This window comes from Nonomuraea sp. NPDC001831, from assembly GCF_042892035.1.
Lineage (GTDB): Bacteria > Actinomycetota > Actinomycetes > Streptosporangiales > Streptosporangiaceae > Nonomuraea.
Genome location: NZ_JBIATU010000003.1, coordinates 848,791 through 904,041 on the forward strand (window position 1 = coordinate 848,791; position 55,251 = coordinate 904,041).

General features: G+C 71.8%; 53 protein-coding genes (2 of these 53 cut by a window edge). 27 read left to right on the forward strand and 26 right to left on the reverse strand.

The features are described from left to right. On the forward strand, positions 1-256 hold the 3' portion of the coding sequence (locus ACFYYW_RS14640; RefSeq protein WP_387648698.1) for a transporter substrate-binding domain-containing protein. 551 nt of this gene lie to the left of the window's left edge; 256 of the gene's 807 nt are visible here — the last part of the coding sequence; the start codon falls outside the window, past its left edge; the stop codon is at positions 254-256. Positions 257-319: 63 nt separating this feature from the next. Here ACFYYW_RS14640 and rpoD read toward each other — a convergent pair whose 3' ends face one another. Both rpoD and dnaG read right to left on the reverse strand, forming a co-directional pair. Then, positions 320-1,423 carry an RNA polymerase sigma factor RpoD gene (gene rpoD, locus ACFYYW_RS14645; RefSeq protein ID WP_241563834.1) on the reverse strand — a complete coding sequence of 368 codons (1,104 nt, stop codon included), beginning with the start codon at positions 1,421-1,423 and terminating at the stop codon, positions 320-322. A 348-nt stretch (positions 1,424-1,771) separates the two neighbouring features. Beyond that, positions 1,772-3,613, reverse strand: coding sequence for a DNA primase (dnaG, locus tag ACFYYW_RS14650; RefSeq protein WP_352318915.1), 1,842 nt, complete (start codon positions 3,611-3,613; stop codon positions 1,772-1,774). A 209-nt stretch (positions 3,614-3,822) separates the two neighbouring features. Between dnaG and ACFYYW_RS14655 the strand changes: the two genes are divergently transcribed. Continuing rightward, the gene (locus ACFYYW_RS14655) at positions 3,823-4,740 is read left to right on the forward strand and encodes a M23 family metallopeptidase (protein ID WP_352318917.1); all 918 of its coding nucleotides are present in this window, start codon (positions 3,823-3,825) and stop codon (positions 4,738-4,740) included. On the opposite strand, the gene ACFYYW_RS14660 is transcribed toward ACFYYW_RS14655, so the two are convergent. Then, the gene (locus ACFYYW_RS14660; protein ID WP_387648703.1) at positions 4,703-5,866 is read right to left on the reverse strand and encodes an NAD(P)/FAD-dependent oxidoreductase; all 1,164 of its coding nucleotides are present in this window, start codon (positions 5,864-5,866) and stop codon (positions 4,703-4,705) included. The two genes, ACFYYW_RS14655 and ACFYYW_RS14660, sit on opposite strands and share 38 nt — an antisense overlap. 77 nt (positions 5,867-5,943) lie before the next feature. Then, complete coding sequence (locus ACFYYW_RS14665; protein WP_364415632.1) at positions 5,944-7,164, reverse strand: deoxyguanosinetriphosphate triphosphohydrolase; 1,221 nt, start codon at positions 7,162-7,164, stop codon at positions 5,944-5,946. A gap of 80 nt (positions 7,165-7,244) precedes the next feature. On the opposite strand from ACFYYW_RS14665, the gene ACFYYW_RS14670 reads away from it, so the two are divergent. Beyond that, positions 7,245-8,735, forward strand: a complete 1,491-nt coding sequence (locus ACFYYW_RS14670) for a M48 family metallopeptidase (RefSeq protein ID WP_352318923.1) — start codon at positions 7,245-7,247, stop codon at positions 8,733-8,735. On the opposite strand, the gene ACFYYW_RS14675 is transcribed toward ACFYYW_RS14670, so the two are convergent. Together ACFYYW_RS14675 and ppdK are read right to left on the reverse strand one after the other, a co-directional pair. Beyond that, complete coding sequence (locus tag ACFYYW_RS14675) at positions 8,732-9,202, reverse strand: GNAT family N-acetyltransferase (protein ID WP_387648707.1); 471 nt, start codon at positions 9,200-9,202, stop codon at positions 8,732-8,734. The two genes, ACFYYW_RS14670 and ACFYYW_RS14675, sit on opposite strands and share 4 nt — an antisense overlap. A gap of 286 nt (positions 9,203-9,488) precedes the next feature. Then, on the reverse strand, positions 9,489-12,125 hold the full coding sequence (gene ppdK / locus ACFYYW_RS14680; RefSeq protein ID WP_364415635.1) for a pyruvate, phosphate dikinase: 2,637 nt from the start codon (positions 12,123-12,125) through the stop codon (positions 9,489-9,491). 421 nt (positions 12,126-12,546) lie between these two features. On the opposite strand from ppdK, the gene ACFYYW_RS14685 reads away from it, so the two are divergent. Next, positions 12,547-12,990 (forward strand): hypothetical protein, encoded by a 444-nt coding sequence (locus ACFYYW_RS14685; RefSeq protein ID WP_352331184.1) that lies wholly within the window; start codon positions 12,547-12,549, stop codon positions 12,988-12,990. Positions 12,991-13,086: 96 nt separating this feature from the next. Here the strand turns inward: ACFYYW_RS14685 and ACFYYW_RS14690 are convergent, their stop codons facing one another. Both ACFYYW_RS14690 and ACFYYW_RS14695 read right to left on the reverse strand, forming a co-directional pair. Then, positions 13,087-14,259: an ATP-binding protein gene (locus tag ACFYYW_RS14690; RefSeq protein ID WP_387648712.1), complete on the reverse strand. Its 1,173-nt coding sequence runs from the start codon at positions 14,257-14,259 to the stop codon at positions 13,087-13,089. Then, positions 14,256-14,918: a response regulator transcription factor gene (locus ACFYYW_RS14695; RefSeq protein ID WP_352323395.1), complete on the reverse strand. Its 663-nt coding sequence runs from the start codon at positions 14,916-14,918 to the stop codon at positions 14,256-14,258. Before ACFYYW_RS14695 ends, ACFYYW_RS14690 begins: the two co-directional genes overlap by 4 nt. 150 nt (positions 14,919-15,068) lie before the next feature. Between ACFYYW_RS14695 and ACFYYW_RS14700 the strand changes: the two genes are divergently transcribed. Next, positions 15,069-16,010, forward strand: a complete 942-nt coding sequence (locus tag ACFYYW_RS14700; RefSeq protein ID WP_387648716.1) for a dienelactone hydrolase family protein — start codon at positions 15,069-15,071, stop codon at positions 16,008-16,010. 91 nt (positions 16,011-16,101) lie between these two features. Here the strand turns inward: ACFYYW_RS14700 and ACFYYW_RS14705 are convergent, their stop codons facing one another. Together ACFYYW_RS14705 and ACFYYW_RS14710 are read right to left on the reverse strand one after the other, a co-directional pair. Further along, positions 16,102-17,487 carry a glycine--tRNA ligase gene (locus ACFYYW_RS14705; protein WP_387648719.1) on the reverse strand — a complete coding sequence of 462 codons (1,386 nt, stop codon included), beginning with the start codon at positions 17,485-17,487 and terminating at the stop codon, positions 16,102-16,104. Between the two features lie 94 nt (positions 17,488-17,581). After that, positions 17,582-17,869 (reverse strand): antibiotic biosynthesis monooxygenase, encoded by a 288-nt coding sequence (locus ACFYYW_RS14710; RefSeq protein WP_352323398.1) that lies wholly within the window; start codon positions 17,867-17,869, stop codon positions 17,582-17,584. 57 nt (positions 17,870-17,926) lie between these two features. On the opposite strand from ACFYYW_RS14710, the gene ACFYYW_RS14715 reads away from it, so the two are divergent. The 5 genes from ACFYYW_RS14715 to ACFYYW_RS14735 all read left to right on the forward strand — a co-directional run bounded on the left by ACFYYW_RS14715 (position 17,927) and on the right by ACFYYW_RS14735 (position 21,283). Then, positions 17,927-18,271, forward strand: coding sequence for a DUF6703 family protein (locus ACFYYW_RS14715; RefSeq protein WP_387648723.1), 345 nt, complete (start codon positions 17,927-17,929; stop codon positions 18,269-18,271). A 75-nt stretch (positions 18,272-18,346) separates the two neighbouring features. Beyond that, positions 18,347-19,252 carry a metal ABC transporter substrate-binding protein gene (locus ACFYYW_RS14720; protein WP_387648725.1) on the forward strand — a complete coding sequence of 302 codons (906 nt, stop codon included), beginning with the start codon at positions 18,347-18,349 and terminating at the stop codon, positions 19,250-19,252. Beyond that, on the forward strand, positions 19,249-20,028 hold the full coding sequence (locus tag ACFYYW_RS14725) for a metal ABC transporter ATP-binding protein (protein ID WP_352323401.1): 780 nt from the start codon (positions 19,249-19,251) through the stop codon (positions 20,026-20,028). Before ACFYYW_RS14720 ends, ACFYYW_RS14725 begins: the two co-directional genes overlap by 4 nt. After that, positions 20,025-20,897, forward strand: a complete 873-nt coding sequence (locus ACFYYW_RS14730; protein WP_352323402.1) for a metal ABC transporter permease — start codon at positions 20,025-20,027, stop codon at positions 20,895-20,897. Before ACFYYW_RS14725 ends, ACFYYW_RS14730 begins: the two co-directional genes overlap by 4 nt. Beyond that, complete coding sequence (locus ACFYYW_RS14735; RefSeq protein WP_352323403.1) at positions 20,894-21,283, forward strand: transcriptional repressor; 390 nt, start codon at positions 20,894-20,896, stop codon at positions 21,281-21,283. Before ACFYYW_RS14730 ends, ACFYYW_RS14735 begins: the two co-directional genes overlap by 4 nt. On the opposite strand, the gene ACFYYW_RS14740 is transcribed toward ACFYYW_RS14735, so the two are convergent. Then, a complete protein-coding gene (locus tag ACFYYW_RS14740; RefSeq protein ID WP_387648730.1) occupies positions 21,219-22,184 on the reverse strand; it encodes a DMT family transporter in 966 nt (321 codons plus the stop codon). The two genes, ACFYYW_RS14735 and ACFYYW_RS14740, sit on opposite strands and share 65 nt — an antisense overlap. Positions 22,185-22,275: 91 nt before the next feature. Here ACFYYW_RS14740 and ACFYYW_RS14745 point away from each other — a divergent pair, with 91 nt between their 5' ends. Next, positions 22,276-22,803, forward strand: a complete 528-nt coding sequence (locus tag ACFYYW_RS14745) for a CGNR zinc finger domain-containing protein (protein WP_352323427.1) — start codon at positions 22,276-22,278, stop codon at positions 22,801-22,803. A 257-nt stretch (positions 22,804-23,060) separates the two neighbouring features. Here the strand turns inward: ACFYYW_RS14745 and ACFYYW_RS14750 are convergent, their stop codons facing one another. The 4 genes from ACFYYW_RS14750 to recO all read right to left on the reverse strand — a co-directional run bounded on the left by ACFYYW_RS14750 (position 23,061) and on the right by recO (position 27,188). Beyond that, positions 23,061-24,650, reverse strand: coding sequence for an ABC transporter permease (locus ACFYYW_RS14750; RefSeq protein ID WP_387648733.1), 1,590 nt, complete (start codon positions 24,648-24,650; stop codon positions 23,061-23,063). Continuing rightward, positions 24,647-25,555 (reverse strand): ATP-binding cassette domain-containing protein, encoded by a 909-nt coding sequence (locus ACFYYW_RS14755; protein WP_387648736.1) that lies wholly within the window; start codon positions 25,553-25,555, stop codon positions 24,647-24,649. The genes ACFYYW_RS14750 and ACFYYW_RS14755 overlap by 4 nt, the downstream gene beginning before the upstream one ends. Before the next feature lie 119 nt (positions 25,556-25,674). After that, positions 25,675-26,457: an isoprenyl transferase gene (locus ACFYYW_RS14760; RefSeq protein WP_352323405.1), complete on the reverse strand. Its 783-nt coding sequence runs from the start codon at positions 26,455-26,457 to the stop codon at positions 25,675-25,677. Continuing rightward, positions 26,454-27,188 (reverse strand): DNA repair protein RecO, encoded by a 735-nt coding sequence (gene recO, locus ACFYYW_RS14765; protein ID WP_387648740.1) that lies wholly within the window; start codon positions 27,186-27,188, stop codon positions 26,454-26,456. The genes ACFYYW_RS14760 and recO overlap by 4 nt, the downstream gene beginning before the upstream one ends. Before the next feature lie 140 nt (positions 27,189-27,328). Here recO and ACFYYW_RS14770 point away from each other — a divergent pair, with 140 nt between their 5' ends. From ACFYYW_RS14770 to ACFYYW_RS14790, 5 genes are all read left to right on the forward strand, one after another. Further along, positions 27,329-28,837 carry a CDP-alcohol phosphatidyltransferase family protein gene (locus ACFYYW_RS14770; protein WP_364415645.1) on the forward strand — a complete coding sequence of 503 codons (1,509 nt, stop codon included), beginning with the start codon at positions 27,329-27,331 and terminating at the stop codon, positions 28,835-28,837. Beyond that, complete coding sequence (locus tag ACFYYW_RS14775) at positions 28,834-29,553, forward strand: DUF5941 domain-containing protein (protein ID WP_352323408.1); 720 nt, start codon at positions 28,834-28,836, stop codon at positions 29,551-29,553. The genes ACFYYW_RS14770 and ACFYYW_RS14775 overlap by 4 nt, the downstream gene beginning before the upstream one ends. Positions 29,554-29,807: 254 nt before the next feature. Further along, positions 29,808-30,518: a hypothetical protein gene (locus ACFYYW_RS14780; protein ID WP_387648745.1), complete on the forward strand. Its 711-nt coding sequence runs from the start codon at positions 29,808-29,810 to the stop codon at positions 30,516-30,518. Between the two features lie 97 nt (positions 30,519-30,615). Then, positions 30,616-32,013 carry a glycoside hydrolase family 16 protein gene (locus ACFYYW_RS14785; RefSeq protein ID WP_387648747.1) on the forward strand — a complete coding sequence of 466 codons (1,398 nt, stop codon included), beginning with the start codon at positions 30,616-30,618 and terminating at the stop codon, positions 32,011-32,013. 95 nt (positions 32,014-32,108) lie between these two features. Beyond that, positions 32,109-33,056, forward strand: coding sequence for an isopenicillin N synthase family dioxygenase (locus tag ACFYYW_RS14790; RefSeq protein ID WP_387648750.1), 948 nt, complete (start codon positions 32,109-32,111; stop codon positions 33,054-33,056). Here ACFYYW_RS14790 and ACFYYW_RS14795 read toward each other — a convergent pair. Beyond that, positions 33,053-35,401, reverse strand: a complete 2,349-nt coding sequence (locus tag ACFYYW_RS14795) for a GH1 family beta-glucosidase (protein ID WP_387648753.1) — start codon at positions 35,399-35,401, stop codon at positions 33,053-33,055. The two genes, ACFYYW_RS14790 and ACFYYW_RS14795, sit on opposite strands and share 4 nt — an antisense overlap. Before the next feature lie 91 nt (positions 35,402-35,492). Between ACFYYW_RS14795 and ACFYYW_RS14800 the strand changes: the two genes are divergently transcribed. The 3 genes from ACFYYW_RS14800 to rocD all read left to right on the forward strand — a co-directional run bounded on the left by ACFYYW_RS14800 (position 35,493) and on the right by rocD (position 38,109). Further along, positions 35,493-35,981, forward strand: coding sequence for an Lrp/AsnC family transcriptional regulator (locus ACFYYW_RS14800; RefSeq protein ID WP_387648756.1), 489 nt, complete (start codon positions 35,493-35,495; stop codon positions 35,979-35,981). Positions 35,982-36,104: 123 nt separating this feature from the next. Next, the gene (gene ddaH / locus ACFYYW_RS14805) at positions 36,105-36,902 is read left to right on the forward strand and encodes a dimethylargininase (protein WP_352323414.1); all 798 of its coding nucleotides are present in this window, start codon (positions 36,105-36,107) and stop codon (positions 36,900-36,902) included. A 1-nt stretch (position 36,903) separates the two neighbouring features. Next, on the forward strand, positions 36,904-38,109 hold the full coding sequence (rocD, locus tag ACFYYW_RS14810) for an ornithine--oxo-acid transaminase (protein WP_387648759.1): 1,206 nt from the start codon (positions 36,904-36,906) through the stop codon (positions 38,107-38,109). 140 nt (positions 38,110-38,249) lie between these two features. On the opposite strand, the gene ACFYYW_RS14815 is transcribed toward rocD, so the two are convergent. The 4 genes from ACFYYW_RS14815 to ACFYYW_RS14830 form a co-directional block, all read right to left on the reverse strand. Continuing rightward, the gene (locus ACFYYW_RS14815; RefSeq protein ID WP_387648762.1) at positions 38,250-39,476 is read right to left on the reverse strand and encodes a CU044_5270 family protein; all 1,227 of its coding nucleotides are present in this window, start codon (positions 39,474-39,476) and stop codon (positions 38,250-38,252) included. Next, on the reverse strand, positions 39,469-40,059 hold the full coding sequence (locus ACFYYW_RS14820) for an RNA polymerase sigma factor (protein WP_352323417.1): 591 nt from the start codon (positions 40,057-40,059) through the stop codon (positions 39,469-39,471). The genes ACFYYW_RS14815 and ACFYYW_RS14820 overlap by 8 nt, the downstream gene beginning before the upstream one ends. 73 nt (positions 40,060-40,132) lie before the next feature. Next, positions 40,133-40,858, reverse strand: a complete 726-nt coding sequence (locus tag ACFYYW_RS14825) for a class I SAM-dependent methyltransferase (protein WP_387648765.1) — start codon at positions 40,856-40,858, stop codon at positions 40,133-40,135. A gap of 9 nt (positions 40,859-40,867) precedes the next feature. Next, positions 40,868-42,397, reverse strand: a complete 1,530-nt coding sequence (locus ACFYYW_RS14830; RefSeq protein ID WP_387648767.1) for an alkaline phosphatase D family protein — start codon at positions 42,395-42,397, stop codon at positions 40,868-40,870. Positions 42,398-42,637: 240 nt separating this feature from the next. Between ACFYYW_RS14830 and ACFYYW_RS14835 the strand changes: the two genes are divergently transcribed. From ACFYYW_RS14835 to ACFYYW_RS14845, 3 genes are all read left to right on the forward strand, one after another. Continuing rightward, a complete protein-coding gene (locus ACFYYW_RS14835) occupies positions 42,638-43,915 on the forward strand; it encodes a Glu/Leu/Phe/Val dehydrogenase (protein WP_352323420.1) in 1,278 nt (425 codons plus the stop codon). A gap of 72 nt (positions 43,916-43,987) precedes the next feature. Further along, positions 43,988-44,182, forward strand: a complete 195-nt coding sequence (locus tag ACFYYW_RS14840; protein ID WP_352323421.1) for a hypothetical protein — start codon at positions 43,988-43,990, stop codon at positions 44,180-44,182. Positions 44,183-44,210: 28 nt separating this feature from the next. Beyond that, positions 44,211-44,693 (forward strand): cupin domain-containing protein, encoded by a 483-nt coding sequence (locus tag ACFYYW_RS14845; RefSeq protein WP_352323422.1) that lies wholly within the window; start codon positions 44,211-44,213, stop codon positions 44,691-44,693. Here the strand turns inward: ACFYYW_RS14845 and ACFYYW_RS14850 are convergent. Next, positions 44,662-45,147 (reverse strand): MarR family transcriptional regulator, encoded by a 486-nt coding sequence (locus ACFYYW_RS14850; RefSeq protein WP_352323423.1) that lies wholly within the window; start codon positions 45,145-45,147, stop codon positions 44,662-44,664. The two genes, ACFYYW_RS14845 and ACFYYW_RS14850, sit on opposite strands and share 32 nt — an antisense overlap. Positions 45,148-45,198: 51 nt before the next feature. On the opposite strand from ACFYYW_RS14850, the gene ACFYYW_RS14855 reads away from it, so the two are divergent. From ACFYYW_RS14855 to ACFYYW_RS14870, 4 genes are all read left to right on the forward strand, one after another. Continuing rightward, the gene (locus ACFYYW_RS14855; protein ID WP_387648773.1) at positions 45,199-46,278 is read left to right on the forward strand and encodes a substrate-binding domain-containing protein; all 1,080 of its coding nucleotides are present in this window, start codon (positions 45,199-45,201) and stop codon (positions 46,276-46,278) included. Between the two features lie 58 nt (positions 46,279-46,336). After that, positions 46,337-47,704, forward strand: a complete 1,368-nt coding sequence (locus ACFYYW_RS14860; protein WP_352323425.1) for an APC family permease — start codon at positions 46,337-46,339, stop codon at positions 47,702-47,704. Continuing rightward, on the forward strand, positions 47,701-48,705 hold the full coding sequence (locus ACFYYW_RS14865) for an acetamidase/formamidase family protein (protein ID WP_352323426.1): 1,005 nt from the start codon (positions 47,701-47,703) through the stop codon (positions 48,703-48,705). Before ACFYYW_RS14860 ends, ACFYYW_RS14865 begins: the two co-directional genes overlap by 4 nt. A 71-nt stretch (positions 48,706-48,776) precedes the next feature. Continuing rightward, on the forward strand, positions 48,777-49,601 hold the full coding sequence (locus ACFYYW_RS14870) for a hypothetical protein (protein WP_364391121.1): 825 nt from the start codon (positions 48,777-48,779) through the stop codon (positions 49,599-49,601). On the opposite strand, the gene ACFYYW_RS14875 is transcribed toward ACFYYW_RS14870, so the two are convergent. The 3 genes from ACFYYW_RS14875 to ACFYYW_RS14885 are packed head-to-tail and all read right to left on the reverse strand — an operon-like array spanning position 49,585 to position 51,733. Next, complete coding sequence (locus ACFYYW_RS14875; RefSeq protein WP_364391113.1) at positions 49,585-50,469, reverse strand: Gfo/Idh/MocA family oxidoreductase; 885 nt, start codon at positions 50,467-50,469, stop codon at positions 49,585-49,587. The genes ACFYYW_RS14870 and ACFYYW_RS14875 overlap by 17 nt on opposite strands. Then, positions 50,466-51,377, reverse strand: a complete 912-nt coding sequence (locus ACFYYW_RS14880; RefSeq protein WP_387648777.1) for an NAD-dependent epimerase/dehydratase family protein — start codon at positions 51,375-51,377, stop codon at positions 50,466-50,468. The genes ACFYYW_RS14875 and ACFYYW_RS14880 overlap by 4 nt, the downstream gene beginning before the upstream one ends. A gap of 2 nt (positions 51,378-51,379) precedes the next feature. Further along, positions 51,380-51,733, reverse strand: coding sequence for a YrdB family protein (locus tag ACFYYW_RS14885; protein ID WP_387648780.1), 354 nt, complete (start codon positions 51,731-51,733; stop codon positions 51,380-51,382). A 116-nt stretch (positions 51,734-51,849) separates the two neighbouring features. Between ACFYYW_RS14885 and ACFYYW_RS14890 the strand changes: the two genes are divergently transcribed. Continuing rightward, on the forward strand, positions 51,850-52,545 hold the full coding sequence (locus ACFYYW_RS14890) for a TetR/AcrR family transcriptional regulator (protein ID WP_352327991.1): 696 nt from the start codon (positions 51,850-51,852) through the stop codon (positions 52,543-52,545). A 67-nt stretch (positions 52,546-52,612) separates the two neighbouring features. On the opposite strand, the gene leuA is transcribed toward ACFYYW_RS14890, so the two are convergent. Then, positions 52,613-54,319: a 2-isopropylmalate synthase gene (leuA, locus tag ACFYYW_RS14895; protein ID WP_387648783.1), complete on the reverse strand. Its 1,707-nt coding sequence runs from the start codon at positions 54,317-54,319 to the stop codon at positions 52,613-52,615. A 258-nt stretch (positions 54,320-54,577) separates the two neighbouring features. After that, on the reverse strand, positions 54,578-55,251 hold the 3' portion of the coding sequence (gene ddaH, locus ACFYYW_RS14900; RefSeq protein ID WP_352327989.1) for a dimethylargininase. The gene runs 76 nt beyond the window's last position; the window shows 674 of its 750 coding nt (coding positions 77-750); the start codon falls outside the window, past its right edge; its stop codon occupies positions 54,578-54,580.

Here is a 55,251-nt window from a genome sequence, read left to right on the forward strand (position 1 = left end):
CACCAACGACGTGATCCTGGCCGGCCTGGCCGATCAGGACGGCTCGGGGCTGCGGCTGGCCAACGCCCAGTTCAACGAGCAGCGAAGCGGGGTGGGCCTGCACAAGGACGACGTGCCGGGCTGCGAGGCGGTGAACCGCGCGATCACCGACATGTACCAGGACGGCACCGCGAGCCAGCTGCTGCACAAGTGGTTCAGCAAGGCGGGCCTGAACCTGACCAACATCGCCGTGCCGCAGTTCGAGGGCTGCTCCTGAGCCCGCCGCCCGGCATGCGGACGGGCCCGGCACGCTCGCCGGGCCCGTCGCGGGGTCGAAGGGTCAGTCCAGGTAGTCCCTGAGCATCTGCGCGCGCGTCGGGTGGCGGAGCTTGGCCAAGGTCTTCGACTCGATCTGCCGGATGCGCTCGCGCGTCACGCCGAACTCCCTGCCCACCTCCTCCAGCGTGCGCGGATGCCCGTCGGCCAGGCCGAAGCGGAGCTGGATGATGCGCTGCTCGCGGTCGGACAGCGTGGCCAGGATGTCGTCGAGCTGGTCCTGCAGCATGATGAAGGCGGCCGCCTCCATGGGCACGACGGCGTCGGCGTCCTCGATGAAGTCACCGAGGTCGGAGTCCTCCTCGCCGATCGGCGACTGCAGGGACACCGGCTCCTGGGCGATGCGCTGGATCTCCACCACGCGGTCGACCGGGAGGTCCATCTCCTTGGCGATCTCCTCGGGGATGGGCTCGCGGCCGAGGTCCTGGTGGAGCTGACGCTGCACTCTGACGAGCTTGTTGATGGTCTCCACCATGTGCACCGGAATGCGGATGGTGCGCGCCTGGTCGGCGATCGCCCGGGTGATCGCCTGCCTGATCCACCAGGTGGCGTAGGTGGAGAATTTGTAGCCCTTCGTGTAGTCGAACTTCTCGACCGCCCGGATGAGCCCGAGGTTGCCTTCCTGGATCAGGTCGAGGAACAACATGCCGCGGCCCACGTACCGCTTGGCGATCGACACCACGAGCCTGAGGTTGGCCTCGATCAGCCGCTGCTTGGCCCTGGTGCCCTGCCAGACGAGCTCCCTGAACTCCGGGAAGGCCAGACGCGAGACCCCGTTGGCCAGCTTGTCCTCGGCGAACAGGCCGGCTTCGATCGACTTGGCGAGCTCCACCTCCTCCTCGGCGGTCAGCAGGGGGACGCGGCCGATCTCCCGCAGATAGATACGGACGAGATCGCTGGTCGGCGCCCGCTTGCCTACGTCCTCCTCATCGGCGCGGGTGGACTCCTCGTCGCCCTGGGGCTCGAGGACCTCCACGCCGTTCTCTGCGAGCATCCGCACGACGCGTTCCAGCGCGTCGGACGGCAGCTCGGATCGGTCAAGCGCGGCGGCGACGTCATCGACGGTTACGCTTCCGCGCTCCCTTCCCTTCGCGACGAGGTCCGCCACCTGATCTACCGATGGCGGCCCGCTTGGCAGCACCGATGCACCCACGGGAGACAGTCTGCAGTATTGGTTCCATCAAATGGCAGACCCATTTTTGTTGCGGAAGGTAAGACGATCAGCATTACCGAATTGAGATCGAGTAAAGGTTTGGCCCGAGTTTGATCAGGAAAGAAAAGTCAATTACGCGGTCTGGAAACCCACGTCCGGCGACGTCCGCCTGCCGGACGTTTCTCTTCCGCTGCCCGGAAGACGCCCGAGCGGCCCCATGACGGCAGCGCGGACCGGCCGCGATTCCCCGCACACCCCCTGGTTCACCGCCGGTCCCCGCTGCCGAACTGTTATCAAATGGGGTCAGCTTCCCGCGGCGCGCTCGCGCAGCACCCGGCGCTGCTGCTCCAGCGCCACCAGCTCGCCGAACAGCCTGTTGTACTCCTGCTGCTGCTCCACCGGGTTGAGGCGCTGCATGCGGGACTTGGCCTGGGCGATGGCCCGGTCGACCGCGATCGCCTCGATGGCCGCCAGCATGGCCCCCGCGTAACGCTCCTCGGCGTGCGCGTCGGCCTGGACGGGCTCCACCGCGAACCGCGTCACGAGCGCCCTGGTGGCCTCGTCGTGGGCGTGCTCCAGCAGCCGGTCGACCCACTCGCGGCCGCCGTGACCGGCCGAGCCGGCGCCGCCGGCGGCCTGGATGACCTTGTGCAGGGCGACGTGGTCGGGCGCGGTGAACGCCTGCGGGTCGAGGGCGTCGAAGCGCGGCCCGAGCAGCGCCGGCCGCTGGACGGCCAGCTTGAGCAGCTCGCCCTCCACCCGCACGCTCGGATCGACCGGGGCCGCCTTGGGGGCGCGCTGGGGGCGGCCCTGCTGGGTGTTGGCCACCTCGCCGATGCGCTGCATGACGAAGCGCTCGTCCATGAAGCCGAGCCAGCGGTCGAGGTCGATGGCGTAGCGCTTGCGCAGGCCGACGTCCTTGATCCCGGCCACGATGGGCGCCGCCGCGTCGAGGGCGGCGATCTTGCCCTCGTTGCTGCGCAGGTCGTAGCGGGAGATGGTGCTCCTGATGGCGAACTGGAACAGCGGCTCGCGGCTCGCGATGAGGTCGCGCACCGCCGCGTCGCCCTGCTTGATCCGCAGATCGCACGGGTCGAGGCCGTCGCTCTGCACCGCGACGTAGGTCTGCGTGACGAACTTCTGCTCGTCGGCGAAGGCCCGCAGCGCCGCCTTCTGGCCCGCCGCGTCGCCGTCGAAGGTGAAGATGACCTCGCCGCGGAACTCGGCCTGGTCGAGCAGGAACCGGCGCAGGATCTTGATGTGCTCCTCGCCGAACGACGTGCCGCAGGTGGCCACCGCGGTCGGAACGCCGGCCAGATGGCAGGCCATCACGTCGGTGTATCCCTCGACGATCACCGCCTGGGCGCGCTTGCTGATCTCTCGTTTGGCGAGATCAATGCCATAAAGGACCTGGCTCTTCTTGTAAAGCGGGGAGTCAGGCGTATTCAGATATTTCGGACCATCGTCGGAATCGAGCAACTTGCGGGCGCCGAATCCGATCACGTCACCCGTGGCGTCCCTGATCGGCCAGATCAGCCGCCCTCGGAACCGGTCGATCGGCCCCCGCCTGCCCTCCTTGGCCAAGCCGCCCTTGACCAGCTCGTCGGCGGTGAACCCGCGCCCCATCAGGTGGCGCGCCAGCGCCTCCCACTCGGCCGGCGCGTAGCCGACGCCGAACGTCTCGGCGTCGGCGCGCTCGAACCCGCGCTCGGACAGGAACCGCCGCCCCGGGGCCGCGTCGGGCCCGAACAGCTTCTCGGCGTAGAACTCGGCGGCCACCCGGTGGGCCTCGATCAGCCGGGCCCGCTCGCCGTGGTCGCGCTTGGGGACGTAGCCGCCCTGCTCGTACTGGAGCTGGATGCCGGCCCGCTGGGCCAGCCGCTCGACCGCCTCACCGAACGGCAGGTGCTCGATCTTCTCCACGAACGTGATCACGTCACCGCCTTCTGAGCACCCGAAGCAGAAGTACATTCCGCGCTCGGGGGTGACGTTGAAGGACGGGCTCTTCTCGTCGTGGAAGGGGCACAGGCCCTTGAGGTTGCCCCCTCCGGCGTTGCGCAACTGGATGTGCTCGCCGATCACGTCGGCGATGGGGGAACGCTCGCGTACGAGCGCGATGTCGACATCACGGATCCGGCCAGCCACGCCGGTGAGTCTATTCCGCCCCACCGACGGTTCCGCCCCTCGCGGGGTGTGCCGCGGCCGGTGAACGGCGTGGCACGGGCTGTCGACGGCCGGGGAAGACGCGCGTCACCTCTGGGTTGCTAAAGCGGGAAACTGGTGATGCGGAGTCCCGTGGTCGGCTACAAAGGTGAGGGTTGTCGGTGGAAACGGTGACACGGGTGAGGAAGACTATGCATTCCGGGCATATCGTGCGGTGGGCGGTTGTGGCCGGCGCCGTGCTGCTCACCGGCGCCTGCGCCCAGGCGACCGGGGTGGCGGGCGTCAGCGCCCAGTCGCCCTCCACGGCCCCGCCCACGGGCACGTCCACTGGCACGCCCACTGGCACCCCGGCGGTCACCGCCACCATCCCCTCGCCCGGCCCGTCCGGCCAGGAGGGCGAGCAGCAGGCCGAGCGGCCGCCCAAGGGGGACGACCCGGTCAAGGTGCCGCCGCCCAAGCTGTCGAAGTTCACCTACACGTTCCCGGTCAAGGGCTGCGGCACGACCTACCAGCGCAGCCTGCTGGTGCTGCCCAAGACGACGATCTGGGCCCCGCAGGGCTGCTCGTTCGTCGCGCCGGTGGACGGCGTGGTGGACGAGGTCAACGTCAAGAACCGGTGGGCGCCCTCCACCGACAAGGGCGCCGACCGCGAGGGCCGGTTCGTCACGATCATCGGCGACGACGGCGTGCGTTACCTCGGCGGCCACCTCGACTCCGTCGCCGAGGGGGTACGGCCCGGCGTGCGGGTGAAGGCCGGGCAGCTGCTCGGCCGGGTGGGCAGGTCGGGCAACGCCCGCGACGCCGGCTCCAACCTCTACTTCGCGATCTCCTGGAAGACCGGCCCGGCCTACTGGTGGGTGCGCCGGGGCATGGTCGAGCCGTGGGACTACCTGGACGCCTGGCGCTCCGGCAACCGCACGCTCTCCCCCCGCAAGGAGACGCTGGCGCTGCGCGGCAAACTCGGCGAGACGCCGCGGTGCGCGGTCCAGTGCACGTCGAAGAAGGTGCCGCAGGCCACCAAGCAGCCCAGGAAGCCGCGCAGGACCGCCCAGCCCAAGGACGACAACCCGATCACGGCGGACCCGTCGTCAACGCCTTTCGGTCAATGACGGCGCCCGACCTGATCAGCTCCTGGATCTCCGGCACGGCGTCCCGGGTGTTGACGCCCATGCCGGCGACCACCCGGCCCTCGCGCAGCCAGAAGGCGACGAACCGCAGGTCCTCCAGCGACCCTCGGCAGACGATCTCGTCGTGGCCGCCGGTGTCGCCGGTGAACTCCATGCTCAGGTCGTACTGGTCGGTGTAGAGGTAGGGGATGTCGTCGTGGACGACGTCCTGGCCGAGCATGGCGCGGGCGGCGGCCGGGCCGCCCTTGAGCGCGCCCGACCGGTGCTCGACGCGGACGTGCCGGCCGTACAGGGGGTGGAAGGGCTCGGCGGCGTCGCCGGCGGCGTAGACGTCGGGGTGCGAGGTGCGCAGGGAGGCGTCGGTGCGGATGCCGTGCCGGACCTCCAGGCCCGCGTCGCGGGCCAGTTCCACCTCGGGCGCGACGCCGATGCCGGCCACCACGAGGTCGGCCGTCAGCCGCTCCCCCGTGCTGAGCCGCACGCCGGTGCCGGTGACCTCGGCGACCGCGGTGCCGAAGCGCAGGTCCACGCCGTTGCGGGCGTGCAGGCGGGCGAACACCGCGCCCAGCTCGGGGCCGAGCGCCCGGTTGAGCGCGGTGGGCTCGGGCTCGACGACGGTGACCGGGCAGCCCGCCGCGCGGGCCGCCGCCGCGCTCTCCAGCCCGATCCAGGACGCCCCGACCACGATGACGCTGCCGCCCTCGGCGAAGCGCCGCCTGAGCGCCTCGCAGTCCTCGACGGTGCGCAGGTAGTAGGCCGGGCCGGGCAGGCGTCTCGGCGTCGCCCCGGTCGCGATCAGCAGCTTGTCGTAGGCCCGCCGCGACCCGTTGGCGAACCTGACGACGTGGTTGCGGGGCTCGATGCGGGTGACGGGCAGGCCGAGCCGCAGCTCCACGTCGTTGTCGGCGTACCAGCCGGGGGCGTGGACGTAGATCTTCTCCCGCTCGCCGCCGCCCCGCAGGTACTCCTTGGACAGGGGCGGCCGTTCGTACGGGCGTTCGCTCTCCGCGCCGGCGAGCACGACCTCGCCGGCGAAGCCCTCCTCGCGCAACGTCTGCGCGGCCTTGGCTCCCGCAAGGCCCGCGCCGACGATGACATATGTAGCCATGCGCGCAGTATCCGCCGACGAGGCAGGTCCGCAAAGCCGCTCGTGGGGGCGGTTTCACCGGCCCCGGCGGCCTGCCGTCACTTCGACAGGCGCCGGTGCCAGGCCACTGCCGAGGTGTCGGTGAGCGAGGCGATCTGGTCGATCACGACGCGCACCCGGGCGGCGTCGTCGGGGGCGTCCAGGAAGGCGGGGCGGAAGGCGGGTTCGAGGGTGGCGGGGGCGCCGAGGGTGATCAGCGAGGCCAGCTCGGTGATCAGCTCGCGCTGCCTGGCCTGGTTGGCGTGGTGGCCCTCGGTGGTCATCACGTAGTGGGCGGTGACGCCCTTGAGCAGGGCGCACTCCAGCAGCGTGGCGCGCGGCACGACGAGGTCGGCGCGGTGGCGGGCGCCGTGGACCTCCTTGGTGGCGGTCTGGGCCGAGCGGCAGAACCGGCCGATCAGGCCGCTGGTGAGCGCCTTGAGGCCGGCCAGGTCGGCGAGCGTGGCCTCGAAGCGGCGCGGCCACAGCGGGTCGGCGATCAGCTTGGCGAAGACCTCCTCCAGCTCGTTGAGGTCGGCGCCGGGCGCGTACCAGGCGCGGGTGACGCGGGCCACCGCGCCGCGCTCCACGGGCGACTGGAGCGCCTCGGGGGTGACGTGGCCGGAGTGGAGTGCGTCCTCCAGGTCGTGGACGGAGTAGGCGACGTCGTCGGCCCAGTCCATGATCTGGGCCTCGAAGCTCACGCGGCCTTCGGGGGCGCCGTCCCTGATCCACTCGAAGACCGGCAGGTCGTCGTGGTAGACGCCGAACTTGGGGGACTTCTCGCACGTCCAGGGGTATTTGACGGCGGCGTCGAGCGCGGCCCGGGTGAGGTTGAGACCGGCGCTGCGGCCGTCGTCGGTGAGGACCTTGGCCTCCAGCCTGGTGAGCAGGCGCAGGCTCTGGGCGTTGCCCTCGAAGCCGCCGCACGAGGTGGCCAGCGCGTTGAGCGCCACCTCGCCGTTGTGCCCGAACGGCGGATGGCCGAGGTCGTGGGCCAGGCAGGCGGTCTCGACCAGGTCGGGGTCGACGCCGAGCGTGGCGCCCATCTCCCTGCCGACCTGGGCGCATTCGAGGGAGTGGGTCAGCCGGGTGCGCGGGATGTGCTGGCCGCCGCCGAGCGTCTCGCCGGGGCCCACGACCTGGGTCTTGGCCGCCAGCCTGCGCAGCGCGGCGCTGTGCAGGACGCGGGCGCGGTCGCGTTCGAACGCACCGCGGCCGGGGTTGCCGGGTGGTTCCGGGACCCATCGTTCCTGGTCGTGCTCGTCGTAGTACGACATTGGTGCAGTGATTTTATCCAGTTTCCTGTCTCCGCTAGTGTCGAGCCTCGCGAGAACCCCTTCCCCGGGAGCCCTCCCCCATGACGACAGCGTTCCGAGCGGTGCTGGCCTTCAGTCTGCTCGCCGGCTTCTACGTGCTGGTCGGCGTCATCCTGGTGGCCGCCGTGTTCTTCGACGTCCTGCTGCTGGTGGACTTCCGCGTCGCGGCGCTGAAGGTCGCGATCGTGCTCACGCTGGCGGCGGGCGCGCTGGTGCGGGCGCTGTTCATGGTGGGCCGGAACCAGGGGGGCGAGCTGCCGGGCGTGCCGGTGGGGCGCGAGCACGAGCCCGCGCTCTGGCAGGCGGTGGAGGACCTGGCCCGGCGGGTGCGCACCGCGCCGCCCGACGAGATCCGGCTCGTCCCCGAGGTGAACGCGGCGGTGTCGGAGGACACCCGCTTCCTGGGGCTGCGCGCGACGCGGCGGCGCATGTTCATCGGGCTGCCGCTGCTCCAGACGCTCACCGTCGACGAGCTGCGCGCCGTGCTCGGGCACGAGCTGGGCCACTACAGCGGGGCGCACACGCGGCTGGGCGCGCCCGTCTACCGGGGGCGGGTCTCGCTGATCGCGACCGTGCAGGGGCTGGGCAACCATCCGATCATTCAACGGCTCTTCGCCTGGTACGCCAAGCTCTACCTGCGGGTTTCGCAGGCCGTGTCGCGCCGCCAGGAGCTGGAGGCCGACGCGTTCGCGGTGGCGATCGGCGGCCGCCAGGCCATGTCGGGCGCGCTCCGCAAGATCCACGACACCTCCCTGGGCTGGGACCTGTACGCCGGCGACTACCTGTCGCTGACCGGCGTGGGCGGCACCCGGCCTGCCTCGGTGTTCGGCGGCTTCCACGCGCTGATGAACGACCCCGGGCGGCAGGCCGAGATCGCCCGGCTGGGCGAGCGGCCCGAGGAGGTCTCGCCGTACGACTCCCATCCCAGCCTGGCCGATCGGCTGGCCGCCATCGCGGTGCTGCCGGAGCCGGAGCACGTCCCCGATCCGCGGCCGGCGCTGACGCTGCTGCGCGACCCCGACGTCGCGGCCGAGGCGGTCGAGCGGTCGATGTGGACGCCGGAGGCGCTGGCCGGGCTGCGCCCGGTGCCGTGGGACGAGCTGGTGGCCCAGGGCATGTACGCCGGCCGCAACGCCGAGGCCCTGCACGACCTGGCGGTGGCGGGACAGCGGGTGATGGGGGCGACGCGGCCCTACCTCGACGCGGCCTTCGAGGCGATCGCCAGGGGCCGCCAGGCCGAGCTGGCCGAACGGCTGCGCGAGCTGGGCTGGAAACCGTCGGAGACGCTGCTCGCCGGGGTGCTGGGGCAGGCGCTGGAGGCGGTGCTGATCCAGCTCGGCGAGGCCAGGTGGACGCTGTCCTGGTCGGGCCCCGCCCGGCTGCTGTACGACGACGGCGAGGAGGTGGCCCTGGCCGAGTACGCGGCCCGGGTCGCCGGTGATCCGGAGGCCGTGGCCGGGTTGCGGCAGTGGCTGGGCGACCACGGGATGCGGCACGACTACGTGCCGGCCGAGGAGCCTGTGCCGCGTTAGCCGGTCGCGGGCCGCCCGGCGTCCGGCCGGCGGACCATGAGGACGTCGACCTCGTCCGCGCCCTCGACGGTGAAGCCGTGCCGCTCGTAGAGCCGCTGGGCGGCGCTGCCCCGCAGGACGACCAGGCGCACGGTCGCGCGCTCGGCGTCGGCGCGGTCCAGCAGCGCCCGCAGGACGGCCGAGCCGAGCCCGCGTCCCTGGACGGCGGGGGCGAGGTAGAAGTGCTCCAGCCAGCGCCCGTCCTCGGCGGGGCGCAGGGTGACGCAGCCGGCGAAGGCGCCGCCGGCCAGGATGACGGAGGTGTGGCCGGGGGCGAAGCTGTCGCGGAAGCGCTGCCGTACCCGGTGCTCGTCGAAGCGGCCCAGCCGTTCCAGGTCGGGGCGCATCACCGTGGCCCGCAGCTCCGCGATCGCCTCCACCTCGTCCGGCCCGGCGGGCCGCAGCTCCCATTCCAGGAGATCTTTCATGGCGGAAAGTATCCCAAAAGCCGCTTTTCCCGCGATCTCCGGGGTTCATGGACAGGAAATCAACAGATCTTCAACCGGGCGCTCCTACGATCCGTCGCAAGGAGCGCTCCTCCAGGGAGCGCCGGCAGGGAGGGAACCCCCGTGAACTTAGGCGTCTCGGAGATCATCATCGGTTTCGTGCTCTTCTTCCTCCTGATCGGGATCGTGGTGTTCACCGCCGTGTCGCTGGCCAACCGGCGCCGCGGCTAGGGGCGGCCGGGGCCCGGGGCCCCGGCCGCCGCGCTCGTCAGCGGGTGTCGGAGTCGGTGTCGGTCAGGGCGGCGCGGCCGGCCTCCAGCCGGGCCACCGGGATGCGGAACGGGGAGCAGGAGACGTAGTCGAGGCCGACTTCGTGGCAGAAGTGCACCGAGTCGGGGTCGCCGCCGTGCTCGCCGCAGATGCCGACGTGCAGGTCGGGGCGGGCCGCGCGGCCCTCCTCGACGGCGATCCTGACCAGCCGTCCGACGCCGTCGCGGTCCAGGGTCTCGAACGGGCTGACGCCGAAGATGCCGAGCTCCAGATAGCGCGAGAAGAAGGCGGCCTCGACGTCGTCGCGGCTGAATCCCCAGGTCATCTGGGTCAGGTCGTTCGTGCCGAAGGAGAAGAACTCGGCCGCCTCGGCGATCTGGCCCGCCGTCAGTGCCGCCCTCGGCACCTCGATCATGGTGCCGATCAGCGCCTCGACGCCGTTCTCCGCGAGGATCCTGGTCGCCTCCTCGCGTACGGACTCCAGCTCCTGGACCGACGCCACCAGCGGGATCATGATCTCCGGCCGCGCGCCCGGGACCTCGGCCGCGGCCTGGGCGATCGCCCGCACCTGCATGGCGAACAGCCCGGGGATCACCAGGCCGAGACGCACGCCGCGCAGGCCCAGCATCGGGTTCTGCTCGTGCAGCCTCTTGACGGCGGCCAGCAGCCTGCGGTCCTTGTCGGTCACGTCGGGCGAGGTGGCGACCTTGACCGACAGGTCCACCAGGTCGGGCAGGAACTCGTGCAGCGGCGGGTCGATGAGCCGGATGGTGACCGGGTCGCCGCCCATGGCCTTGAAGATGCCGATGAAGTCGGCCTTCTGGAGGGGTTCGAGGGCGTCGAGCGCGGCCTGCCGCTCCTCGTCGCCGTCGGCCAGGACGAGGTCCTCGACGAGCTGGCGGCGCTCGCCGAGGAACATGTGCTCGGTGCGGCACAGGCCGATGCCCTGGGCGCCGAAGCGGCGGGCCCGCGCGGCGTCCTCGGGGGTGTCGGCGTTGGCGCGGACCCGGAGCCGGCGCACGGAGTCGGCGTGGCCCATGATCCGGTCCACGGCCCTGACCAGGTCGTCGTCCGGCTGCGCGCCCTCGAAGTACTCGACGACGGCCGAGTCCACGACCGGCACCTCGCCGAGGTAGACCTCGCCGGTGGTGCCGTCGATGGAGATCACGTCGCCTTCGGAGACGACCTCGCCGCCGGGCGCGGTGAACCTGCGCTCGCCGGTGGAGACCTCCAGTTCCTCGGCGCCGCACACGCACGTCTTGCCCATGCCGCGGGCGACCACGGCGGCGTGCGAGGTCTTGCCGCCGCGGCTGGTCAGGATGCCCTTGGCGGCGATCATGCCGGCCAGGTCGTCGGGGTTGGTCTCGCGGCGGACGAGGATGACGTCCTCGCCCTGCCCGGCCAGCTCGACGGCGCGCTCGGAGGAGAAGACGACCTTGCCGACGGCGGCGCCCGGCGAGGCGTTCATGCCCTTGGCGATCTTCTTCTTCTCGGCGCCGCCGTCGAAGCGGGGGAACATGAGCTGGGCGAGCTGGTCGCCGGTGACGCGGGTGACGGCCTCGTCGAGGGTGATCAGGCCCTGGTCGACGAGCTGGGTGGCGATGCAGAAGGCGGCCGCGGCGGTGCGCTTGCCGACCCGCGTCTGGAGCATCCACAACTTGCCGCGCTCGATCGTGAACTCGATGTCGCACAGGTCCTTGTAGTGGTTCTCCAGCGTCTCCATGATCTGCAGCAGCTCGTCGTAGGAGCGCTTGTCGAGGCGTTCGAGTTCCTGGAGGGGGATGGTGTTGCGGATGCCGGCGACGACGTCCTCGCCCTGGGCGTTCTGCAGGTAGTCGCCGTAGATGCCCTGCTGGCCGGAGCCGGGGTCGCGGGTGAAGGCGACGCCGGTGCCCGAGTCGTTGCCGACGTTGCCGAAGACCATGGCCACGATGTTGACGGCGGTGCCGAGGTCGGCCGGGATGCGCTCCTGGCGGCGGTAGAGGATGGCGCGCGGGGCGTTCCAGGAGTCGAAGACCGCCATGACGGCCAGCCGCATCTGCTCGCGGGGGTCGGCGGGGAAGTCCTTGCCGGTCTGCTCCCGGACGATGCCCTTGTAGGTCTCGACGAGACCCTGCAGCTCGCCCGCGTCGAGGTCGGTGTCCTGGCGGCGGCCCTTCAGCTCGTCGAGCGCGTGCTCGAACAGGTCGCCGTCGAGGCCGAGCACGGTCTTGCCGAACATCTGGATCAGCCGGCGGTAGGAGTCCCAGGCGAAGCGGTCGTTGCCGCCCGCCTGCTTGGCCAGGCCGTGCACCGACTCGTCGTTGAGGCCGATGTTGAGGACCGTCTCCATCATGCCCGGCATGGAGAACTTCGCGCCCGACCGTACGCTGACCAGGAGCGGGTCGTCGGCCTGTCCGAGCCGGCGGCCCATCTGGGCCTCCAGGGCGTCCAGGTGCTCGGCGACCTCGCGCTCCAGGCCGTCGGGAAGAGCGCCTTCCGTCAGGTAGTGACGGCAGGCTTCAGTGGTGATCGTGAATCCGGGGGGTACGGGCAGCCCGAGATTCGTCATCTCGGCGAGATTCGCGCCCTTTCCACCGAGAAGATCCTTGAGATTCCTGTTGCCCTCGGTGAAGTCGTAAACGTACTTGGCCACCACAGCTCCAATCCAACGCTTCTGCCCGGGACTCTACCGGCGAAATTGATGACGAAACTGCACTCCTCGGTTAAGTCAGTGTTTTTGCAGGTCAACCGCCCGTGACAGGTCTAATCCAATTATAGGACCGCTGCCCGATAAATTGGTTTATACCAATTGGTTTACACCAATTCTTGAGAAAGAGGAGCGAGAGGTGGGGAATCGGATCGGGTCCCGCCAGGAGAGGCCCATGGCCGCTGCCGCCATGCCAAAGCGTCGTGCAGGCTTCGTCGCGGGATCGGCCAAGCCCCCCGCGGACACGGTGATCTACCTGGACCTCCGGCCCCCGGCGGCCGGCCGGCGGCCGTCGTGATCGCTCAACGTGACCCAGCTCGGGTCGTTCCGCGATATGGACGTGATCGAGGCATGACACTCTGCTCGCATGCCCCGCACGACGTCCCGAGGTCTGATGGCCGCCTGCCTGGTCCTGGCGCTGTCCGCCTGCGGCTCGGGAACGCCCGAGCCTTCCGCGGGGTCGTCGGTGCCGGGCGCGGAACAGCGGCACGCGACCCAGCTGCGGCCGGGCGACTGCCTCGTGTCCATCCCCGACGACCTGATCGCGACGCTCGTGCCGTGCGGCAACCCGCACGCGGCCGAGTTCGGCATGATCTACGTCGTGCCGGAGGGGGCGTGGCCGGGCGCCGAGCGGGCCAGGCGGCAGGCCACGGACTTCTGCGCGCCGCGGCTGCGGATCGCGCCGGGCAGGCGGAGCGAGGTGGAGGTGACCGCGTTACCGCCGCTGGAGGAGGAGTGGCCGCGCCACCGCACCGCGTACTGCGTGGCGGTGGCCCGGGACGGGCAGCTCGTCGGGCGCGTGCTGGAGTAGGGCGACAGACCCTCAGTAGGGCGACAGGCCCGCGTCGGCGCGGGTCCCTGCGGCGCGGTCAGGCAGGGTGGGCGCGGTCAGGCAGGGCGGGCGGGGTCAGGTGGGGATGGGGTTGGTCTCGGGGGCCGGGCCCGGGGCGCCGTCGCGCGGCGGCAGCCACAACACGAACGTGGCCCCCTGCCCGAGGCTGGAGAACACCGCCACCCGTCCCCCGTGCGACTCCACGATCTGCCGGACGATGGCCAGGCCGAGGCCGGTGTGCCGGTCGCGCCGGCTGGCCTCGCCGCGCCAGAACCGGTCGAAGACCCGCTCCTGCTCCGCCACGCCGAGGCCGGGGCCGTCGTCCCTGACCGCGACCCACAACCAGCCGCCCGACCGGCCGGCCCCCACCCGGACGCTCCCGCCCGGCGGGGTCAGGCGCACCGCGTTGGACAGCAGGTTGGCCACGGCCCGGCGCAGCGCGTCCTGGTCGCCGGTCATCTCCAGGTTCGGGACCAGCCCGCGGGTGATCGTCAGGCCGCGGGCGGCGGCCGGAGCCGCGTACTCCTCGCACGCCTCCCGCGCCACCCTGCTCAGGTCGAGGTCGGTGTCGGCGAACGCGGTCGCCTGCCGCCGGGCGCTGGCCAGCAGGTCCTCCACGAGCCTGGTCATGCGGGTGGTCGCCCGGTCCACGATCTGCACGGCCCTGGCCCGCTCCGCCTCGCTGGCCTCGGGCGAGGCGAGCACGGCGTCCACGTTGGCCCGGATGATCGTCAGGGGGCTGCGCAGCTCGTGCGAGGCGTCGTCGATCAGCCGGCGCTGGGCGCTGAACGCCTCCTCGAGCCGGTCGAGCATGGTGTCGATGGTGTCGGCCAGGTCCTTCAGCTCGTCGCGCGAGCCGCCCAGCCGGATCCGCCGCGTCAGGTCGGTCGCCTGGATCTCCTCCGTCGTCCGGGTGATCGACCGCACCGGACGCAGTACCCGTCCCGACAACACCCAGCCGATGCCCAGGGACGCCAGGTAGAGCCCGGCCAGGGTGGCCAGCGAGTAGTCGCGCAGCGTGGCCAGCGTCCTGATGTTGACCTCGTTCTCGACCTCCTCGATGAAGACGACCTCCTGCTTGCCCACGTACTGGTTGCCGCGGTACGCCTTGGCGTACTCGGTCGAGTACGGGCGTTCCTCGGTGGTCTTGGAGACCGCGACGTAGATGCCGCCCAGCACCAGCGCGGCCAGCACGAACAGCAGCCCCGAGTAGAGCACGGTCAGCCGGAAGCGGATGGTGTGGATCACGCCGGCTCCCTGAGCCGGTAGCCGCGGCTGATCACCGTCTCGATGAGACCGTCCTCCTGGAGCTTGCGGCGCAGGTTGCCGACGGTGACCCGGACGGTGTTGGTGAACGGGTCGGCGTGCTCGTCCCAGACGTGTTCGAGCAGCTCCTCGGTGGAGACCACATGGCCGGGACGGGTCATCAGATAGTGCAGCACGCCGTACTCCTTGGGGGTCAGGGCCAGGGAGCGGCCGTCGAGGGAGACCTCCATCCGGGCGGTGTCGATGCGCAGCCCGCCCACCTGGAGGACGGCGGTGCCGCCGGTGTCCCTGCGCAGCAGCGCCCGCACCCTGGCCAGCAGCTCGGGGAAGGCGAACGGCTTGACCAGGTAGTCGTCGGCGCCCTCGTCGAGGCCGCGCACCCGGTCGTCGAGGCGGTCGCGGGCGGTGACCATGATGATCCGCACCCCGCGGCCGGCGGCCCGTACCGAGCGGCAGAGCTCGAAGCCGTCGCCGCCGGGCAGGTTCAGGTCGAGCAGGACCAGGTCATAGGTGTTGACCTCCAGCTTCTCGTGCGCCGACGGCGCGTCGTAGGCCACGTCCACCGCGTAGCCCGCCCGGACCAGACCCACCCGTAACGCGTCGACCAGGTCTTCCTCGTCCTCGACCACCAGCAGTCGCATGATCTTGACCATAGTTCCGGATGAGGGGGCACGCCATGGGTCCGGAGCGGCGTTCCCGGATTCAGCACCACCTCACCAAACGCCAGCGAAAGACCACATAACTATCGCCTTTACACGATTTTTCGGTGCTCACCGTTAGATCTTTCGACCATGACGCCCTTCCAGCGATATTTGGCAGAAGAAGTGGCACTCGACCACGTAGAGGGCCTGATCTCGCGGCGGGAGGCCCTGCGCCGCCTGGGCCTCCTCGGGCTCACCCTCCCCGCCGCCACTGCCCTCCTCGCCGCCTGCGGCGCCACCCCTGACACCGACCCGGGCGCCGCCCCGGGCTCCGACCCCGACACCGACGCGGCGAGCACGCCGCCTGCCGCCGCGCCGTCCGGCACGGCCTCCCCCGCGGGCCCGGCCCCGCTGCCCACGCAGGAGATCACGTTCCCCGGCCCGGACGGGACCACCCTGCGGGCCGCCTGGGCCGCCGCCGCCGTCCCCAAGGGCGCGGTGCTGGTCATGCACGAGAACCGCGGGCTGACCGACCACATCCGCTCGGTCACCGGCCGGCTGGCCGCGAGCGGCTACTCGGCCCTGGCGCCCGACCTGCTCTCCCGGGACGGCGGCACGGCCGCGTTCGCCGACCCCGCGCAGGTCACGGCGAGGCTGGGCGAGATCCCTCAGGAGCGGTTCGTGGCCGACATGAAGGCGGCGGTCGGCGAGCTGGAGCGGCGGGCCGAGGGGGCCGGGCTGGGCATGATCGGGTTCTGCTTCGGCGGCGGGATGACGTGGCTGCTGCTGGCGTCCGGGGAGACCCGGCTGGCCGCCGCCGCGCCCTTCTACGGCCCGCTGCCCGACGACGCCGACCTGACCGGCACCAAGGCGTCCGTGCTGGCGATCTACGCCGAGCAGGACGACCGCGTCAACGCCACCAGGGACGCGGCCGAGGCGGCGCTGACGCAGGCCGGGCTCACCCACGAGCTGGTGACCGTCCCCGGCGTCGGCCACGCCTTCTTCAACGACACGGGCGCCCGCTACGACGAGCGGGCCGCCTCGCAGGCCTACGACTACGTGCTGACCTGGTTCGGCCGCCACCTGTCCTGACCGACCCGGCCTGTCCTGCGGCCTGGCTGGAGAACGCGAGCGCCGCCCGCGGCGGAGAGCCGGGGCGGCGCCGGTGTGGTGGTGCCGGGGGTCAGTCGTTGAGGCGCTGGCGCAGGTAGGAGTCGACCTGGTCGATGGCGATGCGCTCCTGGGCCATGCTGTCGCGCTCGCGGATCGTCACCGCGTGGTCTTCGAGGGTGTCGAAGTCGACGGTGATGCAGAACGGGGTGCCGATCTCGTCCTGGCGGCGGTAGCGGCGGCCGATCGCGCCCGCGTCGTCGAACTCGACGTTCCACCGCCTGCGCAGCTGCGCGGCCAGGTCGCGGGCCTTCGGCGACAGGTCGGCGTTGCGCGACAGCGGCAGCACCGCGGCCTTGACCGGCGCGAGCCGGTGGTCGAGCCGCAGCACCGTGCGCTTTTCCATGACGCCCTTGGCGTTGGGCGCCTCGTCCTCGGTGTAGGCGTCGAGCAGGAAGGTCAGCGTGGCCCGGTCGACGCCGGCGGCCGGCTCGATGACGTAGGGGACGTAACGCTCACCGGTGTCCTGCTCGAAGAAGCTCAGGTCGACGCCCGAGGCCTTGGAGTGGGCGGTGAGGTCGAAGTCGGTGCGGTTGGCGATGCCTTCGAGCTCGCCCCACTCCGAGCCCTGGAAGTTGAAGCGGTACTCGACGTCGACGGTGCGCTTGGAGTAGTGGGACAGCTTCTCCTGCGGGTGCTCGTAGAGGCGCAGGTTGTCCTTGTTGATGCCCAGGTCGGAGTACCAGCGGAACCGCTCGTCGATCCAGTACTGGTGCCACTCCTCGTCGGTGCCGGGCTTGACGAAGAACTCCATCTCCATCTGCTCGAACTCGCGGGTGCGGAAGATGAAGTTGCCCGGGGTGATCTCGTTGCGGAAGGACTTGCCGACCTGGCCGATGCCGAACGGGACCTTCTTGCGCGCCGACTGCTGCACGTTGAGGTAGTTGATGAAGATGCCCTGGGCGGTCTCCGGGCGCAGGTAGGCCAGGCCCGACTCGTCCTCCACCGGGCCGAGGAAGGTCTTGAGCAGGCCGCTGAACTGCCGGGGCTCGGTGAAGGTGCCCTTGTTGCCGCAGTTGGGGCAGGTGATGTCGGCCAGGCCGTTCTCGGGCTCCTTGCCGTTCTTCTCCTCGTAGGCCTCGACGAGGTGGTCGGCGCGGAAGCGCTTGTGGCACGACTGGCACTCGGTCAGCGGGTCGGTGAAGGTCTCGACGTGGCCGCTGGCCCGCCAGACCTCGGGGGCCAGGATGACGCAGGAGTCGAGGCCCACCACGTCGTCGCGCGACTGGACCATCGACAGCCACCACTGCCGCTTGACGTTGTTCTTCAGCTCGACACCCAGAGGACCGTAGTCCCACGACGCGCGAAGTCCGCCGTAGATCTCGCTCGACGGGTAAACGAGCCCGCGGCGCTTGGCGAGGCTGACGATGGTGTCCATGACGTCGGTGCGTCGTGCCATTTTGGTTGCGTCTCTTTCCGGCTGGAGGTCGGCGAGTGAATTCGGTGAGATCCCAGCTTAGGGGACGCCCACCCGGTCCCGCGCGCGAGTGATGCTACGCGCCCTCTTGCGTGTACACGTCCTCGAACGCGCTGGGTTCGTTGACCATGAGGATCATCAACGGGTACATGACCATCCTGGAGGCCGACAGCGCCCTGCGGTAGAACCCGGCGCCCTCCCATTCGCTGACCAGCGCCCACAGGTTGGGCTCGTCGACCGAACGGGCCAGCCGCCCGCGGTGGAAACCCGGCTGGGCGGCGAAGGTGTCGAGGATGGCGTGGCCCTGCTTGAGGAAGTCCTGGGACTGGGACTCTGGCACGGTGTATCGGATCACGGCGAGCACCAGCCCAGCCTAGAGGTGCGCACCCTGCTGTCACGCGAACTCCCATAGGCTCTCGACGTGGCCTCCAAAAACAAGCGCCCGCTGCCCCAGGGCGAGCAGTTCTTCACGCCGGGCGCGGGCGGCGCGCGCAGGGCCGTCGAGCGGCGCAGCGCGGTCCCGATGACGTTTCTGTTCACGCAGGTGCCCAGGTGGGTGGCCCCCGCCGTGCTGGTGATCCTGCTGCTGGCCGCCTTCGCGCTGGCCAACTGGCTGGGCGGCGTGGCGGCGCTGGTGGTGCTGGCGTTCGTCGGGTGGCTGGCGTACCTGTCGTGGCCGTCGCTGGGCGTCGGCGGGCGGCTGCTGCGGGTCGTGATGCTGGTCTTCCTGGCGCTCCTGGCCGCTGACCGGTTTGGGGCGTTCTAGGCCGGCCCGCCGGAGATTTTGACAATCATTTTCATTTTCTCCATACTTGAGGGCGTGATGTCCCGTACGCCCCCAATGCGCGCCGTAACCTTCCTCGCCGGAGCAGCCCTGCTGGCCACGTCCGCCTGTGGCGCCGGGGCCGCGGAGAGCACCGAGACCGCCGCGGGCGGCAGGCCCGCGGTGATCGCCGCCTTCTACCCGCTCCAGTGGCTCACGGAGCAGGTGGCCGGGCCCGACGCCGACGTGACCGTCCTGACCGCGCCCGGCGTCGAGCCGCACGACCTGGAGCTGGGCATCCAGCAGATGACCAAGCTCCAGGACGCCGCGCTCACGGTCTACGTCAAGGGCGTGCAGCCGGCCGTCGACGACGCCGTCTCCGCCGACACCGCCTTCGACGCCGCCGCCGTCGTCACCACGATCCCGGCGGACGGGCACGCCGGCGAGGAGGATCACGCCGAGGAGCACGGCGTCTCCTACGACCCGCACATCTGGCTCGACCCGTCCCGGCTGGCCACGGTCGCCGGGAAGTTGGGCGAGCGCCTGGCCGCCGCCGACCCCGCCCACGCGCAGGCCTACAAGGACCGCGCCGCCACGGCGGCGGGCGTGCTGGGCGGCCTCGACCAGGAGTTCGCCAAGGGCCTGGCCGGCTGCGCCGGCAAGACGCTGGTCACCGCGCACGAGGCGTTCGGCTACCTGGCCGACCGCTACAAGCTCAAGCAGGTGGGCATCACGCTCGACCCCGAGACCGAGCCGTCGCCCAAGCGCCTGTCGGAGGTGGCCGCGCTGGCCAGGGCCGAGGGCGCCACCACGATCTTCACCGAGTCCCTGGTGAGCCCGAAGGTGGCCGAGGTGCTGGCCGGCGAGGTCGGCGCGAAGACGGCCGTGCTCGACCCGCTGGAGAGCAAGCCCGCCGGCGACTACCTGACGGCCATGCGCGACAACCTCAAGACCCTGCGGACGGCCCTGGGGTGTGCGGCATGAGCGAGACGGCGTTCGCGATGACCGGCGGCCGGGTCAGCTTCGACGGCCGGCAGATCCTGCGCGGCGTCGACCTGACCGTCTGCCCCGGCGAGGTCGTGGCCCTCCTGGGGGCCAACGGCTCGGGCAAGTCCACCCTGGTCCGCGCCCTGCTCGGCCTCACCCCGCTGTCCGGCGGCCAGACCCTCCTGTACGGCTCCCCGCCCGCCCGGTTCCGCGACTGGTGGCGCATCGGCTACGTGCCCCAGCGCCTCCAGGTCGGCGGCGGCGTGCCCGCCACCGTCCGCGAGGTCGTGGCCTCGGGCCGCGTCGCCAGGCAGAGCCGGCTGCGCAGGACCAGCGCGGCCGACCGGGCGGCGGTCGCGCACGCCCTCGACGCGGTCGACCTGACCGGCCGGGCCGGCGACCCCGTGCAGTCGCTCTCGGGCGGCCAGCAGCAGCGCGTGCTCATCGCCCGCGCCCTGGCCGGGGAGCCCGACACGTACGTGATGGACGAGCCCACGGCGGGCGTCGACGCCGAGACCCAGCAGCTCCTGGCCGACACGCTGAGCGGCCTGGTCCGCGACGGCAAGACGATCGTCCTGGTCGCCCACGAGCTGGGCCCGCTGGAGCCGCTGATCACCCGCGGCGTCGTGGTCCGCGAGGGCCGCGTCGCGCACGACGGCGAGCCGCCGCGGCCCGAGGGCGAGTGCGCCAGGCCGGGACACGAGCACCAGCATCCGCACGCCGAGGAGCCGGCCGCCGGCCCGCTGACCGGCTGGCAGGGAGAACCGCGATGATCGACCTTCTGCAGGAGAACCTCTTCCAGCTCGCGCTGATCGCCGCGCTGCTGGTGGGGCTGTGCGCGCCCGCGGTGGGCACGTTCATCGTGCAGCGCAGGCTGTCGCTGCTCGGCGACGGCATCGGGCACGTCGCCCTGACCGGCGTGGCGCTGGGCTTCCTGACCGGCACGGCGCCGGTGCTGACGGCCGTGGTCGTCTCGGTGCTGGGCGCGGTGGCGATCGAGCTGGTCAGGGCCCGGGGCCGGACCAGCGGCGACGTCGCGCTCGCCCTGCTGTTCTACGGCGGCATCGCGGGCGGCGTCATGCTCATGGGCATCGCCCCCGGCGGCAGCAACGCCAAGCTGAACTCCTACCTGTTCGGCGCCATCGCCAGCGTCACGCGGGAGGACATCTGGATCATCGGCGCGCTGGCCGTGGCGGTGATCGGCGTGGTCGTCGTCTTCGGCAGGGAGCTGTTCGTGCTGTGCCAGGACGAGGAGATGGCCAAGGCCAGCGGCCTGCCGGTGCGCTTCCTCAGCCTGCTGATCGCGGTCACCGCCGCGCTCACCGTGGTCATCGCCATGCGCGTGGTCGGCCTGCTGCTGGTCAGCGCCCTGATGGTGATCCCGGTGGCCACGAGCCAGCAGCTCACCAGGGGCTTTCGGGCCACGATGGGCCTGGCGATGCTGTTCGGCGTGCTCGCCTCGGTGGGCGGTCTGCTGGCCTCGACGATGTCGTCGCGGGTGCCTCCGGGCGCGGCGATCGTGCTTCTCGCCCTCGCCGGCTTCGTCCTGGCCCTGGCTGTCGGTAAATTCGTACGGCGAGGCCGTATCCAGGAGTCCCCAGTGAGCCGGCGACCACATGTCCGTGTCGAGGAGGTCGCATGACGACGAGGCGCGATGCCGTGCACGACACCCTTCGCCGCAGCGAGGGGTTCCGCAGCGCCCAGGACGTCTATGCAGAGATGCGCCTGCACGGCGCCAAGATCGGGTTGACCACCGTCTACCGGGCGTTGCAGGCGCTGGCCGACTGCGGCCAGGTCGACGTGCTGCGCACCGACGAGGGCGAGTCGGTCTACCGGGCGTGCGCCAGCGACGACCATCACCACCACCTGGTCTGCCGCCGCTGCGGGCACACGGTCGAGGTGGCCGGCCCGGCCGTCGAGCGCTGGGCCGAGGCGGTCGGCAGCGACCACGGCTTCACCGAGATCACTCACACGGTCGAGGTCTTCGGCACCTGCTCGTCCTGCTCGGCGCCGGCCCGCGTGGGCTGAGGGCCGCCTGCTCGTCCTGCTCGGCGCCGGCCCGCGTGGGCTGAGGGCCGCGGGAGCCGTACAGCACGCCGAGCACGACGGCGGCGCACCCGGCGAGTTGCAGCGCGGAGGGCCGCTCCCCCAGCGTGAGCGTGGAGATGGCGACCGTGGTCATCGGCTGCACGAGCAGCAGCAGCGCCGTGAGCGCCGCGGGCTGCCTGGGCAGCGAGTACGTGATCAGCAGCCATCCGGCCACCTGCGGCCCCAGCGCGAGCAGCAGCAGCCATCCGTGCGCCGGCCATTCCGGGGCCAGGTCGGCCCCGCCGAACAGCGGGCTGAGCGCCGCGATCAGCACGGTGGCCACGACGGTCGCGTGCGCCAGCGGCCCCGCCGTGCGCCCCGGCCCGGCCTTCATGAGCAGCAGGTAGGCCGCGTACACGACCGAGGTCGCCAGCCCGGTGACGGCGCCCATGACGGGATCGAGCCCGTAGGCCGCGCCGTCGAACACCCCGGAGATCAGCACGACCCCGCCGAAGACGATCGGCGTGCTCGCCATGAGCCGGTTGGCGGGGCGCTCGCGGAAGAGGCCCCAGGCGGCGAAGGCCACGATGAACACCTGCAGGTTGCCCAGCACGGTCGCCAGGCCCGCGCCGACCAGCTTGATCGACTGGTGCCAGAACAGCAGGTCGAGCGAGAACAGCACGCCCGCCGCCCAGGCCGGCAGCGCGTTCCGCCAGGGCAGGGGCCCCAGCTTCCGCCGTTCGAGCCAGGCGAGCAGCACCATGGGCGGCGCCGCGTACGCGCAGCGGAACAACGCCGACGTCGCGGGCGACGCCCCGGACAGCCGCACCAGGGGCGCGGAGGTGGAGATGATCAGTGCTCCGGCGATCGCGATCAGGACGATACGCCGATATGCACTCACGGAAACCCCCGGAGCCCCATGGGAGAGATACGCTGCGACCACGCTAGAACCGGCCCCGACAGGAGTCAACATGCCGTTTGGCCATGACATGGTGCATTCTTTGGCGACCGTTGTCGACCTGGTCAACACCTCGCCGTCCACCGGCGGCGACGACGGTCTGGCCAGCCTGGCCGAGCTGCAAGCCTTCGTGGAGTCCCGGCAGATCAGCGGCATCGGCGCGCTGACCGCCCGCGACCTCGGCCAGGTGCGCATGGTGCGCGAGGCGTTCCACCGGGTGTTCACGGCCTCCGACGTGGCCAGCGCCGTGCGCACGCTCAACGCGTTGCTCGCCGAGACGCGCATCACGCCCAGGCTGACCGAGCACGACGGCCACCCGCTGCACGTGCACTACTTCGCCACCGACGCCTCCCTGGCCGAGCACGTGGCCGCCGACTGCGGCGTGGCGCTGGCGCACCTGCTCGTGGAGGGCGAGATGGAGCGTCTGCGCACCTGTTCGGCCCCCGACTGCGACCGCGTGTTCGTCGACGAGTCCCGCAACCGCTCGCGGGTCTACTGCGACAGCCGCACCTGCGGCAACCGCATGCACGTCGCCGCCTACCGGGCCCGCCGCCGCGCCTGACCGTCCCGCACGCGAACCGCCCGTCCCCGCGACGATCGGGGGACGGGCGGCAGCTGCGGGTGGTTCAGGGTGCTTCGCTGGACGTCTGCCACCACGGCGGCTTGGCGGTGGCGAAGACGTCGGAACAGTTGCACGAGCCGCAACCTGGGATCATCGGCCCTCCTTCATCGTGGGGGAACGGGTTGTACCCGCCTTCACCGGCTCTCAGCCTGACCCTCGTGCCAGAATTCCGGATACCGCCGCGACGCCACGTCTCCTCAGCCGGCGTCGCGCCGCCGCAGGGCCAGCAGCCCGCCGGCCGTGAGCGCGGCCGTCAGCGCGAGCAGCGTCAGCTCCGGCGCCGTGCCGAACGCCTGCCCCGCCATGATGTTCGGCAGGTAGTGGAACGGCTCGAACGGCGTGCCGCCCCACACCCCGTAGAAGGGCGCGACGACCTGTCCGAGCAGGACGGTCAGGATCCAGGCCGCCCAGCACAGCGGCACGCTCGCCCTGGGCAGCAGCCCGTAGGCCGCCACGCAGACCGCGCCGACGCACCACGCCGCCGGGGCCTGGCTCAGGGCGGCGGCCAGGAAGCGCGGCGCGGTGCCGGCGAAGTCGCCGAGGAGGGCGGCGTACACGGCGCTGAAGGCGAGGGCGGCGAGCGCCGGCAGCGCGGCCGTGCCGAGCGCGGCCACCGCCAGGTGCCCGGCCGCCCAGCGGACCCGGGTCAGGGGCGTGGCCTGCACCTGGGCGGCGCGGCCCGAGGTCTCCTCCGAACGCAGCCGGACGACCATGAGCACCGGGTAGAGCGCGCCGCCGTAGGCGAGGATCAGCAGGTAGTACCACATGTACCCGTCGAGGGCGTCCGCCGCGGGGACGCCGAGCAGGTGCGTGATGTTGGTGACCACGATGCTCGGGCGGGCCAGCACGTCCTTGGCCAGCGGGCCCATCGCGCCGCCCACAGCCGCGAACGCCGCCGTCCCGGCCGCCCACTTCAGCAGCAGGCCGCGGTGCAACCGCCAGGCCAGGGCGACCGGGCCGCGCAGCCGGGGCGCCTCCGCCCTGCCCGGCCGTTCCGGCAGCAGGCCCGAGCCGAGGTCGCGGCGGTCGAGCAGCGCGTACGCCAGCGCGCACAACCCCCCGGCGGCCAGTGCGGAGACGCCGAGCAGCCACCAGCGGTCGGCCCGGTAGGCGTCCACCAGGTGGCTCCAGCCGAGCGGTGACAGGGCCTTCAGCCACGGCCGGTCGCTCGCGTCGGCGGCGTAGCGCAGGACGTAGGCCAGGCCGAGGGCGTACAGTCCGATGACCGTGGCGGTGCGGGCGTCGCGGGCCAGTTGCGCGGCGACGGCGCCGACGCCGGCGAACACCCAGCCCGCCACCACGACGGCGGCGCCGTAGGCGAACGTGCCGGCGGGTTCCAGGCCGGCGGCGAGCAGCGCCGCGGCGGTCAGCGCCCCGCCCGCCAGGCTGGTCGCCCCGGCCACCAGCAGGGCCGCGCCGAGCGGCGCCCGGCGGCTCACCGCGCCCGCGCGGACCAGCTCGGTCCGGCCCGCGTCCTCCTCCCCGCGGGTGTGCCTGATCACGGTCGTCAGGGCGGCGAAAGCGTTGATCACGTAGAGGAAGCCGCCGCTGCGCCAGGTCGCCAGCACCTCCAGGCGCGGCTCGACGACCCCGCCGCCGAGCGCGCGGAAGAAGGCGTAGCGGCGGACGACCTCGGTGTAGGCCAGCTTCAGCTCGTAGGTGCCCATGTTGCGGTTGACGTAGCCGACCATGGCCAGGCTCAGGGCCACCAGCAGCAGGAGCCACCAGGGGGCGACGGCGCGTTCGCGGCGCAGCGCCAGGCGGACGAGCGTCCCGGCGCCGCTCATCGCGCGGCCTCGGCCCGCCGGCCGCCCGCGTAGTGGCGCAGGAACAGCTCCTCCAGCGTGGGCGGGCGGCTGTCCAGGGTGCGCACACCCGCCGCGGTCAGGCGGCGCAGCGCCGGGCCGAGGGCGTCGGCGTCCACGTCGAAGCGCACCCGGCCGCCCTCCTCGCGCAGGTCGTGCACGCCGGGCAGCCCGGCCAGCCCTTCGGCGGGCCGGTCGAGCTCGGCGTGCACGGTGGTGCGGGTCAGGTGACGCAGCCCGGCCAGGGTGCCGCTCTCGACCGCGCGGCCGTCGCGGATGATCGTGACCCGGTCGCACAGCGCCTCGACCTCCGACAGGACGTGGCTGGACAGCAGCACGGTGCGGTCGCCGCGCCGCCGCTCCTCCCTGACGACCTCCCGGAACGTCTCCTCCATGAGCGGGTCGAGCCCGGAGGTCGGCTCGTCGAGCAGCAGCAGCTCGACGTCGGAGGCGAGCGCGGCGACCAGCGCGACCTTCTGCCGGTTGCCCTTGGAGTAGGCCCGGCCCTTCGTGCGCGGATCGAGGCCGAACCGGTCGAGCAGCTCCTTCCTGCGCCCGCGGTCGAGGCCGCCGCGCAGCCGGCCCAGCAGGTCGATCACCTCGCCGCCGGACAGGTCGGGCCACAGCGTGACGTCGCCCGGCACGTACGCCAGGCGGCGGTGCAGCTCGGCGGCCTCGCGCCAGGGGTCGCCGCCGAGCAGGCGGACGCTGCCCGCGTCGGCCCGCGCGAGGCCGAGCAGGATCCGGAAGGTCGTGCTCTTGCCCGCGCCGTTGGGGCCGAGGAAGCCGTGCACCTCGCCGGTGCGCACGCTCAGGTCGAGCCCGTCGAGGGCCCGGGTCCGGCCGTACGCCTTGACGAGTGCGGCCACCGAGATGGCGTCGCTCATGATGATCTGCCTCATGACTGTTCGCTCGTACAGTTGACTATCCGAACGAACAGGACGCTATATCGGCGTATAGTCGCTGTCCAGCGCGGCAGCTCAGCAGGGGTGAACCCGGGGTGTCCCTAGGCGCCGGCGACCTCGTTGGGGATCGCGCCGCCGTAGCGCCGGTCGCGCTTGGCGTAGATCTCGCACGCCGCCCACAGGTCGCGGCGGTCGAAGTCGGGCCAGAGCCGGTCGAGGAAGACCATCTCGGCGTAGGCCGACTGCCACAGCAGGAAGTTCGAGAAGCGCTGCTCGCCCGAGGAGCGCAGGAACAGGTCGACCGGCGGGATCTCCGGCTCGTCGAGGTAGCGGGCGAACACCTTCTCGCTCACCTTCGACGGCTTGACCCGCCCGGCCGCGATGTCGGCCGCCAGCTTCACCGCCGCGTCGACGATCTCGGCCTGGCCGCCGTAGTTGACGCAGAACTGCAACGTCAGCTTGTTGTTGCCGAGCGTCATCTGCTCGGCGGCCTGCAGCTCGGAGATCACGCTCTTCCACAGCCGCCCCGGCCGGCCCGCCCAGCGCACCCGCACGCCCATGGCGTTGAGCTCGTCGCGCCGCCGCCTGATGACGTCGCGGTTGAAGCCCATCAGGAAGCGCACCTCGTCGGGCGAGCGCTTCCAGTTCTCCGTGGAGAAGGCGTAGGCGCTCAGGTAGGGGACGCCCAGCTCAAGGGCCCCCTCGATGACGTCGAACAGCGAGGACTCGCCCGCCTTGTGCCCTTCGGTGCGCGGCAGGCCGCGTGCCTTGGCCCAGCGGCCGTTGCCGTCCATCACGATGGCGACGTGCCGGGGCACGAGGTCACGCGGGATCGGCGGCGGGGTGGCGCCTGACGGATGAGGGGTCGGAGGCCGGACGTTCACGCATGCTCCCTTTCGACGTGTCGCAGAGAGCGTATTCCGTGTTCCAGATGCCATTGCAGATATGCGGCCACCAGACCGCTGCACTCGCTGCGGTGGCGCGACTCCGAGGCGTCGGCGGTGACCCAGTCGCCGCGCAGCAGCGCCGTCATGAGCCCGATCGTCTCCCCCGCCGGCACCGCCGAGCCCGCCGGACGGCACGCCCCGCACACCACGCCGCCCGCGACGATGGCGAAGGCCCTGACCGCCGGGGCCTGGCACTTGGCGCACGCCTCCAGCGCGGGCGCGTAACCGGCCACCGCCAGCGAGCGCAGGAAGTACGCGTCGAGGACCAGCCTGGCCTCGTGGACGCGTTCGGACAGCGTGCGCAGGCCGCCGACCAGCAGCAGGAACTGCCGCAGCGCCGGCTCCTTCTCGCCGTGGGTCAGCCGGTCGGCCGTCTCCAGCATGGCGCTGCCGGCGGTGTAGCGGGGGTAGTCGACGGCCAGCGCCTCGCCGTAGGGCCTGATGGTCTCCGCCTGGGTGATCACGTCGAGCGTGCGGCCGGTGTGGAGCTGGAGGTCGACGTGCGTGAACGGCTCCAGCCGCGCGCCGAAGCGTGACTTGGTGCGGCGCACGCCCCTGGCCACCGCCCGGATCTTGCCGGTGCGCTTGGCCAGAACGGTGACGATGCGATCGGCCTCACCGAGTTTCTGCGTCCGCAGGACGACGCCTTCGTCGCGGTAGAGACTCACTTGCCCATCTTACGGCCGCCCGCGCGGCATGTTCCGGGCATGCTCTGGTGACGCGAGTTTGCCCTGCCGTCACTAGACTTTGACGTCTGTCCCCGCATCACCCGTTGTTCAACCCCCCGCTACTGCCTCGAAAGGGAGTCATGACCCGCGTGGTCCTGCTGGGCTCTTCGCCCGGCCCCGACACCTCTCCGACCGGCCTGAGGCTGGCCGCGCTGCCCGGCAATCCCACCGTGGCCGAGCGGCTGCGCAGCCAGCTCGTCTCCTATGACCCGCGGCCCGCCACGATCGAGACCGGCGACGTGGCCGCCGCCCTGCGCGCCCTGGCCGACGTCGCAGAATCGGCAACGGAGAGCCTCTTCATCATCCCCCAGAACTCGGTCGTCCACGACGAGCTGATCTACCAGATCACCAAGGCCAAGCGCGGCGCGCTGGCGCTCGTGGCCAAGGAGCCGCGTCTGGAGGTGACCGAGGAGGCGCAGGAGGACACCGTACCGATCGACGAGGCCGACCCGGAGATCGGCTACGGCCGGCTCGAAGGGCTGCCGGTGCGCGCGCGCGTCGGCAAGTCGCGCGTCGTGTCGGTCGGCACCGCCAACCACGCGGTGACCAGGCCCAACGCGGTGGTGCTCGGCCCGCTGCACATCAGCGCCCGCAACGCCCCCGTGCTCGCGCAGACCTGCCGCGAGCTGGCCCTCATGGCCGACCGCTTCGGCGCGGACGACGACCTCGTCCAGCTCGTGGTGTTCGGCCTGGTGCGCAACGGCGTGTCGGTCGGCGTGCGCGGCCGCCGCGACCTGTTCTACCGCCGGGTGACCACTCCGGAGGAGGTCAACGAGGCCGGCGCCGAGATGGCCGGCATGAACGAGGACCGCGCCCGGCTCAACAACGCGGTCAAGGGCGCCGACGGCTTCTTCACCACCTACTTCGTCTCCACCTACTCGCGCTTCATCGCCCGCTGGGCGGCGCGGCGCGGGCTCACGCCCAACCAGGTGACGCTGATCTCCATCACGCTCGGCGTGGCCGCCGCCGCCTGCTTCGCCACCGGCGAGCGGCCGTGGATGGTCGCCGGCGGCCTGCTGATCTACTTCGCCTTCGTCTTCGACTGCGTCGACGGGCAGGTGGCCCGGTACGCCCGCAAGTTCGGCGTGCTGGGGGCCTGGCTCGACGCCACCTTCGACCGCTTCAAGGAATACGTGGTCTTCGCCGGCCTGGCCGTCGGCTGGGTCGTCTCGGGCAACGGCGACGACATCTGGATCCTGGCGCTGGCCGCCATCGGGCTCCAGTCCGTACGCCACCTGCTCGACTTCTCCTTCGGCATCTCCAACCGGCGCAAGCCGCCCGCGCAGCTGCCCACCCTCCCGCTCGACGCCCCCGACGACCGCGACCTGCGCAGGGCGCTGGAGCGGCGCAAGGCCGAGCGCAGCCAGGGCCTGCGCGGCGTGCTCAAGATGTGGACCAGGGCGGGCAAGTTCCGCGCGGTCCACTGGGCGCGGAAGATGATCGTGTTCCCCATCGGCGAGCGGTTCGCGGCCATCGCGATCACCGCCGCCCTCTTCGACGCCCGGATCACTTTCCTCACCCTCGTGATCTGGGGCTCCGTCGCCGCCGCCTACACCCTCACCGGACGCCTCATGAGGTCGCTCGTATGATCACTCAACCGCAGGCCATGGCCACCCCCACGCCGGACCCCGACGAGGAACGCCGCCGCATCCAGACCGCCCGCCTGCTCGCCTACCGCGACGACGGCCCGCTCGTGCACGCCCTCGCGGGCAAGCTGGGCAAGGGCCTGCCGCCCGTGCCCGCCACGCTCGTGGCGCTGCTCGCCGTCGTCGCCGTCACCGTCGTCGGGCTGCCCGACAAGGGGCCGCTGCTGCTCGTGCCGGTGGCCATCACGCTGCTGCTCGTGCTGCCGACCGCGCCGCGCGACCACCTGGGCCGCTTCGACTGGCTCACCCCGCCGCTGCTGCGCGGCACCGAGTTCCTCGCCATGATCGCGATCGGCCTGGCCGCCGGCGCGCCGAAGTGGCTGCTGTTCGTGCTGGTCTACGTCGTGGGCTACCACACCTACGACACCGTCTACCGCACCCGGCAGAGCATCTGGCCGCCCGCGTGGGTGTTCCACGCGGGGCTCGGCTGGGAGCTGCGCCTGCTGATCATCGGTGCCGGTGCGGCGCTGGGCTGGCTGACGCCGGTGCTCGCGGTGCTGACGGCGTACCTGTTCGTGCTGTTCGCGGTGGAGAGCGTGACGAGCTGGGTGCGCCTGGACAAGGCCTCCGCGCAGGCCGGCGCCGACGCCGAGCAGGACCTCGAGGCCTCGCCCGAGGACGCGCTCGAGCAGGCCACCGGCGAGGCGGAGAAGGGCTGAGCGGCCACCTCCCCCTACGGACACGACGGCGGTCACGGGCTCCCGACCAGGGCGCCGGTGGCCGCCGTTTCGCGTGCGGGCGCCGGATCACCCCGCCGGAAAAGGACATGACGGACTAGTCTGAAATTTAGTGACATTCGAGCCGGGGTCTGGTCCGGCCGGAGCCAGGAGACGCGGATGGCGTTCTTGTCGCGGCCGTTCGGACGAGGGGACCCGCCGGACGGGCGCGCGGACCTCCCCGGCCGGAGGGGCCGATGACCAGCCTGTCCGGGCGGGTCGTGGTGGTGCTGGCGCTGGCCGCGATCCCGGTGAGCGGGTGCGGCACGGATCCGGGCCCGGTGTGCGGCGCGGTCGTCGACGCGACGGGCTACGCCGACCCGGTGACCGCCAGGAACGACGTCGAGTCCGAGCTGCCGGGCTTCGCCAAGGGCTGCGACTGGATCGGCTTCGCGGCGGTGACCGGCGGCTCGGAGAGCGGCGCGTGCCGCAGGGACCCGGTGCCCATCGCCGCCACCCGCACCGAGAACCCCGACGACGACCCGGCGGTCGAGGACCGGGTCAGGGCCCGCCGGATCACGCAGGTGCTCGCCCGGGCGGTCGAGCTGCTCGACTGCCCGAAGGAGGGCCGGGGCTCGGACGTCCTGGGCGCCCTGCGGTACGCGGCCAAGCAGCTCAGCGCGCTGCGGCAGCCGGACAGGGAGCACCGGCTCATCGTGTTCAGCGACCTGCTCAACGACCACGGCGACCTGGACGTCGGCGAGCTGGACCCGAACGAGGCCGCCCGCGGCCGGAAGATCGAGGAGCTGCGGGACGCGCGGCTGCTGCCCGACCTGTCCGGGTACGCGGTGGTGGTGCACGGGTTCCTGCGGGCGAAGAAGCCCGCCCCCGGCCGGTTCCGGTCGCCGGAGAGCTTCTGGCGGGCGGCGTTCGAGGCCGCCGGGGCGTCGTCCGTCGATCTGCTCTAGAGCGCTCTCCCATATTGACACACGGTCAGCAGCGTGTTTACGTCGCGTCAAGAGAGCGCTCTCTCAGTCGACTCCATCACCCCCCCATGGAGCAGGGATGACAACAGAGATCCGGCACAGGCGCCGCCTGGTGGCCGTGGCGGTGGTGCTCGTGGCACTCACCGGCCTGCTCGTCAAAGTGGCCGTCAGCGCCTCGGCGTCCGTGCCGTCCACGCCGTCCGGCTGGTCGCTGGTCTGGTCCGACGACTTCAACGGCGCGGCGGGCACGCCGCCCTCGTCCGCCGAGTGGATCATCGACACCGGGCACGGCTACCCCGGCGGGCCGGGCGACTGGGGCACCGGCGAGATCCAGAACTACACCTCCAGCACCTCCAACGTCAGTCTCGACGGCTCGGGCAACCTGCGCATCACGCCCCTGCGCAGCGGCTCGGGCGAGTGGACCTCGGCCCGCATCGAGACCAGGCGGGCCGACTTCAAGCCGGCCGACGGGCGGGTCCTGCGGATCGAGGGCCGGATCCAGATGCCGGACGTGACCGGTCAGGCGGCGCTCGGCTACTGGCCGGCGTTCTGGGCGCTCGGGGCGCCGTACCGGGGGAACTACTGGAACTGGCCGGGCATCGGCGAGTTCGACATCATGGAGAACGTCAACGGCATCAACTCGGTGTGGGGCGTGCTCCACTGCGGCGTCAGCCCCGGCGGGCCCTGCAACGAGACGACCGGCCTGGGCGCGAGCCGGGCCTGCCCCGGATCGTCCTGCCAGTCGGCCTTCCACACCTACCGCTTCGAGTGGGACCGCGCCGCCAGCCCGAACCAGCTCCGCTGGTACGTCGACGGCCAGCAGTTCCACAGCGTGAGCCAGAACCAGCTCGACGCCGCCACCTGGACCAACATGACCGGACACGGCGGCTACTTCCTGCTGCTCAACCTGGCCATGGGCGGCGCGTTCCCCAACGCCCTGGCCGGCACGGGCACGCCGACGGCGGCGACCGTCCCCGGGCACCCGCTGCTGGTGGACTACGTGGCCGTCTGGCAGAGCGGCACGGTCTCCACCCCGACGGCGACACCGACCGTCCCGGGCGGCGTGGACGCGCGCTCCACCATCCAGGCCGAGCGCTACCAGGCCCAGTCGGGCACCATCGTCGAGGCCACCACCGACACCGGCGGCGGCCAGAACGTCGGCGCCATCGCGAACGGCGACTGGCTGCGCTACGACGCGGTGAACTTCGGCTCCGAGCCCGCCCGCCAGTTCAAGGCCAGGGTGGCGTCGGGGGCGGCGGCCGGCGTGAGCGGGCTGGTGCAGGTGCGGCTGGACAGCCCGTCCGCCCCGCCGATCGGCGACTTCGCGCTGGCCAACACGGGCGGCTGGCAGAGCTGGCGCACGGTCCCGGCCAACATCAGCGGGGTGACCGGCACGCACACGGTCTACCTGACCTTCAGCAGCGGCCAGCCCGCCGACTTCGTCAACGTCAACTGGTTCACCTTCTCGACGACCTGACCGCCCGCGCGACGGCGGCGTCCGCTTCGGCGGTGACGGCGTTCGGTGGGGACGGCGTTCGGTGGGGACGGCGGGAGATGGGGAACAATGAGACGGTGCGCGAATTGCCGGTGATCGACATCTCCCCGCTGATCGGCGACACCCCGGGCGGTGACAGGCAGGCCGTCGGCGCGGCGATCGGCGCGGCCTGCCGGGACAGCGGCTTCTTCTACGTCCGCGGGCACGGCGTGCCGCAGCAGCTCCTCGACCGGCTCGACGCCGCCGCCAGGCGCTTCTTCGCGCTGCCCGAAGAGGTCAAGGACGAGATCTCGATGGACCGCGGCGGCCCGGCCTGGCGCGGCTTCTTCCCGGTGGGCGGCGAGCTGACCTCCGGGCGGCCGGACCTGAAGGAGGGCGTCTACTTCGGCGCCGAGCAGCCGCCCGGCCCGCTCCCGCTGCACGGCCCCAACCAGTTCCCCGTCCAGGTGCCCGAGCTGCGCGAGGCCGTGCTCGCCTACCTGGACACGATGACGGAGGTCGCGCAGGCGGTCATGTCGGGGATCGCGCTCAGCCTGGGCCTGGACGAGAGCTACTTCCGCACCGGCTACACCGCGGACCCGACCATCCTGTTCCGCATCTTCCACTACCCGCCCGCGCCCCCGGACGACGACGAGACCTGGGGCGTGGGCGAGCACACCGACTACGGCCTGCTCACCCTCCTCCTCCAGGACGCCAACGGCGGCCTCCAGGTCCGCACGGCGGACGGCTGGATCGAGGCGCCGCCGCTGCCGGGCACGTTCGTCTGCAACATCGGCGACATGCTCGACAAGCTCACCGGCGGCCGCTACCGCTCGACCCCGCACCGCGTGCGCAATCTCAGCGGCAACGAGCGCCTGAGCTACCCGTTCTTCTTCGACCCCGGCTGGGACAGCGTGGTGCCGCCCCTCCCCTACGCCGCCGGCGAGCGCTGGGACGGCCAGGTCGACTTCACCGGCACCTACGGCGAGTACCTGCTGTCGAAGGTGTCCAAGGTCTTCCCGCGCCTGTTCGAGCGGCAGATCTAGGCCGACTCCCGCACGACCAGCCGGGTGGGCAGGACGACCGGCGTGGCGCTCCGGCCCTCCAGCCGCGACAGCAGCAGCCGCGCCAGCGCCAGCGCCTGCTCGCTGACGGGCGCCCGGACGGTGGTGAGTGCCGGGGTGGTGGCCGAGGCGGCGTCGATGTCGTCGAAGCCCACGATCGCCAGGTCGCCGGGCACCCGCCGGCCCGCGGCGCGGGCGGCCAGCAGGGCGCCGATCGCCATCTGGTCGTCGGCGGCGAAGATCGCGTCCAGGTCGGGGGCGTCGCCGAGGAGCTGCCCGGCCGCCGCCGTGCCGGAGGCCCGGGTCAGGTCGCCGATCGCCAGTCTGGGCCACAGCCCGGCGCGGTCGAGGGCCGCGCGGTGGCCGGCGAGCCGGTCCTGGGTGGCGACCAGGTCCATCGGGCCGCAGATCATGCCGATCCGGCGGCGGCCGGTGGCCAGCAGGTGCTCGGTGGCCGCCGCCGCGCCCCCGGCGTTGTCGGCGTCCACGTACGGCACCAGGGAGGCGACCGGCGGCCGGCCCAGCAGCACGAGCGGCACGCCGGTGCGCGAGAGCCGTTCCGCCAGGGTGTCGCCCCGCTCGGGCGGCAGCAGGACGACGCCGTCCACCAGGCGCGCCTCGGCGCGTCCGACGATGCGGCGCCGGCTCTCGGCGGTGTCGGCGAGCATGAGGGTGATCTGCTTGCCCGCGCCCTCCAGCAGGCTCGTCACGTACTGGACGACGGCCGCGACCATCGGGTCGGCGGCGCGCCTGGGCGCCGACAACACGAGCGCCACGGTGTCGGTGCGCCGGGTCACCAGGCTGCGCGCGGCGGCGTTGGGCACGTAACCGAGCTCTTTGACGGCCTGCAGGACCGTGGAGCGCACCTCGGGGCTGACCGACGCCTCGCCGTTGACGACGCGGGAGACCGTGGCCCGGGAGACGCGGGCGCGGGCGGCCACCGTCTCCAGCGTGGGACGCCTGGGCGGGGCCTCGGTCAGGCCGTTGCGCCTGATCACGTCGCGGTACCACAGCGCGCTGTCCTTGGGCCGCCTGCGCTGGGTGTCGAAGTCGACGTGCACGAGGCCGAACTTGCGCCGGTACCCCTCGGCCCATTCGAGATTGTCGAGCAGCGTCCAGGCGAGATATCCGCGGACGTTCGCGCCCTCCTCGACGGCGGTCCGCAGGGCCCGCAGGTGTTCCTCGATGAATTGCACGCGATCGACGTCGTGAATGCCGTCGGGAGTGACCGTGTCGACGAAGTCGGCGCCATTCTCGGTGATCATCAGTTCAAGGTCGGGATGTTCGCCGGCGAGCCGCCGCAGTAACCGGGAAAGGGCGTTCGGGACGATCGGCCAGCCCATCGCGGTGACCGCCGTGGGAATGGTGCTGAAAAGCACGCCCGCGCTTCCCGGATAAGCCGGGTCGGCCGGTTCGCCGGGCTGCGCCTGGACGACGGCCGGCGCGTAGTAGTTGACGCCGAGCAGGTCGAGCGGCTGCGCGATGTCGGCCAGGTCGCCGTCGTGGACGTGCCCGAGCCCGGCGTGCTCCTCGATGACCGGCAGCAGGTCGGCGGGGTAGGCGCCGCGCAGCATCGGGTCGAGGAACTGCCGGTGGACGAGCGCGTCGATCCTGGCCACGGCCTCGGCGTCCTCCTGCGACAGCGGCCGGTCGAAGTCGCCGACCTGGGCCGGCGTCAGCACGGGCGAGAAGTTGAGCACGGCGCCCACCTCGGCGGCCCCGGCGGCGCGCAGGGCCTGGGCGCCCAGGCCGTGGGCGAGCAGCAGGTGGTGGGCGCTCCTGAACGCCTCGGCGGCCGACCGCCGGCCCGGCGCGTGCACCCCCGAGCCGTGGCCGACGAAGGCCGCCACCCACGGCTCGTTCACGGTGAACCAGGTGGCGACCCGGTCGCCGAGCCGCTCGGCCACGATCGCCGCGTAGTCCGCGAAACAGCGGGCGGTGTCGCGGGACGGCCATCCCCCGCGCTCCTGCAGCGCCTGCGGCAGATCCCAGTGATAAAGGGTGGCCAACGGCGTGATGCCGGCCTCCAGCAGGGCGTCGACCAGCCGCTGGTAAAAGTCGAGACCGGCCGGGTTCACCTTTCCCGAGCCGTCCGGAAGAATGCGCGGCCAGCTCACCGAGAACCGGTACGCGGCCATTCCCAGCTCTTTCATCAGCGAGACGTCCTCGCGATATCGGTGGTAATGGTCGCAGGCGTCGGCCGGGCCACCGGCGAAGGCGTCCCAAATGGACGGCCCGCGGCCGTCGGCGGTCGTGCCGCCCTCGATCTGGAAGGCCGACGTCGAGACCCCCCAGACGAAACCCTCGGGAAAACGTGCGATATTCATGTGGCGGCAATCCTCCGGCAGCGGACCGAACGCCCAGTCTCCCGCGCGGCGCTCGTCGCGCGCCAGCCTGGCCAGGCGGTATACAGAGCCCGTGGAACTGGACCGGCTCGATCGTGACATCATCGCGGCGCTCGTCGACGACGCCCGCGCGACCTACGCGGACATCGGCCAGCAGGTGGGGCTGAGCGCGTCGGCCGTCAAGCGGCGGGTCGACCGGCTGCAGAAGAGCGGGGCGATCACCGGTTTCAGCGCGCGGGTCGCGCCGCAGGCGCTCGGCTGGACCACCGAGGCGTACGTCGAGCTGTTCTGCCAGGGCAAGACCAAGCCGTCGGACATCGCCGTGGCGGTGGCCAAGTTCCCCGAGGTGGTGGCGGCGGCCACGATCACCGGCGAGGCCGACGCGCTGCTGCACATCAGGGCCACCGACGTGCGGCACGTCGAGCGGGTCATCGAGCGCATCGCGGCGGAGGCTTTCGTGGTGCGGACCAAGAGCTCGATCGTGCTGTCCCGGCTGGTGGACATCCCTCCGGGAGCCGCCCTGACGGAGTCGCGCAACGGATCGCACGTCGTCGGGCGATAGACGCAACAGACCTGCGCCAACGCGCAATGCGGACCGCTTGGCCTGCGCAAACGTCAATTCTTAGGCTGTCCCCGTCTCCCCGATACGGGACTTCCCCTGCAACTGACGACGACGGAGCCCTGCATGCCCAAACACTTCCTCATGTGCCGCCCGGACTACTTCGCGGTCGAGTACGCCATCAACCCGTGGATGGACCCCGAGGCCGGCGCCGACCGTGAGGTGGCGATCCGGCAGTGGGAAGGGCTGAAGTCGGCGTACGAGGAGCTCGGGCACCAGGTCAGCCTCATCGACCCGATCGAGGGCCTGCCCGACATGGTGTTCGCCGCCAACGGCGCGCTGGTCGTCGGCGGCCGGGTCTACGGCGCCCGCTTCACCTTCCCCGAGCGCGGCCCCGAGGGCCCGGCCTACCTGCGCTGGTTCGTCGAGCGCGGCTACCCGACGCTGGAGCCCACGCACGTCAACGAGGGCGAGGGCGACTTCCTCACCCTCGACGACGTCATCCTGGCCGGCACCGGCTTCCGCACCGACGTGGTCGCCCACCAGGAGGCGCAGGAGTACCTGGGCCGCCCGGTCGTCTCGCTCAAGCTGGTCGACCCGCGCTTCTACCACCTGGACACCGCGCTGTTCCCGCTCGACGGCCGCAACGTCGCCTACTACCCCGGCGCCTTCTCCCAGGGCAGCCAGGAGGTGCTGCGCGCGATGTTCCCGGACGCGGTGATCGCGACCGCCGAGGACGCCGAGGTGCTCGGCCTCAACGCGGTCAGCGACGGCCGGAACGTGGTGATCAACTCCGAGGCGTCCGGGCTCCAGCTGGAGCTCAAGCGGCACGGCTACGAGGTGATCCCGGTCGAGCTGTCGGAGCTGCGCAAGGCGGGCGGCGGTCCCAAGTGCTGCACACTGGAGATCAGGGGGGAGAAGTAACATGAGCACCAGCGCAGAGCTGATCGAAGTAAGCGAGCGCCGCAGCGCGCACAACTACCATCCGCTGCCCGTGGTCATCCACGAGGCGCACGGCGCGTGGGTCACCGACGTCGAGGGCAAGCGTTATCTCGACTGCCTGTCGGGCTACTCGTCACTGAACTTCGGCCACGGCAACCCGAAGATCATCGAGGCCGCCCAGGAGCAGCTGAAGAACCTCACGCTGACCAGCCGAGCCTTCTACCACGACCAGTTCGCCCAGTTCTGCGCCGGGCTCGGCGACCTCACCGGCAAGGACATGATCCTGCCGATGAACACCGGCGCCGAGGCCGTCGAGACCGCGATCAAGGTGGCCCGCAAGTGGGGCTACGAGGTCAAGGGCGTCGCGCCGGAGCAGGCCAACATCATCGTGATGGAGGACAACTTCCACGGCCGCACCACCACGATCATCAGCTTCTCCACCGACCCCGACGCGCACGACGGGTTCGGGCCGTACACGCCGGGGTTCAGGATCGTGCGTTACGGCTCGGCCGAGGCGATCAGGGAGGCGATCGACGACAACACGGTGGCCGTGCTCGTCGAGCCGATCCAGGGCGAGGCGGGCGTGCTGGTGCCGCCGGACGGCTACCTGACCGAGGTCCGGCGCATCTGCACCGAGAACAACGTGCTGATGATCGCCGACGAGATCCAGTCGGGTCTCGGGCGCACCGGCCGCACGTTCGCCTGCGACCACGAGAACGTCGTCCCCGACGTCTACATCCTGGGCAAGGCGCTCGGCGGCGGCGTGGTGCCGGTCTCGGCCATCGCCGCGGACGAGGACGTCCTCGGGGTCATCAAGCCGGGCCAGCACGGGTCCACCTTCGGCGGCAACCCGCTGGCCTGCGCGGTCGGCATCGCCGTCATCGACATCCTGAACACCGGCGAGTTCCAGGCCAGGGCCGCCCGGCTCGGCGAGGTGCTGCACGCGCGGCTGCGCGAGCTGGCCGGCAAGGGCGTGGTGGCGGTGCGCGGGCGCGGGTTGTGGGCGGGCGTGGACATCGACCCAGCCCTCGGCACCGGGCGTGAGGTGTCCAAGGCGCTGATGGCGCGCGGCGTGCTCGCCAAGGACACCCACGGGTCCACGATCCGGCTCGCGCCGCCGATCGTGATCTCCGAGGAGGACCTGGTCTGGGCGGTCGAGCAGCTCGCCGCCGTCCTGGAAGACCTCTAGGTCTTTCACGGCTTCGCCCGGTAACGCCGCCCGCCGTACTTCGGCCGGCGGCCCTCCAGGAAACGACCGCTGACCCCGTTAGGGCGCGCCGCCGAGACGGCGCGCCCGGTGGGCCTGCCGGCTGGTCGGCCAGCCCGGGGTCATGAGCCGGCGGGGGCGCTCTCCATCGGGGTAGGGGTGACGGTACGCGTCACCGTCGGCCGCGGCGTGCCGGTCGGCTCGGTCGGCTCGGTCTCCGGGTCGCCGGTCGACTCGGCCGCGGGCTCGCTGGTCGGCTCCGGGGTGAAGGTGATCGTCGCCTCGGCCGTCGGCAGCGCCGTCGCCGTCGAGCCGGACTCAGACGGAACGGGTGTGGGGGCCACGCTCTCCGGCATGCAGCTCGCGTCGGTGGCGGCGTCGGGGGCCTGCGGCGGGGCGTCCACCACGGAGACGTCGAGCTGGGCCGTCAGCGCCAGGACGCTGTCCTTCGGCGCGCCCGCCTTGGCGTCGACCACGACCTGCCGCTCGCCCAGGAACGTGTGCCCGGCCGGATCGAAGATCAGCTCCTCGCGCACTCCCCAGTCGGCGACCCGGCCCAGCGCCACGCCCACGCGTCCCGAGGAGTCGGCGACGCCCTCGGCCGCCTCGACGCCGGGGATCGACTTGACCGCCTCGAACAGGGCGTCGCGCTGCGCCTTGGGCAGGTAGTTCTCCCTGACGAGGTCGCCGGCGCGGGTGAAGGCGACGGCGTCGGGATCGGCGTCCTTGCCGCCCTCGGGGGCCGGCTGGTACAGGCGCTCGCGCATGGCCGTGGCCTCGGCCGGGAGCGTGCTCAGGTAGGCGTAGTCGTCGCGGTAGGGGCCGCGCCGGTCGGGGCAGGCGGCCAGCCGGTTCCACTCGCTGCCCTGCCAGCTCCTGGCGTCCGCCGGCAGCGACTCGCCGGGCCAGGGGCGCGGCTCGCGGCCCTCGATCTGCAGCAGGCCGTCCTTGCTGCCGTCCACGGACTTCCAGATCCTGCGGTGCTGGCGGTAGAGGTAGCGGCTCTGCCCGCCGGAGGCGTCGGCCGAGTGCGAGCCGTACATGGTGTCGGACTCGATCAGGATGAACTGGTCCGGCCGGGGGTTCAGCTCGCCGGCCGTGAGCAGCACGGAGGTGGCCGGGCGGGCGTCCGTCCCGCCCTGGCCGGACAGCGCCACCGCCACGCCGCCGACCAGGACGACCGTGACGCCGAAGGCCGCGGCCGCCTGCCAGCCCAGCCTCGGCAGCCGCAGGCGCCGCCCGCCGCGCGCCTCGGCCAGCAGCCGTTCCCTGGCCCGCGCGCGGGCCTGCGGCTCGTACGGCGGCGCCGGCGGCCTGCCGTCGGCGAACGTCCGGATCTCGTCATCCATGCTGGGGCTCCTCTGCGAAGGGATCGATGCCGCCGAGCGCCCTGCGTACCTTGACGCGGAGCCGGTGCAGCCTGGACCGGACGGTGCCGACGGGCACCCCGAGGGCGCGCGCGGCGTCCTCGTAGGTCAGGTCGGCCCACGCCACGAGCAGCAGCAGGTCGCGCTCGCCCGCGCTGAGCCTGGTCAGCGCCCTGGCCAGGCGGGGCTGGAGCTGCGCGGCGGTGACCCGGTCGGCGCTGCGCTCGTCGAACGTGCCCGGACGCTCGGCGCCGACCCTGGCCATGGCCGCGGTGCGCCGCCGTTCGGCCCTGCGGTGCTGGGACACGACCTTGGTGGCGATGCCGTACAGCCAGGGACGGGCGTCGGGCAGGGTGCGGTCGTAGCGGCCGCGGCCGCGGAAGGCGACGAGGAACACCTCCCCCGTCACGTCGTCGGCCAGCTCGGCGCCCAGGCGGCGGGCGGCGTACCTGTGGATCTCGTCGGCGTGCCGGTCGAACAGCGCGGCGAAACGCTCAGGATCGCTCAGCGAATGCCCGATCAGGGTCGAGTCATCCAGCGTTGCGGTTGTGTCCTCGACACTCACCACATCCGGTCCTCTCTCATGCGGTCACCCTGTTGTTGGCCGCACCCGGAAGCCCGGTTCCACCTTTTTCGGGTTATGCCGCCTTTCCCTGCTTTCGCCAGGCGGACAGGCCGTCGGGTGCCTCGTCCCTGGTGAACCCGGCCGCCGTCAGCTCCGCGGCGAGCCGGTCGCCGCCGGGCCGGTGGGCCTCGCTGGTCACCTCGTCCTCGCCGATCACCACGCCGCGCTGCCTGACCCGGTAGAGGAAGCGGGAGCGCACGGTCTCGCCGCTGACGTCGAGCACCTGGCCCCAGACCTCGTAGGCGTGCCGCCCGACCTGGTAGGAGCCCATGAGCTCCAGCTCACCGGGCGTGGGCGCGGGCCGCTCGCGCCAGTTGAACAGCAGCAGCCCGCCCGGTTCGAGCTGCCTGGCCAGCACCCGCCACAACTCCTCCCGCCGCCCGGCCGGGAACGCCTGCAGCACCGAGATCATCACGACGGCCGCCACCGGCTCGTCGACGTCGACGTCGAGCGCCCCGCAGGCGAGCACGGTGACCCGGCGCCGGGCCTCCTCGTCGGCGGCCAGCCGCGACAGCAGCACCGACCGCATGGCCAGCGCCGGCTCGACGGCGAACACCTCACCCTCCGTCGCCCGCACGATCACCTCGGTGATCAGGCCGGTGCCCGCGCCGATCTCCATGACGCCGCCCCGCACCCCCTTCAGCAGGGGCGGGAGCAGCTCGCGGATCTCGGGGACGTGCCCGTCCTCGTGCCACAGGTCGTAGAACGGCACGGCCCTGGAGTACTGGTCGTCATTCATAGGTCATTTCTACGCCAGCCGGGCCGAGTCGATCGGCCGGACACCGTCGCCCACCGACTCGTACCAGGTGATGGTGTCGGGGAAGGTCAGCGTGGCCAGCGCGTTCTGGAACAGCGGGCCCTTGGTCACCCGCCAGCGGAACGGCGGCCGCGGGATGCCCGCCAGCCGCGCCAGCAGGCTGCCCACCAGCGTCGCCAGCCCGAACTGGGTGAGCACGTTGGCCCAGCGCAGCAGCCGGCTGAGCGGGTTGCGGATCGGCGAGCAGACGACCTGGTAGATCTGCCCGGCCGAGGCCTTGGCCAGGTAGGAGTAGTGGACGTCGCCGGACAGGATCACCGCCGGCTTGCCGAGCCGGACCAGCAGCCTGCCCAGGTCCTCGAACGAGCGCCGGAAGGCCGCCCAGTGCTCCAGGTCGACGGCCTGGCGCAGCTGCTCCGACCACCGCTGCACCGTACGGCCCCACTTGCCGTCGCACAGGGCCTCGTTCCAGTTCTGGACGCCGTGCACGCCCTCGGGCAGCAGGAACGGGATCGAGGAGCCGATGACCAGCCGCTCGGCCGGGGCGGCGGCCTGCTCCTGGAGCCAGGCCCACTCCTCGGGGTCGAGCATGCGCCGGTCGCCGGGGGTGAGCTGCCTGGCGCACCGGGTGTCGATCATGATGAGCCGGGTGTGCCCGAGGTCGCGGGTGTAGCTCCAGCGGTTGCTGCTCGGCTCGGCGTCGGCCTTGGCGGCGAAGGCGTCGAGGGCCGGGCCGCCGTCGCCGCCGCCCTCGGTGAGCTCGCGCACCAGCGGGTCGGCCGCGCGCTCGGCCGGGGTCAGGTTGCCGAGGTGCTGGTAGACGAAGTAGGCGCCGAGCCCGGCCACCACGCGGCGCGGCCACCAGCTCGTCAGGGCCATCTTCTCCCGCCAGGGCTGGGAGGTGTTCCAGTCGTCGCGCAGGTCGTGGTCGTCGAAGATCATGGCGGTGGGCACGGTGGACAGCAGCCAGCGGATCTCCGGGTCGGTCCAGGCCTGGCGGTAGAGCTCGGCGTACTCCTCGTAGTCGGCGATCTCGCCCTGCGGCTCGGTGGTCCTGCGCGCGTGGATGTAGTCGAGCATCTGGGGCGAGGGGCTGTCGGCGTAGACCTGGTCGCCGAGGAGCAGCAGCAGGTCGGGCCACTCCTCCTCCTCGGCGCGCATGAGGCTCACGCCGTAGGCGCGCAGCACGTCGTCGCCGTGGGTGCGGACGTGCGCCGAGTCGTGCGGCACGCTGGTGCGGCACGACCCGAACGCCAGCCTGCGGGGCCCTTCGGCGGGCAGCAGCCGCACCCGGCTGGCCGGGCGGCCCGTCAGCGGCCAGACCTGGTCCCCGTCGAGGCTGACGGAATAGGAGGCGATATCCTGGGACAGGTCAACGAGATCCACGATCGCGTAGTGGTGACCGTGCACGGTGAAGGTGGGCGACCGATAAGCCCCGCCTGCCGTCTCGACGGTGACCGTGCAGGGCTCGCTGGTCTCCACCCAGATCGAGGCGCTGACCGAGTCGACGTGACGCAACATCGGCCCAACCACGAGTTCGGGCATCCAACCCTCCGGTTTTCGACGATTCGGCACACTCTCGCTCGATAGCCTGCCAGAGTGGCACGTTCCCAGCACGTTGATCAACGGCTTGGATAGGCCTTCATAACCTAGGCAAGGTCAAACTGCCCGGCCTAGGATGATCGAGACAACACGCCCAAGAGGGAAGGCAACGGCGCCTTCTCCCGCAAAATGGGCGCGCATACAGGAGGAAACCCGACCATGAGCATCATGGTGCCGTCAAAGACGCCGGCGCTGATCACACCTGGTCAACAAGCGCTCGACTCCGCTCTCCACCAACTCAACCAGGCCGCCGCCCACCTCGGGCTCGACGACGGCCTCCGCACGATGCTGGCCACGCCCCGCCGCTCGCTGACCGTCTCGGTCCCGGTGCGCCGCGAGGACGGACGCATGGACGTCGTCCAGGGCTACCGCGTCCAGCACAACGTCTCGCGCGGCCCCGCCAAGGGCGGCATCCGCTTTCATCCCAGCACCGACATCCACGAGGTCACCGCCCTGGCGATGTGGATGACGTGGAAGTGCGCGCTGGTCGGCATCCCGTACGGCGGCGCCAAGGGCGGCGTGGCCGTGGACCCGGGCGCGCTGACCACCATCGAGCTCGAACGGCTCACCCGCCGCTACGTCAACGAGATCCTGCCGCTGATCGGCCCGGAGAAGGACATCCCGGCCCCCGACGTCGGCACCGACGAGCAGACCATGGCCTGGATCATGGACACCTACAGCGTCAACGCCGGCTACTCGGTGCCCGGCGTGGTCACCGGCAAGCCGATGACGCTCGGCGGCTCGCTCGGCCGCACCGGCTCGACCTCGCGCGGCGTGCAGATCGCCGCCCTGGCCGCGCTCGGGGGCTCGCCGGAGGGCGTCACGGTGGCCGTGCAGGGCTTCGGCAAGGTGGGCGCGCTGGCCGCGCAGTACCTGTCCGACGAGGGCTGCAAGGTCGTCGCCGTCTCCGACGTCACCGGCGCGCTCTACGCGCCCGGCGGCCTCGACGTCGCCCGCGTGCGCGCCTGGGTGGCCGAGACCGGCGGCGTGGCCGGCTACCCGCACGCCGACGCGATGGCCCACGACGACCTGTTCGAGCTGGACGTGGACGTCCTCGTCCCGGCCGCGCTCGAAGGCGTGATCACCGAGGCCAACGCGCCCCGCGTGCGCGCCCGGCTGATCGTGGAGGGCGCCAACGGCCCCACCACGCCGGAGGCCGACGAGATCCTGGCCGCGAACGGCACCACCGTCGTGCCGGACATCCTGGCCAACGCGGGCGGGGTGATCGTGTCCTACCTGGAGTGGGTGCAGAACATGCAGGCCTTCTCCTGGAGCTCCCGCGAGGTCGAGGTGAAGCTGCGCGACCTGATGGAGGGCGCCTTCGCCGAGGTCAAGTCGATGTCCGCCGAGCGCGGGCTGACGCTGCGGGAGGCGGCGCACGTGATCGGCGTGGGCCGGGTCGCCGAGGCCCACAGCATGCGGGGCCTCTACCCCTGACCTACTTTGGTCGCACGTGACCCGCCCAAGGTCGGATGCCGGGGCGGGTCCCGTTCTGCGACGGTCGGGGTCATGAGGGGTTTCATCGGGGTCATGGCCATCATCCAGGGGCTCGGCGGGTTCGCCGGGCGCGTCTGGTTCGACACGGAGTGGGGGTTCGTGGGGCGGTTCGTGGAGCTGCCGCTGGCGGCCTACCTGGGGCTCGCGGTCGCGGGCCTGGCGTTGCTGCTGTGGTCCGGCCACGACGGGAAGAACCGCGAGAGCTGATCGCGGGCGGGTCGGGCAGGATGGCCTCATGACCTATCCGGAACCACGCTATTCGGGCGACACCGGCGAGCTGTCGGCCACGTACCGGCCCTACGAGCACGGCCCCGAGCTGACCTACCCGACCGGCAACACCGTCCACTACCTGGCCACCGGGGCCACCACCAACGGCCAGTTCGGGCTCTACCGCTGGGTGATGGGGCCCGAGCCGTCCGGCCCGAGCCCCCACTTCCACAAGTCGATCTCCGAGTCGTTCTACGTCCTCGACGGATCGGTGCGGATCTACGACGGCAGCCGCTGGATCGACACCCGCCCCGGCGACTGGGTGCACGTGCCCGAGGGCGGCGTGCACGCCTTCCGCAACGAGTCCGGCGAGCCCGCGACCATGCTGCTGCACTTCGCCCCCGGCGCCCCTCGCGAGGGCTACTTCGAGGGGCTGCTCGACCTGGCCGGCAAGAGCGAGGAGGAGAAGGCCGAGTTCTTCATCCGCCACGACACGTACTGGCTGGACTGACGGGGCCCGGCTCCTGCGCCGAGGCCCGGTCGAGGGCCGCGGCCAGCTCTTCCAGCTCGCGCATCAGCCGCTCGGTGCGCTCCTGGCCGAACGCGGCGGCGATGGCCCGGTGGTGCTCGGCCACCGCGCCGTCCACGCGGGCCAGCAGGTCGCGCCCCCGGTCGGCCAGGAACACCGCCACCCGCCGCCGGTCGCCCGCCGACGCGCCGCGATGGACCAGCGCCCGGTCGATCAGCCGGTCGACCGCCTTGGTGAGCGTCGGGTGCGGCATGAGCACCGCCTCGGCCAGCTCCCCCATCGAGTGGCCGCGCCCGTCGGCCAGCGCGCGCAGGATGCGCCACTGCTCGACGGTGACGTCCTCGCCGGCCAGGGTCGCCGCCAGGCCGCGCGTGACCTCGCGTTCGGCGCGGCTGAGCACGTACGCGAGTGAGGACCCCAGCCCGGATTTAGCCATGACAGATCAGGTCCTTTCACCGGAGAGCTAGTTCGGAGGATACTCGTCGGCGTGGCGGCGATCGTCGATCCTTTCGAGGCCCGGCTCATCCCCTCGGACGCGGTCCGGATCGGCCTGGTCGTGCCCGTGTCGGGGGTGCTCGGGCTGGTGGGGCCGTGCGCGATCAACTGCGCGCTGCTGGCCGCCGAGGAGGTCAACGCCCGGGGCGGCGTGCTCGGCAGGCAGGTCGAGCTGGTGCTGGTCGACGGCGGGCGGCCGGGGCGCGAGGTGGCCGCCGAGGTGGCCGGCCTGGTCGCGTCCGGCACGGTCGAGGCGGTGGTGGGCACGCACGCGAGCGACGTGCGGATCGACGTGGTCGCGGCCCTCGGCGGGCGGGTCCCGTTCGTGTACGCGCCGCCGTACGAGGGCGGGGGGCACGCGCCGGGCGTCTACTTCCTCGGCGAGACCCCCGGCAGGCAGCTCGAACCGGGCATCGAATGGCTGGTCAGCGTCCACCGGGCGCGCCGCTGGTACCTGCTGGGCAACAACTACGTCTGGCCGCGCCTGGTGCACGCGGGCGCCCGGCGCCGGTTGCGGGCGCGCGGCGCGACCGTCGTCGGCGAGACGTTCGTCCGGTACGGCGAGGCGGCCTCCTGGCTCGGCCGGATCGCCGAGGCCCGCCCCGACGCGATCCTGCTCACGCTGATCGGCAGCGACCTGGTCGCCTTCAACCGGGCCTACGCGGCCGCCGGCCTCGGCGCGGCCCGGCTGTGCGGGGCGCTGGAGGAGCACGGCCTGCTCGGCATCGGCGGCGACGGCACCGGCGAGCTCTACGCGTCGATGGGCTACTTCCGCGACCTGCCGACCGAGGCCAGCCTGCACTTCGCCGAGCGGTACGCCAAACGTTTCGGCCCGCACGCCCCCATGCTCAACGCCCACGGCCACGGCTGCTACGAGGCCGTCGCGATGCTCGCCGCCCTGTCGGCACGGGCGGGCAGCCTGGCCGTGCCCGCCCTCGACGCGGTCGCCGACGGCACCACGATCGTCAGCGCGCGCGGCCCGCTCACGCTGCTGAACCGGCAGGTGCGGCGCACGGTGCACCTCGGCAGGGCGGACGGCCTGGATTTCTTGCTTGAGAAACCTTTTCACTAGAAAGCTTTGGCTCTAAGGTGCCAATCGCCCCCCAACCTTCGACAAGGAGCCGCGCACTATGAGCACCGTTGAGCAGTTCGGCTACCGCCAAGAGCTCAAACGCTCTCTTGGCTTCGCCGACCTGATGATCTATGGCCTGATCTTCATGGTGCCGATCGCACCGTTCGGCATCTTCGGCGGCGTGTTCCAGTCGTCCGGCGGCATGGTCGCGCTGGCCTACATCATCGGCCTGGTCGCCATGGCGTTCACGGCGCTGTCGTACTCGCAGATGGCCCAGGCGTTCCCCATGGCCGGCTCCGTCTACACCTACGCCGGGCGCGGCATCTCGGCGCCGGTCGGGTTCATCGCCGGATGGGCGATCCTGCTCGACTACATCCTGGTGCCGTCACTGCTCTACCTCATCGCCAGCCTGGCCATGAACTCGTTCGTGCCGGGCATCCCGGTGTGGGGCTGGCTGATCATCTTCGTGCTGCTCAACACCGCGGTCAACTACATGGGCATCCAGATGACCGCGCGCATCACGCGGGTGATGCTGGTCGCCGAGCTGGCCGTGCTGGCGATCTTCCTGGTGGTCGGCGGCATCGCGCTGGCGCAGGGCAAGGCCCAGGCGGGCGCGTTCACGCCGATCTTCGAGTCCTCCACGTTCAGCTGGACGCTGGTGTTCGGCGCGGCGGCCACGGCGGTGCTGTCCTTCCTCGGCTTCGACGGCATCTCCACCCTGGCCGAGGAGAACAAGGAGGACGGCAGGCGGCTCGGCCGTTCGATGGTGGCCGCGCTCGGACTGGCCGCGGTGCTGTTCGTGGCGCAGACGTGGGTCGCGGCGCTGCTCATGCCGGACCGCGCCGAGCTGATCACCAAGGGCGACCCCAACGGTGACGCCTTCTACCGCATGGCGGAGTTCGCCGGCGGCCACTGGCTGAGCGTGCTGACCGCCGTCGCCACCGCCATCGCGTGGGGCTTCGCCAACTCGCTGGTCGCGCAGGCGGCCACCTCGCGACTGCTGTTCGCGATGGCCCGCGACCGCATGCTCCCCTCGTTCCTGGCCAAGGTGCACCCCAAGCACCAGGTGCCGGTCAACGCCACGCTGGCGGTCGCCGTGCTGTCGCTGGGCATCGGCCTCTACATGAACAGCCGCGAGGACGGCATCGCCCTGCTCAGCCAGCTCGTGAACTTCGGCGCGATGACCGCCTTCCTGATCCTGCACGTGGCCGTCGTCGTCCACTACCGGTTCCGCAGGGGCAGCAGGAACGTGTGGGCCCACGTGATCGCGCCGGCGATAGGCTTCCTCGTCCTGGCCGCCGTGGTGTACAACACCAAGCTGGTGACCCAGACGGTCGGCCTGGTCTGGCTGGGGATCGGGCTCGTCGTCCTCGTCGTCACCTACCGCATCGGCCGCAGGCCCGTTCTTCCCTCGGAGGTCAAGTGAACGTCGTCTCCTACCACCCCACGCCGGAGGAGCTCAGCTACACCTTCGGCGGCCGTGCCGCCCTGGGCAGGGTGCGGCCAGGGACGGTGCTGGAGCTGTACACCGAGGACTGCTTCGGCGGCCGGGTGCGGACCGTGGACGACCTGCCGTCGCGGGTCTGCGAGTTCCCGTACCTGAACCCCGTCACCGGCCCCTTCCACGTGGAGGGGGCCGAGCCGGGCGACACGCTGGCGCTGCACTTCGTCCGGATCACCCCGGCCCGCGACTGGGCGGTCTCCACCACGTTCCCGCACTTCGGCGCGCTGACCGGCACCCACACCACGGCGACGCTCCAGCCGCCGCTGGAGGAGCGGGTCTGGCGCTACGACATCGACGTGGACAAGGGCGTGGCCGTCTATCACGCGCGCAACAGCGACTTCAGCGTGGCGCTGCCGCTCGACCCGATGCACGGCACGGTGGGCGTGGCCCCGGGCGCGAACGAGGCCCGCATGACCATCACCCCCGACGCGCACGGCGGCAACATGGACACCCCCGAGCTGCGCGCCGGCGTCACCGTCTACCTGGGCGTCAACGTCGAGGGCGGCATGTTCTCGATCGGCGACGGCCACGGCCTGCAGGGGCACGGCGAGGTCTGCGGCACGGCCGTCGAGTCGGCCATGAACACCGTGGTCGCGGTCGAGCTGATCAAGGGCGTGGCCACGCCGTGGCCCCGGCTGGAGGACGACCTGCACCTGATGTCCACCGGCTCGGCCAGGCCCCTGGAGGACGCCTACCGCATCAGCCAGCACGACCTGGTGACCTGGACGTCGGAGCTGACCGGGCTCGACACGCTGGACGCGTACCAGCTCGTCAGCCAGGCCGGCCAGGCGCCGGTCGGGAACGTGTGCGACACCAACTACACCATGGTCGCCAAGCTGCCCAAGACCTACCTGGGCGCCCCCTCGGTGTACGAGGACGCCCACGCCCGTCTGCGCGCCCTGGGCGCCCAGTACGACGCATGACAATCCCCCACTTAGGTAAACCTTGGTGTCGCAGGTCAGAGCATTGATCATCTTCCCCGTAGAGTGGGAAAGTGCTCAGGTTGGTACTGTCTCTGGTCCTGCTCGATCCGGCTGGTCTCACCGATGTCGCGCAGCGCAGCGTCCCCGTCCCCCAGGTGCTGACCCCGGACGGCGACCGCCTGGGCTACGCGCCGGTCCCGCGCCCCTACACGGGGGCGCGGCGGCTGACCGGCGTGCTGCTCGGCCATGACCCCGTCACCCGCACCGACGTGTGGTGCGGCGGCGCGATCATCGGCTCGCGCAGCCGCAGCCTGGTGCTGACGGCCGCGCACTGCCTCTACCACGACGGCCGGCCGCTCAAACGGCTGGTCTTCATGCCCGGGTTCGACAGGGGCAACCCGCGGCACGGCGTCTGGTCCGCGGTGCGCACGTGGGCGCCGGACCGCTGGCGGGCGAACCCCGACTCCCCCGACGTGCTGCCGTACGACGTCGGCCTGGTCGGGGTCGTCAAGGGCAGGCGCCCGCTGGAGGACGTGGTCGGCCAGGGCCTGCCGCCCCTGCGCACGAGCCGCGGCGCCGGGCTGCGCGGGCTCGAACTGCTCGGCTACCCGGCGGGCAAGCGTTACCCGGGCACGCAGATGTACCGGTGCCTGGGCGACGCGGTCGAGGGCTCGACGGTGGGCCCCGGGCTGATGGTCACCCGCAACTGCCATGCCGCCGCCGGAGGGAGCGGCGGCCCGGTGCTGTACGGCGACTCGGTGGCGGGCGTGGTCTCCTCCTCCAGCCCGCTGAGCGACACCGACGGCTACACGGTGCTCGCCCGGCTGGGCGGGACGACGTTCGACCGCATGTTCGCCAGGGCCGACGAGTCGATGCGGGTCAGGAAGCCAGGCTGACGGCCTCCTCGCAGATGGCGTGGGTGATCAGGGCGTCGTCGGCGCTGATCACCCGGCCCTCGCGGACCGCGAGCAGGAACTCCTGGCAGATCTGCTCGATGCCGCGCTGCCGGGCGACCGGCACCCAGTCGGGCCGCCTGGTGAGCGTCTCGCCGCCCTCGTAGTCGAGGACGTCGCCGAGGTTGACCACCCGCCGCTTGATGCCGTCGCCCATGACCTCGCAGGTCTCCTCGGCGGCGCCGCTGACCCGGTTCATGACGCCGATCGCGGTGAACCCGGCGCCCGACAGCTCAAGGACGATGTGTTCGAGCAGGTCGCGGCGGACGCGGGTGCGGATCCTGGTCTCGGTGACCGGGCCGGGGGCGAGGAACCTGAGCGTGTCCACGACGTGGATGAAGTCCTCGAAGATGGCCCGCCGGGGCGCGTCGGGGTAGTTGTCGCGGTTCTTCTCCATCAGCACGAGATGACGGGGAAGGGCCATGAGCCCCGCGTAGCCGGGGGCGTGGCGGCGGTTGAACCCGACCATCAGCGACCTGCCCTCGGACTCGGCCAGGCGCACCAGGCGCTCGGACTCGGCCAGGCTGTAGGCGATCGGCTTGTCGACGTAGACGTGGATCCCGGCGCTGAGCAGCGGCTCGACGATCTCCGGGTGCGCCTCGGTCGCGGCGTGCACGAACGCGGCGTCGACCCCCGCCTTGATCACCTCGTCGACGCTGGTGGACCGGTCGGCGACGCGGTAGGCGTCGCCGAGCCGGTCGAGCCGCGCGGTGTTGCGGGTGCACAGGTGGAGGTCGAGGGACTGGGCGGCGAGCACGGGCAGGTACGCCTTCTCCGCGATGTCGCCCAGGCCGATCATGGCTATCTTCATCCGTCGAGCGTAGCCTTCAGCGCGGCCTCCACCGGCGTAGGCGCGACGCCGAAGACCTGCTGAAACGCCGACGAGTCGAGCACGTAGGGCGCGGTGAACTGGTAGCGCACGTGCCGCAGCTCGCCGATCATGGGCGAGAACAGCCCGGACGCCCGCAGCAGCGGCCACGGCAGCGTGGTCATCCTGGGCGCCGGGAGGTCCAGCAGGGCGGCCATCCGGGCGCCGACCTCGCGGAAGGTCATCGGGTCGTTCGTGGGCACGTGCCAGGGCCGGCCCCAGGCCCGCTCGTCGGCGCCGGCGGTGATCAGGGCGTCGGCCACGTCCGGCAGGTAGGTCCAGCTGTGCGGGACGTCGGCGGGGAAGACGAGCCGGATCGTCCGGCCGGCCCTGAGCGGGGGGATGAAGCGGGTGCCCAGGTGGGACTGGTCGGTGGCGCCGGGGCCGAAGAAGTCCGAGCCGCGCACCTCGGTCACCCTGATCCGCCCTTCGCGGTGGGCGGCCAGCGCGTCCTGCCAGATCTTCGCCCGCACCCGGGCCTTGGGGGTGGTGGAGGCCGGCGGCAGGTCCTCGGTCATCGGGCCGGACACGGGCCCGTACGGGTAGAGGTTGCCCAGGATGGCGAGCACGGCCCCGCTCGACTCCGCGGCGGCCAGGAACGAGGCGGCCATCGGCGGCCAGTCGGTCAGCCACCGGTGGTAGGCCGGGTTGACGCAGTTGTAGAGGACGTCGGCCCCCTTGGCCAGCTCGGACAGCCGGGCCTGGTCGGCCACGTCGGCGGCCACCCTGACCGTGCCCTGCGGCCCGCGGCCCGAGCGGGTCACGACGACGACCTCGTGCCCCTGCGCGGCGAGCTTGGCGGCCAGGTGCGTGCCGACCTGGCCGGACCCCACGACGACGTGCTTACCCATGATCAGACCTGCTTCCAGATGACGCGCAGCAGCGCGTTGACGACGAAGACGGCGGCGAAGACGATCGCCGGGGTCACCCGGCCCGCGGCGTAGAGCGCGAGCGCGCCGCCGCCGAACCAGACGATCTCCAGCGCGACGCGGGCCAGGCCGGTGAGCGGGATCGTGGCGTTCGCGCCGCCTCCCGCGCCGAACAGCGCCCACACGGCGATGAACAGCGCCGGGCCGCCCAGCCCCGCCAGGAGCTTGATCGCCCAGTTGGGGCTGAGCGTGAAGCCCCAGTAGGCCACCGCGCCCAGCACGCCGAGCTCCAGGAAGAACATCAGGGCGGCGTTGGCGTTCTTGGCGAGGGCGAGCATGGGGATCTCCTGAGGGGTGCGCTGTTCGCTTACGAGAGCAATGCTCTCTCAAAAGAGCGGCACTCGTCAAGAGCGGTGCTCTCGTTTTTTGCCAGTGCTCTGATAACCTGCTGTGCATGACAGCCAGCCGTACCGCGCGAGAGCGCGTGAGAGCCGAGCTCACCAGGGAGATCACCGACATCGCCCGCCGCCAACTGGCCACCGACGGCGCGGGCGGCCTGTCGCTGCGGGCCGTGGCGCGGGAGATGGGCATGGTCTCCTCGGCCATCTACCGCTACTTCCCCAGCCGCGACGACCTGCTGACCGCCCTGATCATCGACGGCTACAACGCGCTGGGCCAGGCCGTCGAGCAGGCCGAGGCCGCCTGCCCGCGCACGGCCCACCTCGGCCGCTGGCTGGCCGCCGGCCATGCCGTACGCGACTGGGCGGTGGCCCACCCCCACGAGTACGCCCTGCTCTACGGCTCGCCCGTGCCCGGCTACCAGGCGCCGCAGGACACCGTCGCGGCCCGGCTGCGCGACGTCACCGTGCTCGGCGCGATCGTCACCGACGCCTGGGACGCGGGCGAGCTGCACCCGCCGGCCACCCCCGAGCCGCCCGCCGAGGTGGCCGCGGACGCCGAGAACATCCGCGCCCTGATGCCCGGCGTGCCCGACGACGTGGTGTGGCGGGCGATGGCGTCCTGGTCGACGCTCTACGGCTGGGTCAACTTCGAGGTGTTCGGCCAGTTCAACAACACGATCGACAACCGGCGGGCGGCCTTCGACCACGCGTTGCGGCTGGCCGCCGCGGCGCTCGGCCTCGCCGCGTGACCGGAACGTCCCGGCAAGACGAAAGGGGCAGGAGCGCACGTGCACCCCTGCCCCTTGCGCGAGAACGTCAGCGCGCGGCGCGGTTGACCGCCGAGATGATGGCCTTGAGCGAGGCCGTGGTGGTGTTGGCGTCGATGCCCACGCCCCACAGCACCTGCCCGTCGACCTCGCACTCCAGGTAGGAGGCGGCCTTGGCGTCGCTGCCCGCGCTCATCGCGTGCTCGACGTAGTCGAGGACCCGCACCTTGATGCCGACGCCGGCGATGGCGTCGATGAAGGCCGAGATCGGGCCGTTGCCCACGCCCGAGATCTCCCGGATCTCACCGTCGAGGCGCACGTCTGCGCCGATGCGGTCCTTGTCGTCGACGGTCGACTCGTGGCGGTGGGCCATGAGGCTCAGCCGGCCCCAGCGGTTGGCCGGGTTGGGCAGGTACTCGTCGCGGAAGATCTCGTACATGGCGGTGGGGCTGATCTCGCCGCCGCCTTCGTCGGTGCGGGCCTGCACGACCTTGGAGAACTCGATCTGCAGCCGGCGCGGCAGGTCGAGCTGGTGGTCGGCCTTCATGATGTAGGCCACGCCGCCCTTGCCCGACTGGCTGTTGACCCGGATGACGGCCTCGTAGGTGCGGCCGATGTCCTTGGGGTCGATCGGCAGGTAGGGCACCGCCCAGGTGAACTCGGCCACCGGCGTGCCGGCCGCCGCGGCGTCGCGCTCCAGGTGCTCGAAGCCCTTCTTGATGGCGTCCTGGTGGGAGCCGGAGAAGGCGGTGTAGACCAGCTCGCCGCCCCACGGGTGGCGCGGGTGCACCGGCAGCTGGTTGCAGTATTCGGTGACGCGGCGGATCTCGTCGATGTCACTGAAGTCGATCTCGGGGTCGACGCCCTGCGAGAACAGGTTCATGCCCAGGGTCACCAGGCACACGTTGCCGGTGCGCTCGCCGTTGCCGAACAGGCAGCCCTCGATGCGGTCGGCGCCGGCCATGTAGCCCAGCTCGGCCGCGGCCACGGCGCTGCCCCGGTCGTTGTGCGGGTGCAGCGACAACACGATCGAGTCGCGGTGCCGCAGGTTGCGGTGCATCCACTCGATCTGGTCGGCGTAGACGTTGGGCGTGGCCATCTCGACCGTGGCGGGCAGGTTGATGATGACCTTGCGGTCGGGGGTGGGCTGCCACACCTCGTTGACGGCGTCGCACACCTCGACGGCGTACTCCAGCTCGGTGCCGGTGAACGACTCGGGCGAGTACTGGTAGAAGACGTCGACGTCGGTGGCCTCGGCGAGCTTCCTGACCAGCTTGGCGCCCTCGACGGCGATGGCGGTGATGCCCTCCTTGTCCTGGCCGAACACGACGCGGCGCTGCAGGGTGGAGGTCGAGTTGTACAGGTGGACGATGGCCTGCTTGGCGCCCTCGATCGCCTCGAAGGTGCGCTCGATCAGCTCGGGCCTGGCCTGGGTCAGCACCTGGATGACGACGTCGTCGGGGATGCGGCGCTCGTCGATGATCTGCCGGACGAAGTCGAAGTCGGTCTGGGAGGCGGCCGGGAAGCCCACCTCGATCTCCTTGTAGCCCATGCGTACCAGCAGCTCGAACATCTGGAGCTTGCGGTGGGAGTCCATCGGGTCGATCAGGGCCTGGTTGCCGTCGCGCAGGTCGACCGCGCACCACCGGGGCGCCTTGGTGATGACCTGGTCGGGCCAGGTGCGATCGGTCAGCCGGATCGGTTCGAACGGCTGATAACGATGGGCCGGCATGGGACTGGGCTGCTGGGCGTTCATGTCTGCTGCTCCTCGTCGGTCGAGTCGAAAGCGGCCGACGCGCATGACTGGCTCCGCGACGAGGGAGCCGGCCTTACAGGCCCTCGCCGCGGCAGCTAAGAAGCAGCCCGCGCAGCATGCCAAGCACGCTACCAGACGTCTCGGGATTCGCTGCCCTAGATCTCACATCATGAGAGCCGATCGGTCCACCGATGGTGAAACACCTGGTCAGGGCCGCGAAATTCCGGCGCGGGTCATCACTCGTCCGGGAGCGGGTCATCACTCGTCCGGGATGAGCACGCTCAGGCAGGTGACGCAGCCCTCCAGGCGCTCGAACTCCGAGATGTCCACCCTCGTCACGACGAGCCCGCGCCGCTCCAGCATCGCCGCGGTCCTCGGGGCGGAGGCGGCCAGCAGCACCCGGTCGCCGCCCAGCGGCACCACGTGCGCGCCCGGCTCCTCCGGCGGTTCCAGCAGGCCGGGCAGCTCGACGCGATCGGGATCGCCGATGAGCGTCCCGTCGGGCAGGGCGGTCACCGCCGACTTCAGGTGCAGCACGCCGCGCAGGCCCACGGGCACGACCCGCCGCTCGGGCAGCAGGGCGGCGAGCTGGCTGACGCCCTCGTCGTCGGTGCGGGCCGACCTGCCGACGTACACGGTGGGGCCGACCTGGAGCACGTCGCCGCCGTCCAGGGTGCCGGGGCGGGCGATCCGGACCGCCTTCAGGCCGAGCTCCCGTACGGCCCGCTCCACGGACTCCACCTCCGGACGCCGCTCCGGCGCGCCCGGCCGGGTGAGCACGGCCAGCCGCCCCGAGACCACCACGGCGTCCTCCACGAACGGCGCGTCGGGCAGGTGGTCGGCGTCCTCGGCGTAGACCGGCCGCCAGCCGGCCGCGGCCAGCGCCGCGACGTAGGCGTCGTGCTGGTGACGTGCGCGTTCGTGGTCCACGG

What these genes read in the sequence shown, in the direction of transcription:
- ACFYYW_RS14655 (WP_352318917.1), top strand. Translation starts at nt 3,823, where the DNA reads ATGCATTCCGGGCATATCGTGCGGTGGGCGGTTGTGGCCGGCGCCGTG.
- ACFYYW_RS14660 (WP_387648703.1), bottom strand. Translation starts at nt 5,866, where the DNA reads ATGGCTACATATGTCATCGTCGGCGCGGGCCTTGCGGGAGCCAAGGCC.
- ACFYYW_RS14665 (WP_364415632.1), bottom strand. Translation starts at nt 7,164, where the DNA reads ATGTCGTACTACGACGAGCACGACCAGGAACGATGGGTCCCGGAACCA.
- ACFYYW_RS14670 (WP_352318923.1), top strand. Translation starts at nt 7,245, where the DNA reads ATGACGACAGCGTTCCGAGCGGTGCTGGCCTTCAGTCTGCTCGCCGGC.
- ACFYYW_RS14675 (WP_387648707.1), bottom strand. Translation starts at nt 9,202, where the DNA reads ATGAAAGATCTCCTGGAATGGGAGCTGCGGCCCGCCGGGCCGGACGAG.
- ACFYYW_RS14685 (WP_352331184.1), top strand. Translation starts at nt 12,547, where the DNA reads ATGCCCCGCACGACGTCCCGAGGTCTGATGGCCGCCTGCCTGGTCCTG.
- ACFYYW_RS14695 (WP_352323395.1), bottom strand. Translation starts at nt 14,918, where the DNA reads ATGCGACTGCTGGTGGTCGAGGACGAGGAAGACCTGGTCGACGCGTTA.
- ACFYYW_RS14700 (WP_387648716.1), top strand. Translation starts at nt 15,069, where the DNA reads ATGACGCCCTTCCAGCGATATTTGGCAGAAGAAGTGGCACTCGACCAC.
- ACFYYW_RS14705 (WP_387648719.1), bottom strand. Translation starts at nt 17,487, where the DNA reads ATGGCACGACGCACCGACGTCATGGACACCATCGTCAGCCTCGCCAAG.
- ACFYYW_RS14720 (WP_387648725.1), top strand. Translation starts at nt 18,347, where the DNA reads ATGCGCGCCGTAACCTTCCTCGCCGGAGCAGCCCTGCTGGCCACGTCC.
- ACFYYW_RS14725 (WP_352323401.1), top strand. Translation starts at nt 19,249, where the DNA reads ATGAGCGAGACGGCGTTCGCGATGACCGGCGGCCGGGTCAGCTTCGAC.
- ACFYYW_RS14730 (WP_352323402.1), top strand. Translation starts at nt 20,025, where the DNA reads ATGATCGACCTTCTGCAGGAGAACCTCTTCCAGCTCGCGCTGATCGCC.
- ACFYYW_RS14735 (WP_352323403.1), top strand. Translation starts at nt 20,894, where the DNA reads ATGACGACGAGGCGCGATGCCGTGCACGACACCCTTCGCCGCAGCGAG.
- ACFYYW_RS14750 (WP_387648733.1), bottom strand. Translation starts at nt 24,650, where the DNA reads ATGAGCGGCGCCGGGACGCTCGTCCGCCTGGCGCTGCGCCGCGAACGC.
- ACFYYW_RS14755 (WP_387648736.1), bottom strand. Translation starts at nt 25,555, where the DNA reads ATGAGCGACGCCATCTCGGTGGCCGCACTCGTCAAGGCGTACGGCCGG.
- ACFYYW_RS14770 (WP_364415645.1), top strand. Translation starts at nt 27,329, where the DNA reads ATGACCCGCGTGGTCCTGCTGGGCTCTTCGCCCGGCCCCGACACCTCT.
- ACFYYW_RS14775 (WP_352323408.1), top strand. Translation starts at nt 28,834, where the DNA reads ATGATCACTCAACCGCAGGCCATGGCCACCCCCACGCCGGACCCCGAC.
- ACFYYW_RS14780 (WP_387648745.1), top strand. Translation starts at nt 29,808, where the DNA reads ATGACCAGCCTGTCCGGGCGGGTCGTGGTGGTGCTGGCGCTGGCCGCG.
- ACFYYW_RS14785 (WP_387648747.1), top strand. Translation starts at nt 30,616, where the DNA reads ATGACAACAGAGATCCGGCACAGGCGCCGCCTGGTGGCCGTGGCGGTG.
- ACFYYW_RS14795 (WP_387648753.1), bottom strand. Translation starts at nt 35,401, where the DNA reads ATGAATATCGCACGTTTTCCCGAGGGTTTCGTCTGGGGGGTCTCGACG.
- ddaH (WP_352323414.1), top strand. Translation starts at nt 36,105, where the DNA reads ATGCCCAAACACTTCCTCATGTGCCGCCCGGACTACTTCGCGGTCGAG.
- rocD (WP_387648759.1), top strand. Translation starts at nt 36,904, where the DNA reads ATGAGCACCAGCGCAGAGCTGATCGAAGTAAGCGAGCGCCGCAGCGCG.
- ACFYYW_RS14815 (WP_387648762.1), bottom strand. Translation starts at nt 39,476, where the DNA reads ATGGATGACGAGATCCGGACGTTCGCCGACGGCAGGCCGCCGGCGCCG.
- ACFYYW_RS14825 (WP_387648765.1), bottom strand. Translation starts at nt 40,858, where the DNA reads ATGAATGACGACCAGTACTCCAGGGCCGTGCCGTTCTACGACCTGTGG.
- ACFYYW_RS14830 (WP_387648767.1), bottom strand. Translation starts at nt 42,397, where the DNA reads ATGTTGCGTCACGTCGACTCGGTCAGCGCCTCGATCTGGGTGGAGACC.
- ACFYYW_RS14835 (WP_352323420.1), top strand. Translation starts at nt 42,638, where the DNA reads ATGAGCATCATGGTGCCGTCAAAGACGCCGGCGCTGATCACACCTGGT.
- ACFYYW_RS14840 (WP_352323421.1), top strand. Translation starts at nt 43,988, where the DNA reads ATGAGGGGTTTCATCGGGGTCATGGCCATCATCCAGGGGCTCGGCGGG.
- ACFYYW_RS14845 (WP_352323422.1), top strand. Translation starts at nt 44,211, where the DNA reads ATGACCTATCCGGAACCACGCTATTCGGGCGACACCGGCGAGCTGTCG.
- ACFYYW_RS14850 (WP_352323423.1), bottom strand. Translation starts at nt 45,147, where the DNA reads ATGGCTAAATCCGGGCTGGGGTCCTCACTCGCGTACGTGCTCAGCCGC.
- ACFYYW_RS14860 (WP_352323425.1), top strand. Translation starts at nt 46,337, where the DNA reads ATGAGCACCGTTGAGCAGTTCGGCTACCGCCAAGAGCTCAAACGCTCT.
- ACFYYW_RS14875 (WP_364391113.1), bottom strand. Translation starts at nt 50,469, where the DNA reads ATGAAGATAGCCATGATCGGCCTGGGCGACATCGCGGAGAAGGCGTAC.
- ACFYYW_RS14880 (WP_387648777.1), bottom strand. Translation starts at nt 51,377, where the DNA reads ATGGGTAAGCACGTCGTCGTGGGGTCCGGCCAGGTCGGCACGCACCTG.
- ACFYYW_RS14885 (WP_387648780.1), bottom strand. Translation starts at nt 51,733, where the DNA reads ATGCTCGCCCTCGCCAAGAACGCCAACGCCGCCCTGATGTTCTTCCTG.
- ACFYYW_RS14890 (WP_352327991.1), top strand. Translation starts at nt 51,850, where the DNA reads ATGACAGCCAGCCGTACCGCGCGAGAGCGCGTGAGAGCCGAGCTCACC.
- leuA (WP_387648783.1), bottom strand. Translation starts at nt 54,319, where the DNA reads ATGAACGCCCAGCAGCCCAGTCCCATGCCGGCCCATCGTTATCAGCCG.